Here is a 57,671-nt window from a genome sequence, read left to right on the forward strand (position 1 = left end):
GTTGGGTTGCTTGAGACGGCAAAGCATTCCAATGCGGGTGCGTCGTCTTTTTCAAATCACTCAAGTGCGCGCACATTGCCTCATAACCGGCATACGGCAGTCCGTCTTTATACCTTTGACGCTGCCACTGATGAAAATACTCGTGGACTTGCCACATATCGTCAAGCAGATTGCCAATGCGTATCGTGTTCGATTGTTTCCCAAGCGGATATTTATAGGTTTTCATGGTATATCGCGTATCGCGTCTTTAACCTTCAACCAAGATAGGTTAGAGACAGACACGCCTTGCAGCGTGCTTGGTTGTGTCCCCAACGCGATAGTATACTTAGACTACAATTTGACCTTATTTTCAAATTTATTTCGTAGTGATTACGTCTTTAGCGGGAAACCTATATCCCAAACCTAAAGGATTGGGCTTTACGCCCGAATGCCCGTAAATCCAACCGCGTTCTGTACATAACTATATAGAGTCTACGAGAGTGAGAAAAGATAGTAAAACAAACACCAGAAACGAAGGGCGAGGTATGGAGACCCCGCCTTACAATATTACAAAGTCGGCACTGTCACTGCAACTTCGCGTCCACCGGCATTTGAGGAATCGATAACGCCTTGGATAATAACGTTCGTGAGCAGCACGCCGTAGGGATCGATCGGCGCAGGTTTTCCTTCACGGACAGCGTCAATAAACGCCGTATCTTCCTCATGGAATACACTCACCGATTCAAACTCGGTGAACTCTTGGTCAAAAATCTCACCGTCTTTGTCGCCATAAACGCGGACACCGTCCTGCGGTCCACGGACCTCGCCAATGCCGAGACGGAGTCCCGCTTTTTTGCCAAGGAAAATCGTCCCGCCGAGCGAATCCATGTTCATACACCAGCACGTTTTGAAAACCATGCGCGCACCGTTCTCGAAGACCACCCAACCGACACCGAAATCTTCAACTTCGGTCTCTTTAAGCGCAGGATTCCACGTGTTGTGTAGGCTCAGATAGTTAGAGGTAATACCAGAGACGGCTACAGGCTTAGGATGCCCCATCAAATAGAGCGCGGTATCCAGTGCGTAAACACCGATGTCTGCGGACGCGCCTAAACCCGCTGTCGCCTTGCGAATAAAACTACCACCCGGATTCCCACGTCGTCGATCTGCAACCGTTTCGACGTAGTAAATATCGCCAAGCGTGCCAGCGTCAACAATCTCTTTTGCTTTAACGACCTGTGGTGAATATCGGAGTTTCAAACCGACCATGAGGATTTTATCGTTTTCTTTTGCAGCACGCCACATTGAAGCCGCAGCGTCCAACGTTGCTTCCATCGGCTTCTCGCAGAAAACATGTTTGCCAGCGTTCAGCGCGGCGACGGTCGGTGCCGCATGCACACCGGTGGGAGTACAGACGTACACCGCTTCAATCTCGTCCATTTTAAGCATTTCGTTGTAATCGGTAAACGTGCGCTTGATGTCCCACTGTTCTTTCGCACGCTCCAGGTTTGCGGGGACAAGATCGGCAGCAGCGATAATCTCGGCACCTTCAATCTCAGCAAGCGTTTGACAGTGTGCCCCCGAAATGCCGCCCGCCCCAATCAAACCTAATTTAATTGTTCGCATTTTCATCTCCTCATCAGATATTTTATTTTATTGATTTTATCCATTTCCCCTTTAGAAGTCAAGCGAAATTCTACGCACTTTAGGGCTATTCAACGCTTCTGTAGGAGGGAACTCCGATTCCCGACAATATTAGCATTCGGCAATCAGGGCGGTATCAGTGGGGGGCAGATACAACCTACGTCTTTTCTGCTGACCGCCGATTGCTGATCGCTGACGGCTAACCGCCGAAACTCATGTTGACACAATTCCAATCTTATGCTATATTCCAAACACACTCTTAACGTTTGAGGAGATCATTGTGAAAGCGGCTCAATTTTACGGTGGAAAAGACATAAGGGTCGAAACCGTACCCGATCCAACACCCGAAAAAGGACAAGTGTTGGTCCAAGTAGAAGCAGCAGGGATCTGTGGTAGCGATCTGCATGGGTACCATCATCAGCCAGAGAAACCCCTATCGCCACGTATTGGTGGACATGAATTGATGGGAGAGATTATCGACATAGGTAGAGACGTTACAGCGCATGAGAAAGGCACTCGCGTAGCGGTTGAACCGATCACGCCGTGTAACAACTGCCCCGAATGCTTCAATGGCTATTACAATATCTGTGGGAACCTACGGCACGGTGGCGGTGGTTTTGCGGAGTTCATGGTCGCTCGGACACCGAACGTGTACACATTGCCGGATAGTGTTTCTGCTGAAGGCGGCGCATTAGCAGAGGTTTACGCAGTCGCCGTCCATGCCGTCAACAGGGCGATGGTATCACCTGGAGACCGTGTTGCCATTATCGGAAGCGGTCCCGTTGGGTTGACGATCGCTCAGGTAGCCGATGCCGCAGGAGCAACCTCTATCGCCATGCTCGGCAAGCCGGATGGTCCGGTACAGATCGCACACGAGGCGGTTGGAGCTATGCCTATCAATGTAGATAAGACGGATGCTGTTGAGGCTATCATGGACTGGAGCGACGGCAGAGGGGCGGATGTTGTCTTTGAGGCAGTGGGTGGGTCTGCGAATACACTCGAACAGGCGACAGAGATCGCCGCGAAACGCGGACGCATCTGTATGGTAGGCGGGCATCGCACTCCGCTCTCCTTTTCAGAACGATTCGCGCGAAGTAGGGAGCTTACAGTGATTTGGTCGTTCTGTTACGGTAGGCGAGGTGGGAAGACAGAGTTCCAAGTTGCCATCGACTTACTCGCTGCTGGCAAACTCGACCCGAATCCACTGATCACGCATCGGTTCGAGTTGGACGACGTTGCACAAGCGTTCGCAGTCGCAGCCGGACGTGATGAACACGGGTCCGTCAAAGTTCTCGTGCTGCCTAATAATTAATTAAAGGAAGTAAAATGGAAAAACTTAAACTGCTCGTATTTGTCGGAACAGAAGGGATTTACCACGATCATGCCGGGAACGGACAGTTCTTGACGGCGATGCTCAACGACACCGATAATATTGAAGCCGATTTCTCACAGGACTACAACCTGCTTGCGAATGGACTTGACAAATACGATACCGTACTTTTCTACACCGATGTCGGGGAATTCACAGCGGCACAAGAAAGCGGTCTACTCACCTATATCCGAGCAGGCGGCGGGTTTTTCGGACTGCATACCGCAGCTGCTTCGTTCAGAGAGGCTGAAGGCTACCACGGTATGCTCAACGGGTTCTTTGACGGACACAGTCCCTATATGGACTTCACCGTTAATGTGAGCGACTCTGAGCATCCGATTACTGAAGGATTAGCGGATTTTGAGGTGACGGATGAACTCTATTATCTGAAGCACAATCCCGATACATCTCACCATCTCATGCATGCCTATGACGAAACAAAAGATGTGACGCATGTTATGGCGTTTCACCATACGTATGGTGAGGGCAGAGTGTTCTACTTCGCACTTGGACACGATATGGCTGTGCTTGAGAATCCGAGTTTTCAGACGGTTATCCGCCGCGGTGCACTGTGGGCTGGAAACCGGCTTTAGGCAACCCATACGACCCCTGTTCGGACGGGTCCCCGTGCCCGTCCGAATCCAATATACATCACTACACCATTTCACGCGCCGGATAATGCTTATCGCCCGGTGATATATCCGTCGGATCGTTCGACACAGCAGCCTCCGGTGGCACCATAATCTGATTTTCGTTCACCGGATCATCGGTTTCCGTCCGCCACTGTTCCAAACGGTTTCGCATCTCTGTCAAAACTTCTGCATAATCGGGATGCCCCGCGAGGTTATGTGCCTCCGACGCATCAAACACGACATCATACAACCGTTCTGATTCGACAGGCTGGTCGCTCCAACCCTGTTCCATCATAAAGGTTTTGCTGATACTATCATCGCAGTTCGGGAGTGCCCATTTTTCCGCAGTGTCATAGCGGCGGATGTATTTCCATCGTTTCGTTCGGATCGCGCGTTGCGGCTCATAACAGCAGTGATAGTTGACTTCAGCGAAGATGGCATCGCGAGTATCTTCCGCCTCACCACGAACTAACGGGAGAACAGAATGACCCTGTAGCCACGCCGGTGCTTCAATTCCTGCCAATTCACAAATCGTCGGGAAAAGGTCAATCTGACTGACTAACCCGTCCACGACTTGTCCATCGCTGAAGCCTCCGGGACCGCGGACGATAAGCATTATACCGATGCCGTGGTCGCTGAGATGGCACTTCATACGTGGGAAGGCGAGCCCGTGGTCGGTCGTGCATATCACAAGCGTGTTCTCAGCAAGACCGTTTTCCTCCAATGCGTCAAAAACCACACCCATTTTCTTATCCAACGTGCGTGCTGCGTCTATGTATTCTGCCATATCCTGTCGGGTAACGGGTGTATCGGGGAAGGGGGCAGGTGGTTTCACATAGCGCGGGTCGGTTTTCGGTTCTCCATCCGGCGGCGGATCGAACCCTTTCGCTCGACGATGTGTTTCGCCAAATCCGACGTCTAAGAAGAAAGGAACATCATGCTTCTCCGAGATGAAATCGCGCGCGCGTTCCTCTGCCCCCGCTCGCACGGTGCCTTCGGATAAGAGCCGCTGGTATCCTGTCTCCTTAAGATCTCGGACGACATGCTGGAATCCTGCCAAGGCGGTGGTATATCCAGCCGCATTCAAGGTGTAAGTGATGAGATGCTCTGGTACCGGAAGGCTCCATCCCCGATTTGCCAAGCCTCCCATACCGCAGCTATGTGCCCATTGTCCAGTGAGGAGTGCAGCGCGAGAGGGTGAACAGGTTGGATTTGCACAAAAGGCGTTTCGGAAGACTACCCCTTCCTCCGCAAGTTGCTGGATATTTGGTGTCGGGATTGCATGCCCGTAAGGCTGGACATACCGACCCGTGTCGTGTGAGTGAATATAGACTATATTTGGTTTGTTCATACAGTACCCTTAATATAAAGTAGGCGCGCTTCGCAAGCGCGCCGATTCTGAAAAATACTTCTTTATTTACCGAGAACTCTTCTGCATAAGCCGGGAATTATTCCGGCTGGAGGTGTGCCCGGGCAGCATCTTCCTCCAAAAGGTGCCAGTCTTGCGTAAGCATGGATTCGCTTAGCAAGGCGATTTCAGGAACTCGGAGTTCCTCGCTGAAAATTGTCGCAAATGCTCGTCTGAGTTTCGGCAACCGATTGGGTCGAGTGAATTTCGCAGTGCTCTGCGCATCGATTGTCGTTTCAACAATTTTTTCTGACATGGTACACCCCCTATGAACGTCCGCTCCACCAAAACTGAGAGCGGATAGGAAAGCCAATGCACATCTGGTTAATGTTGTATGACCCCAGTATACTTTAAATTCGCAAAAATGTCAAAGATTTTTTTTACAAAATATTTACCCATTCTGTTGACAGTAAATTGCGACTATCGTATCATGTCAGAAAATGCGTCGGGTCGTAAAAATTAGTATCGAAAACGCAGCACGCAACAACGGCGCGGGCGGATACTATGAAAGAACCGTTAAATCTCGAATCGCGTCGTTCTTCCGCAAGGTATAATTAAAAATTTCCAGCACAAAGGAGATTACCCATGGCACAACGAGAAACGCTACCGTTCGTGGAATCAACTGGTAGTTTTGCGAACGCAAGGTACCGAGGGACCCGCATGCCGCCCCCAGAATGGGTTAAAAATCCCGATGAACGGGAAAACATGTATGTGCGGGAGGCGATCAAGGTCTACAACGCGCGTCTGTTGCAGCCGCCTCCAAACCTTGAGGTAAACGGCTTCCAGTTGGTAGACGCAGATACGCAGGTGAGGAATCTGAACGATCAGGATGCCGTAACGACGCGCTTCTATCAGGAGTGCGCTGACCTCATCACGGCGATTACAGGTTGCAGCGAAACACGGGTCATGCAACACCAATATCGGAATGGGTTCGGGGGACTTCCTAAGGACCATCCACGTGGCAATAAACCGACCCCAAACGGAAGCGAAGGCACCTACGGGGGCATCCATTCAGATGTCAGTCCATATTCCGAAGACGGGTTTGAAAAGATTGCCAATGGGAAGCATTTTCAGATGTACAATGTGTGGCGGAGCACCGATCTGGAAAGAGATATTTACGTCATGCCACTCGCTATTTGTGACATGGCGACGGTTGCGCCGGAGGATATAATTGCCGCCGATGCTTGGTCGCAGACGCAAACGCCGAGACGACTCGTCAGTTTACGACTCGTGCATAATCCGAACCAGCGTTGGTATTACTTTCCACGGATAACACCGCAGGAGACGCTGATTTTCAAGCAGTATGACACACGTCAAGAGCAGTCGAACATGCGGACAGCCTTTCACGGTGCGATAGACGATCCGACAACACCGGAAGACGCGCCGCTCCGCGAAACGATTGAAGTGCGTCTGCTCGCGCTGTTCGATGAAGATACTGATCGGGAGGCAAGGAAAGCACGGTTTCAAGCCGAGGTCCCCGAGACCCACACCGACGGCAAAATCTCTGATTGGGTAGAGCAATAGCCAGTATAAGTAAGGTAAACCTGGTTCGTAGTAGCGCAATTTATTGCGCTTTCGGGACATGCGATAATGCACATCGCATTTGGGCGAGTACGCCGCAAAATCGAACGACGAACCTACCCTAAAATTCAAAATGGATGGAACGGTAGGGCTTGATATCCGATTAACGATCTGCCGCTGCTTGTTTTGCTTTGTTGATTTCTGTCAATATGTTCATGGCGTGCAATGACTCCGCTTTGTCGTATTGCGGACACTGACGTAAACCCGCAGCGAGACAGCGGTGGACTGCTTCGGCTTGATAGAGAAAACCGTGTTGATTCGGAGAGGATCTCGCCATCGCGACAGACCCGGGCAATGGATACTCAAAGTAATGCAGCGGTGCAGGTGCATTGCGTGTCCTGTATTGCGAAGGCACGCCGTTCGGTGGTGGGATTCGGATGGAAATACGCGTCGGACAATGTGCGGGTCGCTCAAGTGTAATCCGCCCCTCGGTGCCCACGAGTTCTGTCACCTCTGGGAGTTCAGAGTTGCGCGGTGGGAATGTCAGTATCGCGTATTTATCTTCACCGTAGTCTACAATTGCCCCACCGGCGTTGTTGACGACGACAGTAACCGATATCGGCACAGCAGCGGCACCGAAGGCGAGCGGTGCCGCTTGAACAGTGTAGATTGGGTCGAAGAAGTCGGACTGTGTTAGCACAACCTCTCCAATCGTGCCTGCCTCAATGGCGGCGCGAGCATGCTCCACCGCAGGGAAAAAACGGGTCCACATGCCGTCCTGCATCATCACATCCTTCTCCTCGGCTGCTGCATACATCTCTTGCGCATCGGAAAGGGTCTCGGTGAGCGGTTTCTCACAGAGCACATGTTTGCCCGCCTCAATGGCGAGAAGGGTATGTTCCTTGTGCAGTCGGTTGATCGTGCCGATGTATACAATATCTACGTCATCGGCTGCAACCATTTCTCTATAGTCCCCGTAAGGAGTCGCGACCCCATACTGACTCGCAAATTCTTTCGCTCGGTCAATCTCCCGTGCCGCGACAGCAGTTACAGTTGCGCCTTCGCAGGCGTGTAAAGCCCACACCCACTGCGCTGAGATGTTACCAGCACCGAGAATACCCCAACGCAATGGAAAAGCGACATCTGCCGCACTTGTAAGCCCACGGCGAATATCCAGTGGTGTTGAGAGAGGCATGTTGTTTGTCATAGAGTTCATAGCGGTCCCCTTTCGTCAAAGCAGACTTAGTGAATAAGATGATTTAGAAGGGATGCTGTTAAGAAAATTAGGAAAATTATAGTTAACCGTTAGCCCGTAACGAAGTGGAGGGCGGATATACAGAAAGGCACGCGAAAGTCTCAAACCCATGTCGTTTTTCCGCAAGGTAAAATTAAAAAACTGTTATGCCCACGCGTCGAGGACGACTTTTCCACAGTCATGTGTACACTGCAATGCCCAGGCTTCCTGAATCTGGCGCATAGGGAAGGTGTGCGTGATGAATGTATCCAACTGATCCTTCACTTGTGTAATCATCCGCATCATAGCAGGAGTGTCTGAAAGGTTGTAATGCCGCGTGCCGTGTAATATCAAGCCTTTATTGATAATAGCACTTCCCTGAATTTCCACGTCACCAATGCCGCCAATCAATGCAATGTGTCCTTTCGGGCGTGTTACGTCAATCAATAATCGGACTGCTGCGGAAGCCGCTGAGCACTCCACGCCTTTGTCTGCGCCTCTGCCATCTGTCATATCCCGAATCTGATCGGCGACATCTTCATCTTGTGGGTTAACGACTTCTGCCGCACCGAGTTTTTTCGCCAGGTCCGCTCGATACGGATGGCTCTCAACAGCGATGACGCGCGCACCTCTATACACTGCGTTAATCACACCACCAAGCCCAATAGGTCCCATCCCCGTAATCAGAATAGTATCAAACGCGCTGACATTCATCAACCGCATGGCATTGGATGTTGATCCGAGTCCACAGCATGCCATTCCAGCGTGATCATAGGAGACCCCATCCGGGATCGGCACCAGTAGCCAGTCCTGCTTAAGGATGTACTGCGCGTAAGTCGCCGTCACACCTGTCTGTTCGGTAACGTGTAGGATCTTGTTGTCGTCTGGGCAGTGCGCATATTCGCCTGTTAAGCAGACATGACACTTTCCACAAGGATAGTGTGGCATGACGACAACGCGGTCGCCTACCTTAACAGTGCCTTCTTGTGCGATGTCTACCACTTCACCAGCCGCTTCGTGTCCGAAACTGTCGCCTTTATGTTCGCTTTTGAAGCCTTTGTATTCTGTACACATGGGTGCCGAATGAATTTTCACGACGACAAACTCACCCTTGGCAACCGGGTCGGGTTTATCTATTAAGCCCGCACTTTCGGGGCCGAATTTTGCAACGACTTTCATCGATACCTCCATTCTTTGAAGAAGGCACAACCTAACAGGCTATGCTACAAAACATTGACTGCAACACCGACGCAGGCGGATAGAGGGAAGGTGCATCAAACATGGAACCGATTCCACTACTCCGCAAGGAAAAGTTAAAAATCCGTTTCTTCTGCGGTCTCATCTTCGTGCATAATTTCCTTTAACTGGAGTCCGATCCGGAAAGCAGCGAGGCAGATACCTACCGATATAGCGAACAACCACCGATAACCGATATAAGGCGCAAGAAACCCACCAAGGAGCGGCGCACAACTCACAGGCATAAGGAGCGTGTTCATGAAACCGATGTAACTCGGACGGTTCCGAGGCGGCGCGATGTTTAACATGTACGCCATGAAACCTACCATCATGCCGTTTGCCAAAATACCTCCAACGATGAAGATCAGGAGGAAGGCAGGCATTTGTAATGATGTCGGCAATATACCGGAAGAAAAGGCGAGCGCAGGCGGAATACCCATCAGAGCCGCTGTGATAATCAGCAACCATCGGACACCATACTTTTCACCGATATGTCCCCACAATGCGTTTGAAATCACACCACTCAACGCAGAACAGACGATGAAAAATCCCATCGTCGCTTCTGAAAATCCTAACTCATTCAATGCATACGGCATGTAGAACGGAGATGCCATGCCGGAAAAGTGTGCAAAAACACGGAAGAAAATGAAACGTCGGTAATTTTCGTCTGTCCGCAGGAAGTAAGCACCGTGTTTTAGATGTTGCCACATCGGTTGCCGCCTCGGATGAACAGGATGAATAGGCTCGCGTACTCCTAAAAAACTCACAAAAGAGAAGAACGCTGCCGCCACCGAACAGACGAAGAGAAAAGCGTAGTTATACGGAAACCCAAGATCGGTATCCAGGCGACAAACGGAACCGATAAAATACATGGTGACTGTTTTAAAAGTCTGTGTGATATTCCCCAATATGCCCGTAAATTCAGATTCGTCTCCGAGTACTGCGCGAACCAAGAATCCAACCCAAATCGCAAAAAAGCCACCATAGAGTTGGCGCAAGCTAAAGAAACGGGCGCGCTGCTGCGGTGCTATCGCTTTAGAAACGATGTCCATGTACGGAAGGGTCGAAACACCCATGGCGGAAGAGGATAAAAAATAAAGGCACAGAAAGGAGGCGGCGAGCAGCGTTGGGTTTTGTTCACCAATTGTGATCGTGCAGAAGAAGACAGCAAGCCATGCTAAAACCCGAACACTCATACCGAGCGCGTAGAATGGCATTTTTCTCGGACGGTGTTCAAGCAGGTTCGACATCAGCAGTTGGGGCCACATCCATCCTGCCGTCATCATTGAGCCCGTTAAACCTACCAGAATGTCGGAACCGCTTAATTTATGAATAAAAGCAGGAAGCACCGTCGATGAGTCCGCAAACGCTAAGTTAATACGCATAAAGGTGCCTTGAAGCAGCGCAAATCGAAAATTTCTCCGTTGGTCACCTACTTTTTTAGGCATTCTCTCTTTTGTTCCTATCCAAACTTTTTGTTTTTACGGTGGATCCTAAAAATAAGTAGACATTCCACAGAACGACAGACCTATTCCCACCACTGCTGGCGGGGTTTGCAACCCCGCCTATAATTTTCAAGTAATTTTAATATCCGCTATATAGTTGTCATCCCGCAGCCAGAGCACCTTTGCGTGTTACAATCATTAGCAGTTCACCTTACTGACTGCTGAAAGCGGAGCGACCTGATTGCTAACGGCTACTTATCTTTTGACATAATTTTCGCAATTAGGTTGAATTGAAATTTCCATCGTGTCTTCGGTCCCCAAACAAAATTTCCTTTACAGTGTCTCAAAGTCGTGCTAAATTTTATAGAGTTTACACAATTTTGACCAGATTCCGCTCGCTGAGATGGCGAACCGTCAAAAGACACACGCGGTTTCCTGGTACATCCTTACAGGTTATGCTACAATAACCTCAAAACCCGTAGCGCGTAATGAAATTGTGCCTTAAAGTGCATAATTTGTCTTTGCTTTACATTTGGAGAGCGGATATAAGAAAGGCACTCCAAAGATAGAACCCGCGTCATTTAACCGCAAGGAAAAATTAAAATCTGACCATCCCTTTTAAAAACGGATTGCCAGCCTGCAACAACGGCGCAGGCGATTCCAGAGAAGGATGTGTCAAAGTTCTAACCTATGTCGTTCTCCCGCAAGGAAAAATTAAAAAATATGGAACCTCTTCGAATTGGATTTCTCGGTGCCGGCGGATTCGCAAGGCATACCATTTATCCGGCACTACATCTCGCCCCTGTCGCATTACAAGCTGTTTGCGATGCCGACGAAAATCGTGCAAAGGACGCTGCCGGCAAATTCGGTACAGGAAGATATTACACCGATCGGCACGAAATGTTTGAAAAGGAAGACTTGGAAGCAGTCATCATCAGCATGGGACCCGACCCAAGGCAGCCGCTCGTGCTTGAAACGCTCGCGGCGGGGTATCATGTATTCACACCAAAACCGCCAGCACCATCGCTCGCCGAAACGATCACGCTGGCGGAAACCGCAGAACAGCACAATAAAACATTGATGGTAAACTTCCAACGTCGGTTCAGCCTCGGTGTGCGGGAGGCAAGACAGATTATGCAAACCGAATCCTTCGGACAACTCACACAACTCTTCTGCTCATTCTGTAGCGGTAAGTACCCGACGGTCAAAAGTTACCTGCTCGATTTCGCCATCCACCACTTCGATTTGGCGCGGCACATCGCTGGCGCGGATGTGAAAGAACTCAGCGTTTTTCACAATGAAGTCGATGGACAAGGTGCCTTTGCTGTCGCCGTAGAATACACAAACGGCGCGGTGGGAAGTTTACAGTTGACCAGCCAACGCTTGTGGCAGCGTAACTATGACTACATCGAAATTACAGGACAACACGAATACATCGTTTTAGACGGGTTGTGGGGGGCACAGCACTTCACCGAATCCGGGAACACTTTTACCTCAAATTTCTCCGATCAGCGCAACGGAGAGCTGACAGGCGATGGTATCAGTCTTACCGAGTTCGTCAATGCCATTCGTGAAGACCGAGAGCCAATATCCAGCATACATGACTGTGTTGGCACGATGCGGTTCTACGATGCTGTCCTTCAACGCAAAAAAGGCGTTATTTCCTTAGTTGATTAGCGCGTCACCTCTCCCGCATCTCCATGTCTCGCCTCATAAGCAAGGGGCGAGACACGCAGCATAGGCTAACAGTCTATGCCGCAAAAAGCAGCCCGCAACAACGGCGCAGGCGAATCCTGAGAATGGCGCGTCAAAGTGATAATCTACGTCGTTCCTCCGCAAGGAAAAATTAAAAAATGCTTTCTAATACCTCAAGACACGTCTCTCCGTTAACCAACCGATGATAATATCCGCTGACGCGTTCCATAAAGTCCCGGTTCCCGTCCAAGCCGCTCGGTGACGCAGCACTGGCAGGCGACCACAATGCCGTGTTTGAGAGGATCGCCTTGATCCGTTCTGCTACATCTGATTCACTTACCCCAAACGTCCCTTTCAGAATGTCCTGTATCGTCCGATCAGGATCACGGATTTCGTATACCTCGCCAGTATCGGTAATACCTTTATAGTCGTCAGGAGGCGAGATTGTATGCGGTGTCAGAAACCGAAGTACGGTTGCGAAGGAATACGCGAAGTCAGATTTGAAGAGTTCTGTACTCGCATCATAGTTCGGTGAACGAACAATATCGGCGGCGCGTTCACGAAGTTTCACTGTTTCAATGATGTTGATCCGGGCGTTGTCGTCTTTGACTCGACGGATGCGCGCAACGAATTCCAATGAATATGCCAGCGCGCTTTTCCCTGCTATCGGGATGTCCGCCTCTACAATCTTAGCGTATCCATCCATCAGACGTTCGAGATGTGGTGCAAACGTTGGGTGTGCCGCTGCTTCGTTGACATATTCAATACCAGAGAGTGTTCCTTTGTGCGTAATCCCCGGCACATGCACAGAATTCACCAAAAGCAACTTCCAGTCGTGATACGATTCAATACTCTCCTGACTCACAACAACACCGTAGTCTTGAAGTTCACCGAACGGCACACGCAATAGGTCGTCCGAATCCTCCAGGATAAGTGGTGTCGCTGGCATTGCCTCGGCGTATGTTATCAATTCATCTTGGCTTTCGATCCGTGCACGCGCCTCCTCTTGAATCTCATCGGGCACAGCATAGACTTGCGGCACAAGGCGGTCTCCCATTTCATTGAGAAACCCCACGTTTGTTTCCAACCACGCCGCGTAATCATCGTTCCGTTTCGGATACTCGTTGCAGAGAATATCGCGGAGAATATCGCCGTTATTTCGGAGGTTATCGGTGTTGATGACACAAAGCGTCGCCTCCGCACCGTGATGACAGAAATAGCAATAGAGCGTCTCTTCCAAAACATCCATCGCCAGTTCACCCTTGGCGATTCCGGCTTCAGTTACACCGATAAGGAGGAGGTCCAATGAATGTTCCGTCTGAGCATAAAACTGCTCGCGTCCTGCCGCTGTGGCAAGTGTTGTCGCCCCAACGACGCTTGAGACCTGTTGGATGTCGTGAACACCGCTCATATCGAACGTGACAACATGGTATACGCCGCCTTGTTGGTTGAAGGCATCGGCTTTCTCAGTGCCACGCGGCTGACCCACAAAGATACCGCCGTCATAGAGGTTCCGTTGGTTGAGGATATGAACAAATTCATGGGTTAAGGCGCGTTGTAAACCACCCGCACCGATAGCAAGTATTTTGGTTGGCAGCATTTTTTACGTTTAAACCTCCGTTTTCCATTTCTATTTTCCATTTGGCTGTCGGCTGTCGGTTTCCATCAGCAAAGGGGGTTCTGTTATTTTTTCCCGCTGGTGAGATTTCCCAATCTCGCCTACTGACTGCTAATTGCTGACAGCTGACAGGGTTGTGTCAGCAACCCGTGCTGATGGCTATTCTAAAATATCATCATAAAGGGCTAAATAAGCGTCGGCGATGTGTTTCCAATCGTAGGGCTTAACACGCTCAACGCTCGTTTTGCCCATCTTAACACGATCTTCACCGGCGTTAATCAGTTTGACAAGCGAGTGCGCGAGTCCTTCAACATCACCCGCGTCGAACAACGCACCGTTAACGTTCTCAACCACGAGTTCATCAATGCCTTGAACACGACTGGCAACGATTGGTAACCCTGTCCCCATCGCCTCCAAAACAACGAGCGGCATCCCTTCCGCGAGCGAAGGCAAAATGAAAACGTCAGCATCGCGATACTTTTGTGGCAACTCGGAATACGGCACTGACCCCGCAAAGCGGATATGTGGTGCTACGCCGAGATCTTCTGACAATCTTAGAAGTTCCCCTTGATACGGTCCGTCGCCGACAATTTCAATTTCAAAGTCGTGTGCCGCGTTTTCGATAATATCTGGAAGCGCACGGATCAAAAACTGGAAACCTTTACGTGGTATGAGCCTCCCAATTGTAAGCACTCGGACCTTTTCCGGACAGGCATCGCGTTGAACCGGTTCAAAACGTCCTAAATCCAAGCCATCAGGAATCACGTCCATTTTCACAACCGAATCCGTTTCTCGTGCCAATTCGCGTAAACCGTCGCTACACGCCACAACCGCAGATGCATTACCCCAAATCGCTCGGATGATCGGTTTCAGAAGCAGGTATAACCACCGATAATAGGGCGGATCTGGGTTACGACTCGGCACATCACGCCCTCCTAAAAATACGACATACGGCACATTGCGAAGTTTCCGCAGAAGATACGCGCCACCACCCGCGGGGATACCGAAAAAGACCTGAACGATGTCGGGTTGGAACGGCTTCGCGAACCGCAAGCCGTAGAGACTTGAACTCACCGCGTAAGTCAGCATTTCGTGGACCGCACACACATCACGGTTCTTCCGAAGCGCACGCACGCGGTGCACGTGAAAACCCTCCATTCTCTCGTCTGTTGCGCAGTCGAGAAACTGAGAGGTAATCAGATGCACTTCATGCCCCGCCGCCGCGAAGTGTTTGCCTAAGAAGTAGCTAACCCAACCACCACCCCCACCGATCGGTGGAAATTCGTGATTGAACATCAAAATTTTTTTCTTTTTAATTTTTCTTTGCGGTTTGGTCAGGTGAGTCTGAATATTAGCGTGCCTCCCGTAGAGCTGAAGAACACCCAAGCAATACGCAGAAATACCCAAGCAAAACATGCCTCCGTTTCATTACGGGCTACGCGCTTTGAATGATCTTAAGTAATCACATACGACGTTACAAATTCAATAATCACGCCAGCGATATTGATGCCTGTGACCGACTCCAACGCCTCAAATCCCGGCGATGGGTTGACTTCCAGAACGACGGGTCCCCCGTTTGTCTGGAGCAGATCAACCCCGGCTATTTCCAATTCCAGTGCTGCTGCCGCTGCTATAGCCAAGCGAGTGTATTCGTCTGTCAGTGCTATAGCCTCTCCAGACGCGCCTTTGTGAATATTCGCTCGGAATTCACCCTGAGGCGCGCTCCTTTTCATCGCCGCAACGGCTTCGCCTCCTACGACCAGAACACGGATGTCAACCCCACCGGCTTCCGCAATAAAGGACTGGATAACATAGTCCTGATGGAGGTCGCACAGCGCATCTACAGTCGAGCTAAGCGATGTCGGCGTATCTAACAACATAACGCCCGTGCCGTGTGTGCCGTGAAACGGTTTTAAAATAAAGGGATACTCCCCGACTTCCGCCACAGCGTCATCTAAAAATGTGGCGGAACCGACGGTGAGACTCGGTGGGATAGGTAAGCCGTGCTGCGCAAGGATGCGGAGGGAGTGGAATTTGTGGCGTGCCGTCGCAATCGATTTTGCCCGATTCACCACAGGCGTTCCGATCCATTCAAAATGCGCCAAGACCTCTTCGCCGTACTGCGCTGTCGTCCGGCTGAGCCGTGGCACGATGACATCAAAATCTTCTGCCGGTTTCCCATGATAGGTAATACGATTACCGGTGCCACCGATATGGAGATAGAAACCGAAGGGATCTAAAATTTCTGCGGCGTGTCCTGAAGTGATGGCTATTTCGCTAAGCCTGCGTGTGGAGTGATTTTGAGGTCCCCGTGAGAGGATACCAATTTTCATAGTGTTATGACAGAATCAAAATCCTCTGCTGATGGAACAGATGTAGAAATAAACGCTAAAAAACCTACTTTTCCATTCCAAGTCAATCCAGATTTTGAGTGTTTACTTCCCTTGCTCGAATGGAGACATAATCCTATTTCGATGCTGGTGAATTCCCGCCTATGAGCAGTTCCAACGGTTCCGTTGATTCTCGCAAAAGTTTGAGTGCCGCTTCTCCCCGACAGCGATGCTCGTTTTGAAGTTCGGATACGCGTGTTCTGAAAAGCAGCATCGTCTCAGCAACCCCCGGTTCGGTAACAGCACCAGCAAGCAGACCTCGAATAATCAATTGAACATTTTTTAGCGCGGGGTTTTGTTGAACAGAATGTGTGGCACACTCGTTGATTAAAGAGCGATACTCGTTTAGCAAATCGGGTCCTACAAGCGCATTGCTCTCTGTAACCAATGACTCAGCATCCAAGACAAAACCGAAAGTGTTATCTTTTCCGTTCTCGTCAAAAATACTATAGCGATCATTGACAAACATAAAAATGTACTGGTGATCACCTGCTAAAAAATCTTCGATGCAAAACCTTTTGCCGTACCAATCTTTCTTCGGAACAATAGTTCCCTTCTCAAGACACGCATTATAATGAGATTGGTCAGTTGTGTAATAGGCATCAGCCATAGGGTAAACCTTTCTATAGGTATAACTCAAGTTACTACTAACAAATTTTGGTGTTTTGCTTGGGTATTTCTGCGGATTCTAACAAAGATTTCAGGCACTTTCCTCACCCCGTTAGGGGCGATATATCTGTAGAAAATGGCGTATTTAAGCAACTGCCCCCTGTAGGGGTGCTATGTCTATAGAGATAGGTGACTCACGTTATTGTATTAGAGTTTTAAGGGTTTTGACGACACACTCAGAGTCGTTTTCAGCCTCTTGAATCTGTTTGGCGAGCGTTTCAACGTCGGACATGCCTACCCATTGCTGCCGTTCTTCGGTGTAATCGCCTGTGCCAGCCCGAAACTGATGGATAAAACGTACCATTCCAACGGGTCCAAGTTTGTCAACTAATGCCTTAAAACCGAGTTCCAAAATTTGCTCATCTGTCATTCTGCTATTCTGTCAACTGGAATTTCAAGGGAAACCATGCCTTTATTTTTTCCTGCTCTTATAGGTAGCAATCAGAAAATCCCCCAACTCCTCAAAGGTATCAAAAATCCGATCACACAAATTCTCAAAGAAGATACTCCGCGTTCCAGGGTAAACCGCATATACGGGCTTATTATGGCGGGAAGCGTAATTCATTTCACTCAGAACACCGGGCGATAATTTATCCGTCGGATAAATGACAACCACGAAATCGCTCTGGTGAACGAACTGATAATCCCGTGAAATTGTTCGCGTTTGAATCTGTTCAATCACTTCCTCACCCATGTCACTCACACGTGGCGCGTCAGCACCTTCATCTTGCGTGAGGGTAACGAGTTCCATATCCTTGATCGTGAGTGGATCGAAAACAATAAACGAACGACTCAGTTTTTCCCCAATCTCGCGAATTTTCTCAATTTCCTTTGGCGTATCTCTCAGGAGCGTAATCGGGTAGCTGAGGTAAAATTTCGGTTTCGGTGAAAAGAGGAGTTCGTAGAAATTCTCGAGATTGTGTTGTCTTGCAACCGTATAATGTGGCTTCTCTGTGAAATGTGCCAGTTGCCTCGTCAGAAATTCTTCTTCATCTAACCAAACATTGAGTGCCGCTTTTCCCACGCCTTCCCATTGTGCTGTTTTTTCCATCCGTTCCGATATATCGGTGATGTTGTCAACAACGTTAATCAGCAGATCCGGTAGAAGAATTTCGATATCTCTGAAAGAGAACCCTTCAATCAGGCTACCACGCCATCGAAAGCAGGCGTGCAACCCGATAACAGCGTGCTCATAGTCTTCGGCGCGGCGTGCGATTTCATAGAAAGCCGTCCGTCTTGCCAATGATAAAACCGCTGGATCCGAGTCAAGCACTTTGTCTGTGAAATGAACACGAGCCTCCGCAGCAACACGGTGCATAACATCGCCGACGTTGAAGAAACCGATGTTCAGCTTCCTTTTCATGCACAGTATTTTAAAATTCGCCATCAGTTCTTTGCGACCTGAACAACTGATCCCCGTACAAATGATTTTCATGTTTTTAATTTTCCTTGCGGAGTAATCAAGCGGGTTTGAACTGTTGTGTGCCTTCCACCTATCCGTCCTCCACTTCGTTACGGACTACAGGTTTTTGAGGGTGTCGTAAGAGAGACCCTTTGTTAGACGGGAACCTCTTAACTGACTGCCGATTGCCGACTGCTAATTGCGAATTGCCGCGAGTGCTTCCTGCTCCTCTTTCTGCCACGGACGATGCGCGGGTGTATCCAGTTTCTTGGGCGGTCCGCTGAACACAAGGATATACGCTCTACGCACTTCCGGTGTGCTGTTCGGTGCAGAATAGTGCAAAGTCCGACAATGATGAAACGTCGCACCGCCTGCCGGTATCGGGCACGCCACTGCCTCTGATACGTCGACATCATCTGTCACCAACCCGTGCACCAGTGGATCGTTATCAATGTGCCGATGCCAACGCACCGCGCCTTTGTGAGATTTCGGGATAAATTGTAGGCACCCACTCTCAACTGTCGCCTTGTTCAGCGGGAGCCAAACACTCAAGCTGTGCGGCAGTACCTCTGGATTCCAGTACGCTTCATCTTGATGCCAAGGCGTTTCATTGCCGTAGTGCGCAGGCTTCAAAATCATGTGTCCACCACCGCTCACCTTGTCAGTCAATACACGAAGCAATTTCGCCGCGAGTCGCTGCGCGTTTCGGAAATAGACAGTCTCACGGAGTTCCGGGAATCGTGCCTCTGGACCCAACACTTGCGGCAACGTCTCTCGTCCGTTATGCGCACGTGGACCCGCAAGATCGAAGTAGCGTCCCTCCGCTTCCCCAGTCCGTTTCGTGAAGAGTTCATCGTAAATGCCTTTAAGCCATTCAACCTCTTCATCTGTTGTAATACGCGGAATACTCAAGTATCCGTTCTCTTGAAAGAAGGTGACCTGTTCATCAGTTACATCAACGTAAAAATCATTCTTGGATTTCATAAAATCACCGGATTAAGAGGTCGTAAGGTAAAATTGTTACGACTTGTGTCCCATCTTCAAAACCAAACAGGCTCAGCCACGTGACGACATGTTGCCACCGCGCTCCAAACAGGAAATGGAAGGCAGGAAGGAGAGAAGGTGGGAATCCCCATCCTTCCAATCTTCCAACCTTCCAATCTCCTAACTGAATCGAACCCTCCATGTCTTTGATCATCCGTTCCATGAGTTGCTCAAAAAAGGGTTTCTGCTCTGGTAACACGATAAGGTTAATTGCGTCATCATCGGTAAAACCCGCCTGCTCTTTAGCGATAGACAGTGCAGTTTCAAGCCCACCGAGTTCATCAACGAGTCCAAGTGTTTTCGCCTGCTTACCTGTCCAGACGCGGCCTTGTGCGATCTCATCAATTTCATCAAAGGATTTGCTTCTACCCGCTGCTGCCTTACTGACAAAATCCTTATACACCGTTTTCATCATCTTTTCGACGCGTTCCCGCTCGGTCGGTGTAAAGCCACCGTAGTCCGAGTAGAGGGTCGCGTTCTGCCCGTGTGCGATGATTTCCTTCGTCAACCCAACTTTCTTATAAAACCCCTTCATGTTCAGTTTACCACCGAACACACCGATTGAGCCTGTCAGTGTGCTGGGGTGTGCGACGATTGTCCCCGCTGCCATCGCGATATAATAACCACCAGATGCCGCAATATCTCCCATAGAAACGACGACCGGCTTCTCGCGCTGTGTGAGCATCACTTCCCGCCAAATCAGATCCGAGGCGAGGGCAGAACCCCCCGGACTGTCTATACGTAGCACGACTGCCCGAACGGAGTCATCGGTGCGTGCTTTCTCAAACGCCTCCTTTAACGTCTCTGGCGTAATCACCGGCATCGAAGCGAGAAACGACTCAACATCCGGTAATATGGGTCCATCCGCATAAATAAGCGCGATCTGATTTTCCGACGTGCTGGTCGGTGTCCGCTGGGGTGGATTTAACAGACTCAGTAACTGCATGAGTCCGGCGAAGCTGTTCATATCTGGCACTTTTCGCTTACGCTCGTAGTCCGGTTTAACGACCTGAACATCTTCGTCTGGAGACGCTGTTTTCAAGGTATCAAGAAGTTCGTCGTAGTATTGCAACGCATCAACCAAATTCTCCTGATGTGCCTCTTTCGCAGTGAACGGTCCGCTGTTTATCAAGTCCGACACGCCTTCCGCAGTGATACCCTCTCGGCTCTCTGCAATATGCGCCAACAATTGGGCATATAAATCGTCCAGCAACGTAGTCATCGACTCACGAAAGGCATCAGACATGCCGTCCCGCATATAAGGCTCAACACCCGACTTGTATTTTCCCATTACCAACATATCGGCTTCGATGTCCAACTTGTCCAGCAACCCCTTATAGAAGAGGACTTCGGCACGTAACCCCATTAAATTGAGGCTTCCAGTAGGCATCAGGACAACACGTTCCATCGTAGCGGCGAGGAGATATTCGGCATTACCGCCACTTTCCAGGTACCCGATTGTTTCTTTTTCGGTTTCTCCGAATTCATGGAGTTTATTGCGAATCTCTTGGAGCGTTGCCCACCCCACGCTGACATTGTCTATTTTGAAAATAATCCCTGTAATGTCATCATCTGTTTTGAGCGTATCTAATTTTTTAAAGAGACCACGTAGTGTTTTTGTCGAGGAGGTCCCAAAGGTGCTGATCGTTTTGGTATCGGCGTAGGCGCCGTTCAATGTAAACTCAACATATTTTTTAACAAGGGGCGCGGCTTCTTCCACCGCGTGTTCCTCAGCAAACACCGGCGAAGCGAGGACAAGCAACGCCAATAGAAACGTGTATTTTTGTAGGAATCTCATCGATTTCTCCTTCTTTTTATGTATCCAATTTGACGTTGCTATTCTACTATAAAACCGTGAGTGTGTCAAGTCACAAATCCTTCTGAACCAGAGGTGTCCAATTTCTCTGTAGGAGGGAACTCCGATTTCCGACTCTTCCTGACTATTCTCCAATATGCTGCGCAACCAAAGTCAAATCCAAGATATTGACGACCCCATCGCCGTTGAGATCCGGTGAATTCTCTCCAAAGCGCGAGGCAATAAACGTCAGGTCCAGGATATTCACGACCCCATCGCCGTTGACATCCCACGGAACTTGTGATGGTGGCGATGCAATCTCCCACAAGAGAATCGTGCCGTCCCAACTCCCACTCGCAAGTGTCCTGCTATCGGGTGAAAACGTCAACTGTGTTATATCTTTTGTATGCCCCTTGAGGACAGTAGCAGGTGAGTCTTGAGGTCCGTGTGTACGGAAGGTGGATGCATCCCATAGTAGAATTGTGCTGTCCCAACTCCCACTCGCAAACGACCCCCCATCTGGCGAGAATGCTAAGGCACCCACCTCACCTGTATGCCCTCTGAGAATAGAAAGCCGCTCTGTAGTCTCTGCATCCCATAACTGAATCGGTCCGTAAGCTCCACTACTTGCCAAGGTTTTACTATCCGGCGAGAACGCCAACCCAAAAACATCATCCCTACGTCCGCCAGCCCTTTCCTGTTTGCCAAGTGTCGCGCGATGTTGCCCTGAAGCGACATCCCACAAGAGAACTGCTTTGTCCCCACCGCCACTTGCCAACGTCTTGCCATCCGGCGAAAACGCCAATTCAAAAATCCAGTGTATATGTCCTTCAAGGGTAGTTTGGTGTTCTCCAGTTGCTAAATCCCACAGAAGAATCTTATTACTTCCATTCGTACTCGCAAGGGTTCTACCGTCTGGAGAAAACGCCGCTGTACCGAAGAAATCTGGCAACGTGAGGAGTGTCTGTGCGCCATCGGTTACATGCCAGAGATGAACCCTGCCTTCAGAACTTACCCTATTGATATAAGCTATGCCATCCGGTAAAAACGCTGCTGCCCGAATCCAACCGTTATGTCCGGTAAAGACGGATTCCTGCTCTCGTGCTGTTTCTGCATTCCATAGACGGAGGATACCCTCCTCACTTCCATTCACAAGCATGCTGCCATCTGGAAAAAAGTCAAGTGCCGTAACAACCCTTGGGTGTGCATGGAGCACAGTCTTCGGTTGAATATCAACAGTGTTTGGTGTCTGCAGGGTGTCCCACAATCGAACTGTATTATCATCACCTACACTGGCAAGTGTTCTGCTATCCGGCGAAAACGCAAGGGAATGGATATGCCATCCATGTGCTGCAAGCATCCTCCGCTGTTGTCCGGTGCCTGTATCCCACAAGCGAATTGTGCCGTTTCCACTCCCACTGGCGAGGAATGTGCCCTCCGGTGAGAACGCGACGGCAGAAACAATATGTGTATGTCCTGTGAAGCTATCTCGAAGTTGATGCGTCTCCATATCCCACAAGCGAATTCTATTGGCACTGTCTCCACTCGTGAGGGTCGTGCCATCAGAAGAAAATGCCAAAGCCCAAACCGGAGTCCTTATATGAACAACATCGTGTTCACCAGTGGCAACATCCCACAACCGAACCTTGCCATCCCGACTCCCGCCTGCAAGTGTTCTGCCATCCGGCGAAAACGTCACGGCTCTGAGACCTTCCGTGTGTCCTATAAAGGTAGCACGATGTTGGGCAGTAGCGACATCCCACAACTGGACGATATCCTCATAATCCGCACCACTCGCGAGCATGCTACCATCCGGGGAAAAAGCGAGCGTTACGATTCGACGCGCATGCGCGTTGAGTGTAGCATGCAATTGTCCGGTCGCGACATCCCACAAAAGAAGCGCACCATCCTCACCGCCACCAGCGAGTATCGTCCCATCAGGCGAATATACACAGGACCAGATGCCACGCGTCTGATCCGTGAGCAGGTCAATTTCTTGGTAGGTCTGCGCATCATAAATCCAGATGCCTATGGAACTTCCTACAGCGATTTGGGTGCCATCCGGCGAAAACTGAACACCAGTCGGCTTGCCTTTACTCAGCCGCGCACTCGTACCTTCGGGCAAATGCCAGCGAGCGGAGTCTACCGTGAAACCTTCGGGCAAAAACAGAACAAAAGTGAATAGCGGAGAGAAAAGAAAAAAGAGAATCTTTGGTTTTTGCATTTTCTACTCCACCTCCTCAGAAAGATGACTCGCCACGGATGTCAAATCCAAAATATTGACGATACCATCACCGTTGACATCTGCTGGTGATTGTTCTAAACGTGAGGCAACCAGCGTCAAATCCAAAATATTGACGACACCATCGCCGTTAACATCCGGGAAATCCTGTCCGAAACTATTGGCAACCAGCGTCAAGTCTTCGACATTAACAACACCATCACCATTAACCTGCCTTGTATGCGCTTTTAACACTGTTTCCGATCGTTGTGTATCTACATTCCACAACCGAATCGGGGCTTCCCAACTGCCACTGATAAGTCTGCGACCATAAGTTCCACTCGCAAGCGTCCGACCGTTCGGAGAGAGTGCCATCGCAGTAATCCCATCCGTATGCCCTTTTAGCGTGGTTTCTTGGAGGTGACCGCCACTCGCGTCCCACGATCGAATTGTCCCGTCACGACTTGCACTGGCAAAAGTTGTGCCATCCATCGAAAAGACAATATCGGCGACTTCTTGCGTATGCGCGCTGAGTGTCCTGATGTGTTGTCCAGTGCTCGCGTCCCATAAGCGAATTTCACCGCGCCGACTGCCACTGACAAGCATTTCGCCATCTGCGGAAAACGCAACCGAGGTGAGCCAATCCGCACTCCCTATGAAAGTGGATAGCTGGCTTTTAGTGCTTACATCCCACAACCGAATTGTACCGTCCCAGCTCGCACTGACGAGTGTTTTTCCATCCGATGAAAACACAACCGCTTCAATCTCTGACGTGTGTCCTTCAAGCGTCGCGAGGTGTTGGTTCGTGGCGATGTCCCACAACTGAATCAGATAATTGCTACTTGTAAGCGGTAACTCTTGCCCCCCATTGGCAAGGAGCCTGCCATCTGGTGAGAACGCGAGAGCCCTGGCTCTGCCCGTATACGCTTTTAGGCGAGCCTTGTGTTGTCCAGTTTCTACATCCCACAAACGCACAGATCCGTAACTACTACTGGCAAGGGTTTTACCAGCCGGCGAAAATGCCACAGCCCAGATGCCATACCTGTGCTGCGTAAAAGAAACTTTGTGTTGCTGGGTTTCCACATCCCACAAACGGATGGTGGTATCCGAACTACCACTGGCGAGGGTCTTGCCATCTGGTGAGAACGCCACACTCAAGACTGACTGTGTATGCCCCGTGAACAGGGCAACCTCTGCACCCGTGCGTACATTATAGAGCCAAACACCGATAGAGCCAGCGACGGCAACAAGGTGTCCATCAGGTGAAAACTTTATATCATTTATAGTCCCTTTTCCGATGCGGGTTTTCGCACCTACAGGTAACTGCAATTGGGTATAATCTTGCGCATGGATGTTGAGCGGAAAGAGGATGGCAGTTAAAAGCAACGCCAAACTAAAAAATTGGAGATGGATAGTGCCGCGCAACTGGACCCGCGTGTAAAGTGTCTCCATGCGAAAACGTAGTTGCTTAGTCTGCATAAGTTTGCTCCTATTGCCTTATATGTTGTGCAACGAGTACCAAATCCAAAACGTTGACGATACCATCGCCGTTGAGGTCGGGTGAACTTTGCCCAAAACGCGACGCAACAAACGTCAAGTCCAAGATATTCACGACCCCATCGTTATTGACATCCGACGGCATCCGGGCAAGACGAGCAGTCAGAGGTCTCAGTTGGATTGTGCCATCCAAACTTGCGGTTGCGAGTGCTTTGCCATCGGAACCATGGACATCCGGTAGGAACGCTAAAGCGAGGACTGGAGCGGTATACTCTCCAAATATTGCCTGTAATTGCTCGGTATGTGGATCCCACATACGAATTGTGTTATCCCAACCCGCACTCGCAAGCGTTATCCCATTAATGCCGTAGACATCCGGTGCAAACGCTAAAGCGAAAACCGGGGCAGTGTGGTTCTCAAAAGTCGTCATGAGTTGCCCGGTGTGTATATGCCACACACGAATTGTACTCTCTGCGTCCGAGTTCCAATATCCGCCGCTTGCCAAAGTTTGACTATCCGGCGAGAATGCGAGTGCCTGAATTGAATCGACAGGTGCGGAGAGGCGATGTCGGAGTTGAAAAGTTTCTACATCCCATAACAAGATTGTGCCATAGAAACTCGCACTCGCAAGCGTCTTGCTATCGGGTGAGAAGGCTAACGTGGTAACCATATCCCGGTGTCCGCGAAGGACTGTGGCACGGTTAATCTGTCCCAAAGTTAAATCCCACAAACGTATCTCCTTGAAACTTCCACTGGCGAGCATGTTCCCATCGGGAGAGAATGCCAACGCAACGACCGGATCGGTATGGCTTATAAGATTTGTTATGTTTTCACGGGTCTGTGCGTTCCAGAGGTGGATAGTAGAACTTTCATTCGTACTTGCGATGATGCGATTGTCGGGGGAAAATGCCAACGCCGTCACGTGCCGAATTAACGAGGGTAGCAGGGCAAATGCTTCACCAGTATAGGTATCATATAGGGTAATACCGTTTATGCCTGCGATGGCGAGTTGTGTGCCATCAGGGGAGAAGACTATAGCGTTTGTTAAGGTTGGGCCGGGGTAGGTCTTGTTGCCTTTGAACACGTGCCATTGCGTCACATCTTGGGCGAAACTGCCGGGTAGGAGCAGGGCATAGACGAACAGGGGGATAAAGATTCGGTAGTATTTCACGGTTCAGTAGTTAACAGTCGTCATGCTTTGCAGTGAGAACAGTTATCAGAAGAATAGTTGTCAGATGTTAGTCGGAGGGTTTTGTTTAACAACATCCTCTTGTCACTGAAACTAATACCTCTGATAACTGATGACTGACAACTATTTAGAGGATGTATCTGCTCAGGTCCTGATCTTTGACAATTTCCGACAATTCCGCTCTGACATACGCCGCATCAATAGTAATCTCATTTTTTTCGAGGTTAGGCGCGTCAAAAAAGAGGTTCTCGAAGAGTTTTTCCATGATAGTGTGCAGACGGCGTGCACCGATATCCTCAACTGACTCGTTAACTTGGAAGGCAAGCGCAGCGATCTCATCAATCGCATCATCGGTAATAGTCGCCTCAATACCTTCAGTACTTAGCAACGCAACATACTGTTTAACCAACGCGTTCTTCGGTTCCGTCAGAATAGATTTAAAGTCCTCCTTATTCAGACTCTTTAATTCGACTCGGATCGGAAACCTACCTTGTAGTTCCGGAATGAGGTCAGATGGGCTTGAAACGTGGAATGCACCGGCGGCGATAAACAGGATGTGATGCGTCCGGACCGCCCCGTATTTCGAGGTCACCGTGCTACCTTCGATAATAGGAAGGATATCCCGTTGCACACCTTCACGCGAAATGTCAGGTCCATGCCGAGATTCCCTGCCCGCAATCTTATCAATCTCGTCCAAAAAAACGATACCGGAATCTTCAACCCGTTGGATCGCTTCGGTGATGACGGCATCCATATCAATAAGTTTTTCAGATTCTTCCTGCATCAAGAGAATTCGCGCTTCAGAGACTGGAACTCTCCGTTTCTTCGTCTGATTCGGTAGGATGTTACTGAACATATCCTTGAAATTGATGTCCATCTCCTCAATACCGCCGGGCGAGAAGATTTCTACAAAGGGCATGTTCTGATGCTTCACATTGATTTCAACCGGTTTCTCCTCAAGTCTACCTTCTCGTAGCCACTCCCTAAATTTCTCTCTCGTTTTCAGATAACGTTCGCGCTCTTTCTCTCTGGCTTCCTCAGCTTCAACATCTACGTCGGGACCCAGGTCAAATGGGAGTTGCAGGACACCGTCATCCTCTTCCTCTGGCTCCTCAAGTGCATCATCTTCTTGTAAACGCGGCCGTCGTTGGAGAGAACGCGGAACTGGAAAAATGCAATCAAGCAGTCGTTCTTCAGTCGATTCCCGTGCTTTTTCTTCTACCGCCTCCGTTTGCTCGGCTTTGACACGGCTAATGGCTGTTTCAGTCAGGTCGCGGATCATGGATTCAACATCTCGACCCACGTAACCGATTTCGGTATACTTTGATGCCTCTACTTTGATGAAAGGCGCGTCAACAAGGCGCGCCAACCTGCGTGCAATTTCGGTTTTTCCCACGCCTGTTGAACCGATCATAATTATGTTTTTTGGCGACACTTCGTCCTGCATATCTTCTGCGAGCATCTGCCGCCGCGCACGGTTGCGAAGCGCGATGGCAACACAACGTTTCGCTTCAAACTGTCCAACGATATACTTATCTAATTCCTCGACAATCTGCCGAGGTGTAAGAGATGCTGCTAAAGTGTTCTCCTCGCGTTTTACTTTTGGTCTGTCCAAAGGTAAACCTCCGTAGAATTAACAATCCTATCGCCGTCTCATAACCGTTTTGTTTGGATAAAGCCCGGTATTTCTCCCGACAACCGTTTATTATGAGAGGGGCATCCATAATTAATGCGATGCTACTCGAATAGCATCGCATTAGGCATTTTAAGTCTATATCGTATCAATTTCAATTTTTCCATTCGTGTAAATACAGATTTCACTCGTCAGTTGAAGTGATTCTGAAATAATCTCTTTGGCAGTCAAGTCTGAGTATTTAAGGAGTGCCTTTGCTGCCGCCAAGGCAATGGAGCCACCGGAACCGATTGCCAGAACATCGTCGTCAGGCGAAATTACATCACCGCTCCCAGAAATGAGGTAACTATCGTCGATATCCGCGGCGATTAATAGGGCGTCTACCTGTCTCAAAACCCTATCGCTACGCCATTCCCGCGCAAGTTCCACCGCTGATTTCTGAAGGTTTCCACGATACTGTTCCAGTTTCTTCTCCAAATTCTCATAGAGGGTGATCGCATCCGAGGCGGAACCCGCGAAACCGATCAGCACCTTGTCGTTATGAATTTTGCGTACTTTGCGGGCACCGTGTTTAATCGCTGTATCCCCTAAAGTGACTTGACCATCACCACCGATCGCAACCTCACCATCACGGCGAACCGCTAAAATCGTTGTTGAACGAATACGCATTTTTAATTTATTACTCCTGGACTGCGCGTCCACTTCGTTCGGCGCAGGTTTTTGATGATCCTATGCATTATTCTTAAAATAGAACGGTAACGCGTTGATGAAATGAACCGACATCTTATCAACCCGCACCTATTGCCAAACATGAAACAGAAGGAAGCTGAAGAACTGCAGGGCTCCCATAAAGATCCCACACCGTATCCCAGCGACACCCGCGTGTTGTTCTCTCGGAAAACCACCCGCTACCCCGAAAAAGTAAGGGCACAGCAGGAAAGTCACCAAAAAAGAAACCGGCACAAAAACCGGTACAGATGCAATCTCTGGCATCCGATCCACCTGTGTTGCATTCCACAGCCACAAATGCGATTCCCCCAGCGCGTAAATAATGTTACTTCCTACCGCCGCACCGATGCCAGTGACAACCGCCGCCAGCATCGCAGTTCCCATAAAACCAATTCTCGGATTACCAACCCCAGACGTGAAATAGGTTTGGAAAATCGTTGTAAGTCGCTGATAGCAGTAGCCTGCCAGCGTCGCAAACACTATCCAATTCAGGATTATTCCAATCGGGGTCGTTAGATTCGCCAGAAAGTCTGGACGTAGGTAAAAAACCAAACCCGCTTGTCGCGAGAACAGCCAGTCCATCGGCACGTATGTCAACGCCGTCGCAATCCCAAAAATGGAACTATTTAAAAGGAACGAGGCATCTTCGTCATTCTGCCAAATACAATAAACGCACAAGAAGACTGCAATTAGCACATTTGGATAAAGCATCCAAATAGTCCCGATGCGACTTGCCATTAAGAACGTTAAAAGCGTCGTCCCTGTTACAGCAAAAACCGCTTTGTCCGTTTTGATACCCATATACCTCAGGTTCGATTCTCTCCTTCAAACTGAATCACGAGTTGGTCGCCGGTGAGTTTTGCACCAGTTGTTTTTTTGTTCGAGAGCGTCCGCGGCAACGCGATATGTTGCTTGAAGCCACCCACTGTCACAATTAACTCATCACCGTGTTTTGTCAATCCAATTTCCTCTTTGCTCAGAAACGGAAGACGCATAGACAACTGGTAGGCATCTGCCATTTTTTGGAATTGATACGGACGTTCTTCAGAGAACTGATCTGCGGGGTTAATCCCAGAATAGAGCGTGTCCGCCAATCGATGCAGTCCCTGTTCCCCTACAATTTCTTCCGTGAAGAGGTTCACCTTCCAAATCGGGACATCCGAAAAATAGTCCGTCGCCTCCTCAATATAGTGCTGTTGTGACTGCTTCCAAGCCTCAAAGTATGCCAAATCAACATCATCAGGAAAGATGCGGTTGATAATCACAGCGTCAATACACAACCCGTAGAGGCAAAAATACATAAATGCCCGCTGGGTCTCTTTGATAACGATTTTTTCCGGATTCGTCACTAAGCGGACCGTCGTAATTTTCGGATCTGTCAGGACCCCATCAATCCCTTCCAATTTATCGAATAAATCTTGAATATTCTGAAAATAATTATCTCGTGGAATCGGGACGGAACTCACCCGTTCGATGACCGGACCCGCAACTCTCGCAAGATTACGTTCCAATTTGAAAATGTGGCTCATGTACCACTCCAGCGTCGTCGGGATACTTACAAACCGAAGCGACTCACCGGTCGGGGCGCAATCAAGGATAATCACATCATAACTTTTTTCGCGAACATATTGATTGATGTACAGAAGCGCGCAAATTTCCTCCATTCCCGGAAATACCGCTATTTCCTCTGCGACGAGGCTGTCAAGTCCAGAACGATTCAACAACGAACGGATATAGCCATATACATCGTTCCAGTATTCAACAATTGCTTCTTGGACGTTAATTTCTTGTATCCAGAGGTTCTCTCTGATTTGGATCTGTCTCTCTTCGCTTTGGTGAACAAGTTTTTCATGGTTATCAAAAGCATCTCGGAGTGAATGCGCCACGTCAAGCGAAATGACAATCGTTCTGTAACCGAGTTCTGCGAGTTTGATACCCGTAGCCGCGGCAATCGTTGTTTTACCGACACCCCCTTTACCTGTGTAAAGAATAATTCGCATTATTTTTGATTTCCTATATCTTATTGTTAGTTTATCCAGAGGTATATTGTATATAGTATACCATAAAAAAGAGGGAATATGCAAAATAGAATAACGCGTTTTCCCAAGTAAATTGGGGATTTATTGATTGATCTGACCTATTACAATTATAATATAATACGTCTATATGACTATTCGCGGTTCAAACCTCAATTTTTACTTAATTCATATCTTAAATTGACAGTAAAATAAACAATTTTTGCTGCAGCGTGTCAAAGTAATTCTAAATCCACCATGGTGTGTAGGTTATGGGCTTTACTATGAAAACTGAGGTTTGGGCATCTCGTACAAATTAGCCACATTCGGATTGTATACTGCTCCAGCGGAACGGTATGTGAATAACCAAGTTAATTTCGTATTGTGCCAAAAACTTTACACACTTCAGAATTGTAAAAAATTTGACAAACATTCTCTTTATATGGTATAATATTACGCGGTTGTGTTCGCAATTATGAAAATACCTTTCTGAGAAAGGCACACCCGAACAAGAAACTACAAAAACAGTGTAAAGCAAAGCCAAATTTAACCACGTATCGGCTAAATTCGGTTGAAGGGACAGGAAATCATGGTACTCAAAACGAAAACCTATTTTCCGAAAACGGAAAAAGATATTAGATGGTATGTGGTGGACGCTGATGGACAGGTGCTCGGGCGTTTAGCATCCCGGATCGCACAGGTACTACGCGGAAAGAATGACCCGCGGTATACACCCCACGCCGATTTAGGTTTTCGCGTTGCTGTTGTGAATGCGGAAAAAGTGGTCGTCACAGGCGATAAAAGGGAACAGAAAACCTATTTTAGGCATAGCGGCTACCCCGGCGGCGATAAATATCGAACCTTCGATGAACAGATGGCTCGTAAACCAGAGGTAATTATCACCAACGCTGTTAAGGGGATGCTCCCAAAAAATCACCTCGGTCGACAACTGATGAAGGGACTCAGAGTTTACACCGGACCGACACACCCGCACCAAGCTCAGGAACCGGAAGTCTTAACACTTTAAGCTAAGTTGAGGAGTCGTCAACGCAAGAGACTCTTACCAACTACGGAGAGTACGAATAGTATGGCTATTGAACAATTCTGGGGAACCGGCAGACGCAAAACCTCGGTCGCGCGTGTCCGGATCATTCCCGGTGGTGAAGCCGGGGTTACCGTTAACAAAAAACCGATTCAAGAGTACTTTGAACGCGCAGACCACTGGCAGGCAGCACAACGCCCCATTGAGCATGTTGAGAAAATGGGCGAATACGCCATCCACGTCAACGTAAAAGGCGGTGGAAAGACTGGACAGTCCGGCGCAATCTCACACGGACTCGCACGCGCACTCGTCAAAGCGGATGAATCCTTAAAGCCTTCATTGAAAAAGGCAGGATTTTTAACGCGCGATTCGAGAATGGTCGAACGGAAGAAGTACGGACAGAAAGGCGCACGGGCACGCTTCCAATTCTCCAAGCGTTAGAATTGTTGAGTTCTTCGGACATTTACAACGTTTAACGCAAGTCTCCATCTCTCGCTGGCAGGGTTTCAATCCTCTTTGGAAACCCCTTCTGGAGTGCCACACGTGTATTCCTTCTCCGCCAGCAACAGCGTACCGTTTAATCATCAGTTTTACTATAATGTTAAAAGGGCGCGTAGGCTATAAAACAAACGCGGACAGGCATCGCGCCTACAAGCGTTTGTGAGTATCAAGAGGTTTCGCATGTCAAACATTGTCATCTTAGGCGCACAGTGGGGCGATGAAAGTAAAGGGAAATTGACCGATGTTTTTGCCGCAGATGCGGATATTGTCGCTCGCTATCAAGGCGGCGATAACGCAGGGCATACCATCGTTCTCGGAGAAAAAACGTTTATTCTCCACTTGATTCCATCTGGTATCCTGCGTCCCGATACTGTCAACGTTATCGGCAACGGTGTCGTCATTAATTTGGAAACACTTTTCGGTGAGATTGATCGGCTACAGGCACAGGATATTGAAGTCAGTAGCGATAACCTGAAAATCAGCGATCGCGCACATCTTATCATGCCATACCACAAGGTCGTTGAACAGTGGGAACAGATGGGGAGTGCAACCAAAATCGGAACTACCTCGCGTGGTATCGGTCCCACTTACTCCGATAAGATGAACCGACATGCTGGTATTCGCGTTGGCGACCTCCTTGAATTTGACCAGTTCCAAAAGAAGTTGGATTACAACCTCGAAGCCAAAGCAGACGCACTCCAAATAGGTGGACCCGAACGACACGTCCTGCTCGAAACTTATCACAGTTACGCACAGCGGATCGCACCCTATGTGACAGATACTGTCGCTTTCATGCACGACGCGCTCGCTTCCGAGAAACGGATCCTCTTTGAGGGCGCACAGGGGACTATGCTCGATATAGATTTCGGGACCTATCCCTACGTTACCTCTTCTAACTGCACCGCCGGTGCCGCTTGTACCGGACTCGGTATAGGACCGAAAGCAATTGAGGAGATACTCGGTGTTTCCAAAGCCTACGTCACACGCGTCGGCGGCGGTCCATTCCCCACCGAGATGCCTCCTGACTTAGATGAGAAAATTCGGGAAATCGGCAAAGAGTATGGTGCCACGACGCGCCGTCCAAGACGCTGCGGCTGGTTAGACCTCGTCGCACTCCGATATGCCGCACAAATTAACGGATTAACTGCTATTGCGATGACAAAATTGGATGTATTTGATACCCTCGACGATCTCCAGGTCTGTGTCGCCTATCGGTACAAAGGTAAACAAACAACGGCTTTCCCAAGTAGTCTGCAGGTCTTGGAGGAATGCGAACCCGTCTACGAAACATTACCCGGATGGCAGCAATCCTTGACCGAAGCACGCACCGCCGAGGACATTCCGCAGCGCACTAAAGATTACATCGCATATGTCGCAGATTATCTTGACGTGCCAATTCCAATTATCTCCGTCGGACCCGACAGAGATCAGATCGTGCAACTCGGACGTTCCCTTTGGTAATTGACACACTCCCTACGGCTAAATAATACAAGTTGCTACTAACAAGTTTTGAAGGTTCAAAGAGATTTGTCACGCATTTTCCTCACTCCAGATGGGTGATATTGCTTCGCAGTGAGAATAGAAAAGGCTTGGGTGTTTCCCCGCGTATTTCTTTAACATCTGCATGGAATAAGTGGTCTAAAATTTCTGAATTTTAATTTGACATCCGCCTTAAAGTATGGTATTATTAAATGTTGTGAGTTTGAGCCGTTAGCTCAGCTGGTAGAGCATCTGACTTTTAATCAGGTGGTCACAGGTTCGATCCCTGTACGGCTCACATATGTACGGCTCACATTCTTCCGCCCCCGTCGTCTAGCCTGGCCAAGGACACCGCCCTTTCACGGCGGCGACACGAGTTCAAATCTCGTCGGGGGTATCTCACTCAAAGCAAACGCAAAAATAGTTCCTTTAAAAGACAAGCCTCTGTTGCCAGGGGGCTTGTCTTTTTGTTACCAAACTCAGACTGAATTCTTTTCTGTTCTATGCTACAATCTTTTTATAGGACTTCTCCTCTCGCTGGCGAGGTTTCCTAACCTCGCCAACTATAAGGTATATAGGTTTTACTATGAAGAAGTCAAAGGAACTCTTACATGAACAACACGAGTATCACCCGCTCGATTTTACTGCTAATCTTTCTCTGGACTGGCTCCGGTATTTGCCAAACACTACCAGATAACACCACCTTCTATGGTACGTTCGTTGATACCCAAGATGGGCATCCTATTCCCGAGGTCCTCGTGCGCGTTGATGCTGAAAAAATTGAGCAGGCCTATCCTGATCGGGAGTTCGCACACGCAACCGTAACGGACGCGAAAGGCACTTTTTCGATTACCATTCCCAGCGAAAACCAAACCTACCACGCCTTCTCACTCATGGCACTCCATCCACAGTATCAAGCGAAACGCTTACGAAAGGAAATGTCCCCCAGTAAAAGCAAATATAATGTGGGGGTGATTGCGTTGAGACGGACACTCCCCTTACAAGGCAACGTTTCTGGTGAGAAAAATGTCGTTGGACTTGTTGTGAACCTGAAAATGCACGACAAATCAGCGGACTTCTTTCGCGCCGCTGCACCGATTGAACACGCTGTGAAGACCGATCCGACGGGAAATTTCCATTTTGCCGAGCTCTACCCAATCGAATACACCTTGACAATTTCCCGGAACGGTCTTATCATAGCCTTTATAGAGTCCATTCATCCACAAAAACAGGCACAGGTTTCTATCCGCCTACCACAATTGCAGACCTTACGCGGCACAGTTGTCGATGCGCAAGAACGACCCATAGCAGATGCCCAGATCCACGCAACTCGGCACACTGAAACTGGGCACGGGGTACGCCTCTCATCAGCGCAAACAAACGAGGCAGGCAACTTTCAGATGGAAGTCGTAGAGACTGAGCCGCGACTTCTCTCACTTGAAGTCAGCAAAAAGGGATTCTTTTCAAGAGTATACCAGAACGTAGACATCGGTAAGATGCCGCCAATTTTACCACTCAAGGAAGGGGCGAGTATTAAAGGGCGTGTGACCCTCCCGCAGAATATACCGCCCGATGGGCAGTATGCTGTGAAAGTGTTCTCCATAGACGCACCGATGGAGCCAAGCCTGAATCCGTTAGTATTATACAAACCCATTTTGTCAAGACACTTTCCTGTGACGGAATCTACTTTTGTTGTTGATGGACTATTTGCGGAAAAATATACGCTCTATATCGTTGGAGACGGCATCTCGGCAACCCGATTTGACGCGGACGTCTTGATGAATCCTGAACAGTTCCCTGTTATAGCCGATCAACCCACGACAACACTACAAGGACAAATTTTCTGGGCAGATACAGGTCAGCCTGTCCACGATGCCATCATTTCGCGTTCATGGTATCCTTGGGAATTACACCCGTATGATATGTCAATGACACTGGATCGATTTGAAGTAAAAACGGACACACATGGCAAATTTGAATTCCACAATCTAACACAGGCGAGTTATCAACTTCATATCCGTGCTGTTGATGCAGTATTTGAAGGGACGGCAGAACGTTATCAACGGACACTGATTCACAAACAGGTTGAAATTCCTGCCTCTGATACCGAATATCGCATCTACATAGGCAGGCGAGACGGCACCCCCTTTGCAAAGTAGTAGGCATGCTCCGCGGGTTCTCCGTTACTAATAATAGACAATATGACATCCACGCATGACACATAAACACTTCTTTACACACACACTCACAACAATGATCCTTATCTTATTTCTCCTTCTTCCCGCAAATGCTGGCTTGCACGGCATACTCAAAGATGGAGAAAGAATCATCCTTCAGGAAATTGCCATTCCTGAAGCCGCAGGCGACTACTACCGAAGACCCGGCAAATTAATAGCATCCGAAGGCGAAAATCGCTGGTTCGGACCGGAAATCGACAGCCGAGTGCTTTGTCACATGATTGCGCACCCATTTAACGACGCAGGATTTTTTGACATCATCTATACCAGAGAAGAAGCCAAAGTCTGGCCCTCCTCAAGACCCGGGAGAGTCTGGTGGTATCGGAAACAGGAGTGGCGTTTCGCAACTGCCGACACACCTTGGGGCACAGACACCGTTCGCCTCATCCTCGTATCCGAGATCGGTTGGACAGATATCGACTCCGGAAACAGCACTACTGGATTCCCTTGGAGCGGATTCGAGGAACACTGGCGCGATGGAGACTTCGTGAAATCCAAAGCCGAAATAATCGGTTACTACCCCTACGAGCGCAACGGCAAAAGATACCTCGCGCCGAAGTATTACAAAAGTGGAACCTTGGACTACATCTGTGCGACTGGGACAGGACGGCTTAACTTGAAGGTACTCGGTCACACCGAAGGACACTTTACAGATCCAGTATTTCGTTCCAAATCTAACCAACTCAGTCGCCGCGAAAAAGGCACAGATAATTGGTACGACTGTCTGCCCTTAAAATAACCGAATTATAATTCGCTGGCGGGGTTCTAACCCCACACCATAATTTGCTGGCGAGGTTTCTAACCTTGTTCCTGTGAACGAAATGAAAAACATCACGCGCACATTCAACGCACTCATTATCGTTTATATCTTTCTCCTTTCGGCGGGGAACACGAATGCCGCTTTCTGGGAAGACCACTTTGAACAAGAGGCAGTAGATGACTGGCAGCACATGGGAAACGATTCCGTCTGGAGGGTCGAGGATGGGTTTTTAAGGGCAGAAATTCAGGCACAGAACCAATGGAGTATCATATTTGAACGCTACCAACTCATCGCCTATCCCGGTCCCTATAATGATTTTACAATTACCCTTGAAACCGTCGGCGCGGCGCAAGCGCGATTCGGCATTGCACTCGCAAAGCACTTCCAAAATCCTGTGGCCGAGGTAGCGGAGAACGGCTACTACCTCTTTTTCACAAACGATATGCAAGCCTCAAGAGACAGCGGCGTGTTTGTGGGACCCGAACGACGCTGGGACACCGACGCACTCCAACAAATGGAACTCCACTTCAAGGACGGCAGATTCCAATTGAATGCGGATGGCGAATCACGCCTCGACTTCAGGGACGCGAACTTCGATCACATTGATACCATCGCCTTCGTACTCGCCGGATTTGTCACAGAGGACGTTAACACAGGGAGTGCGTGGGTAGACACGTTTACGATTGACGGACTCTCAGTCTCACCGAAACGAAAATTAACAACCACATGGGCACACTTGAAGCAGCAGCCTTGATATTTGTTGGTTGGCGATTAGCAATTATGGTAGATATCAGAATTAAGTAGACACTTCGGAGTCGGTGCGGTTAGGAAACCGTACCTACTTTCTAATCAAAAACGGAGCCCGCAACAACGGCGCGGGGTTTTTGCTTGGGCGTTTCTTCAACTCGAATACGAGAACCTTCAAAGTTCATAAGGGTCTTTCTTATCCGCAAGGTAAAATTAAAAGATGTTGCGTAAAAACTTGGATCTGATTTTTAATGCATTTCTACTCGTTGTGGTGCTTGCCATTGCGTTTTGGACCACCTACGCCGGAGCGAGATTGAACCCTGGGGAAAGTGCGAGACCCGCAAATTCAGGGTTCTACTATAGAACCCCGGGTGTAAGCGGCACGTGGTTCGGACCTGAAATCAACTCGCTTACCCTCTGCTCCGGTGTCCACAACCCTTTTAACAATAGAGGGCGGTTCGACATCGTAGAAACCATCGAAAATGCCGCGGTGTCCCGTTCAAGTATCCGAGGCGCGCTCCGTTGGTATCGTGGACAACGGTGGTATTTCGGCACGGACGACACGCCGTGGGAGACAAACTTCTCCTACATTACGCTCCGCGACGATTTAGGATGGGATGAAATTAGTGTAGGGGGAGGAACAACCGGCTATCCGTGGAGCGGCATCGAACGACACTGGCGGGACGGGAATATTATCCGAGCACAAGCCTCTGTCATCGGCTGGCGGCGGTATGCCCGAGGTGCAGAACGATGGGTCTGTCCGATGTACTACAAAATCGGAGGGTGGGAAGGCGAAACCCTTGAAGTCAACTGCAAAACCCTCAGAACATGGTTTCCCCCGGATTGGAACGTCCTGAAACAGAAAGATGGAGACTTCGGTCCCCCTGTTGAGCGCGAACCCGGGGTCCTGAGTCGAAAAGGAAAGAAAACACAACAGTGGTACGACTGCATCAAAATCAATTAGGAATCTCTTGCTGACTGCTGATGGATACCGACTGCCAACGGTAGGAGGGATCTCCGAATCCCCACTCTTACTGACCGCTGACTGCTGATTGCCGACAACTATCTTATGCTAAACAAAAACACAACACTTCTCATACTGTTTTATACGCTCATTCACTGTCCCCTTTCTGTCTTCGCCGAGACGTGGCACGACGATTTCGATGCGGAAAAACCCGATGCGTGGCGGGTCGTCGGGAACGATTCCATCTGGAAAATCAGCGACGGTTTCTTACACGCGGAGGTCAACCGGGACTGGGATGTCCAATACGAACTCTACCAATTCATCGCGCGCCCACCCCCCTACAGAAACTTCACAATCACGATAAACGACTTCGGTGGCGACAAAACACGTTTCGGTTTTTGTGTAGGACGCCGCTTTCCCGACACTCCAGAAGAAGATCCCTTCTTCTACGTGTTTTTCCCCGATGAAATCAGGGCAAGGCGTTTCGATGGTAAAGGGAGCAGCCACCCCTTCCGAACTCGGCTCTCCAGAGAACCACGCACCCGCTGGGAAACGGATGTCCTCTCAAAGATGGAACTGCAATTTAATGCCGGGCATTTCGTGTTGTTGACAGACGGTAAACTCCGGACAGCATTTCAGGATGCGAACTTTGATAAGATCGAAATTCTCGGTTTCGTCATGGAAGGCATCAACATCGCAAACGAGTGGGTCGGCGCGGCGTGGGCGGATTCCTTCACCATTTCTGGTCTGAACGTCGCTCCAGAGATAAGATTAACCCTAATTTGGGGAAGACTCAAGCAAAGATAAAAAACACCCAGTTCAAGAACGGCGTAGGCGGCTCGTAAGAGAGGCTGCCGATCTACAGACCGCCTTTATTCCTCCGCAAGGTAAGTTTAAAATTTAGTAATTTCATAAATGGCAGCCTGCAACAACGGCGCAGGCGACTCGTGAGGAAGACAGTCGTTCTGCGAATCACCTTTATTACTCGGCGAGGTGGGTTTAAATCTTAGTGGTTCTGTAAACGGCAGCCTGCAACAACGGCGCAGGCGACTCGTGAGAAAGGCAGTTGTTCTAAAACCCCCTTCATTACTCCGCAAGGTAAAATTAAAAATTCGCAAGATAAACTTAAAAATTCGCAAGGTAAGTTTAAAAAATGTTGGAAAAAGAATTTAGGAATGAAGACCCATCAAGTAAAATTATCGTTCTTGCCTCACTGATCGTTTCCCTTATGGGGGGCGGTGCCCTTGCCGTTAAAATCGGGCTCCAAGGCTTCCCACCGCTAAAAATGGCACTCTTCCGTTGCATATTGGGAATTATTGCTGTTGGCGGAATAGGATTCTATTATGGGATGTCCATGCGGATGCGTTTCGAGGAACTCCGTCGGTTGCTGCTGATTGCCGTCCTCTACGCCCTACATACGATTACCTTGAACATCGGCACCCAATTCACAACAGCCTCTCGGGCAACCATTTTTTTCTATCTCTACCCATTCTTCACAGTCCTGTTCGGACACTTCTATCTTCCAAGCGATCGACTCTCTGCCACGAAAACAGTGGGAATTTTCATCGCCTTCGGTGGCGTTTTTCTCTCGCTCATGCCGGATTTACAAGGTCTTTCTACAGGATACCTCATCGGCGACCTGATCGTAACCCTTGGATCGTGTTTCTTGGGACTCCGCATCACAGTGACAAAGATGTTCGTTCAGGAGATTCACCCCTACCGACTCCTCGTCTGGCTGTTAGGTCTAAACATTCCGTGCTTTTATGTCCTGAGCCTCATTTTTGAGGGCGATAAGCCGATCGGATGGACGTTAGAAAGTACTGCAGGATTGCTCTACCAAGGGTGGATTATTACAGGTTTCTGTTTTTTGGTGTTGACATCCCTACTAAGAAAATACAAGGCAAGCAAATTGGTAATTTTAGGTTTCCTAATGCCAGTATCGGGTGTTCTGTTCAGCTATCTAATTTTAGGGGAGGAACTGACCGCCGGCTTGTTGGCAGGTACTGGATTAGTAGCAATCGGGATTTACCTTGTGAACAGGCAGCCTTAAAACGTGCACAAGCGACGGGGAATACGTAGAAGTTGCACATGATAACTCGAAAAGAAATCGCAATTAATAGTTTTGGACATAAAAAAAATTGAAAAAAAGGCGATAACCCCTTGATTTTATTCGGTTTATAGCACTTTTGTGCTATTTTGGAGGAAAGGAAATGATCATGAAAAAGAGAGGCATCTTTGAGGAAGTGGATAGCCTCACGCAACAGGAGCTGGAAGCGTTGCAGAGTCAAGACTTCCCTGAAGTCAAAACTTCGCCGAGTTACGTCAGTAGATTTTTACAATGGCTCCGGCATGCCTTTAATGTTTAGAGATATTCCAGTTCAATTAAGCTGAAAAACAGGCATATCAACAATAGATATTGTTCTTAAGCCATCGTTTATGTCCAAACGCACACTCCTCACAACCATCGTCATCCCCGCACTGCTCATCTCAGGGCTTATCATCTTCCTCATCAACAACCGAGAGGAACCCTCAGCCGAACTCGTCCTGACACAGCAACAGATTCACTTCGGAACACTCCGAGAATGGGAGGGACCCGTAACACGCTCCGTAACAGCACGAAACGTAGGCAAATACCCACTCCACATCCAAAGGATTCACATAGGGTGCAGCTACGCCGAAATCACAGGACCAGGGGTCATCCAACCCGATACAGAAGCCACATTCCAGATACGCCTCAACCCAGAACGTCTGCCCGATGACGAGACCTCAGCAACCGCCACTATCTTCACAGACAGCCCCAAGACCCCGATTGTGTATCTCACAATTGTTGCTATAGCTAAACGATTCGCGACACTCACGCCGAACATTTGTGAGTTTGGTGATATTCACCCCGATACGATGTATCAAAAGACCATTGATCTCACTGTGAATGCCCCCCTTGACACATCGGACATCCGCCTTCTCCCATCCGGACATGAAGCACTCACAGGGGAGATAACACCCAATCTGCAGACAGATACCTCTCTCATTACAATCCAACTCGGTCCTCTGAAAGACAAAGGTGCCTTTTCATCGCTACTCACTGTCCATTTCCCAAACCAACGAACACTCACCCTCCTTGTCACCGCCGAAGTCGTCCCAACTGACCGCCAACGATAGAAGGAATCTCCGAACCCCGGTTCTTTCTGACTGCTGATGGCTGACTGCCATTCTTCTGATAACCAATAAACACTTGACAAAAACCTCCAAATTGTCGTATCATTAAATACAAGAACACGCAAAAAAGCAGAAGAACCCCTTCATGGAAAAACGCTACTTCGATTTCAGGGATATTTTCCAAGTTATCCGCTACGGATTCAGTGGGCGAAAGATCGCAGTTCATTTCATCGGACTCGTTCTCGCATATCTAATCTATGAAACTTTGGTGTATCTCAGTCTCGTCATTGTAGGAGGCACCGCCGTGCAGGACTTCTGGAATAAGTATGCACTCCTACCCCTACCACCCTTCGGTGATGCAGGACTGACGCAGACAACTGAAATCGCAATGTGGATAGGGATAATTGGCTTCGCCTGCATCTTCTTCTTAGCAAGCACCGTGGCTTCCAAAATCACCATTGAACAACTCCGCGGGGAGATCTTCTTTTCGGTCGGAGATGCCTTAAATTTTCTCAAGGGGCATTGGAAATCCGTTTTCGGCGCGTTTATCGGCTTACTTCTCATCCAAATATTTCTCGCGATAATCCCCCTCAGCATCGCGGGGCTCGCGAAGTTACCAGCAGTGGGAAAACCGTTTCTCATGCTCACCTCACTGCTCATGCCAATCGGATTTTTCCTCGGTCTCCTGATGGCGTTGATAGCGATCGTTTTCAGTGTCAGTTTACTCTTTGTGCCAGCCGTTGCCGCAACGACAGGTGCCGATGCGTTTGAAATCATTTATCAGCAATTCGCCATCGTTTGGAACAAACCTTGGCTGTTAGTGTGTTATGAGGCGATGTTGCTCCTTATCAAATTTATTTTTGTCCCCATTTGGGCGTTCTTTTGTCTCACAGGCTTTTCCATCGTGATACTGCCGACACGTCTCTTCCATACCGAAGCGATGCAACAGTTCATGAGCTACGCGAACTTATGGCTCGGTGGGGCTGTCGAAAGGATAGCAACACTACACTATATTAACAGTCTCGGGATCTTCAACACCGGTACAAGCGATCAAATGCTGACACTAACAGGGATAGCGACAATTACGACCCCAGTGACCGCTATTTTCCTGACGATCACGCTCCTCATGAGTGTGGGATTGATAATTGCATATCTGTTTTCAATCGCTTCCGCCGGAAACACGATAATTTATACAATAGTGCGAAAGAAAATCGACGGACAGAATTTGTGAGTCCCATCCGAATCGCAAGTGCCTGGAACGAACGGGACATGAATGCCAAGTCAATCGTGGCTTGGAGATATATCGCCTTCACAGCGTGAAAGGTGCCAAGGAGCAGTAGTTAAAAAGATGTTCCAAAAAATGATAACCAAAGTCTTCGGCAGCAAAGAAGATCGCGACGTCAGAAAATTTCGCGACATTGTCGAAGCCGTCAACCAGCGCGAACCTGAAACCAAAAAACTCACCGACGCACAACTGCAATCCAAAACACCGGAGTTTCGCCGACAGTTAGATGCCGGGGCATCGCTTGATGACCTCTTACCTGATGCCTTCGCTGTCACCCGTGAAGCCGCCGTGCGAACCTTAAACCAGCGACACTACGATGTCCAAATTATGGGAGGTGTCGCACTCCATCAAGGCAGTATCGCAGAGATGCGCACAGGTGAAGGCAAAACCCTTACCTCAACTCTCGCCGTCTACCTGAACGCTTTGACTGGAAAAGGTGTACATCTTGCCACCGTCAATGACTACCTTGCACGCCGAGATGCCGAATGGATGGGCAGGATTTACAACTTTCTCGGACTCTCCGTTGGATTGACACTCAGCCTAATGCCGAAGGAACAGAAAAGGCTCGGCTACAAATCAGACATCATCTACGGCGTTCACAGCGAATTTGGATTCGATTACCTCTGGGACAACAAATCACTCTCAGTTGAAGATAAGGTCCAGCGTGGGCATGTCTACGCCATCCTTGACGAAGTTGACAGCATCCTCATTGATGAATCCCGGACCCCACTCATCATCTCAGAACCCTCCGGTAAACCACCAGAACTTTACAGACAAATTAACAGCGTTGTCGCACAACTCCGAGAGGGTGAACACTTTCAAATCGATCAACAGGGGAAATCACGCGGCAGTGTAACCCTTACCGATGAAGGCGTTGAGGAGGTCGAACGTCGTCTCGGCGTAGGGAATCTCTATGAACACACGAACATCGCTATGGTGCATCACGTCAATCAGGCACTCTCCGCGCACCATCTCTATAAGCTCGATGTCGATTACCTCGTTGAAAATGGCGAAGTCCTCCTCGTTGACGAATTCACAGGACGAAAACAGATTGGGAGACGGCTCAGCGAGGGACTCCATCAAGCAATCGAAGCAAAGGAACGCGTCAAAGTCGTCGAGGAAAGCGAAACTGGAGCGAAAATTACCTACCAAAACTACTTCCGTATGTACGACAAACTCGCAGGTATGACAGGGACCGCCGCGACGGAAGCCAACGAATTCGCACACATCTACGGATTAGAGGTCTCCGTTATCCCGACCAACGAACCGATGATCCGGATGGACAATCCCGATCAAATTTACAGCACTGAAGACGCAAAATACAACGCCGTTCTGGAAGATATCGTCGAACAGACCGAAAAGGGGCGGCCAGTCCTTGTGGGCACTGTGTCGATTGAAAATTCCGAGAAATTGAGCAAAATGCTCAGAACCAAACACCGAAAAATTCGACATCAGGTTCTGAATGCCAAAGAGCACACACGCGAAGCCGACATCATCGCGCAAGCGGGGATCCCCGGTGCTGTGACAATCGCAACGAATATGGCAGGTAGGGGTGTAGACATTCTCCTTGGTGGTAACCCCGAGGGAATGGCGATGGAAACGCTCCGGAAACAGAAAGCGAAGACAGAAGCACTCTCCCCGGAGTCCGAAGAATACCAAGCCGCACTCGCAGAAGCGGAAGCCATTTGCGACGAAAGCAGAGAGAAGGTATTAGCCGCTGGCGGACTTCATATTATTGGTACTGAACGCCACGAGTCCCGCCGTATTGATAACCAACTTCGTGGTCGTGCCGGTAGACAGGGAGATCCAGGCTCATCTCGATTCTATCTCTCCCTTGAAGACGAATTGATGCGAAAATTCGGATCTGAACGTTTGCAAGGGTTAATGTCTCGCGTCGGAATAGAGGAAGATGTTCCGTTAGAGCATCCATGGGTCACCAAATCCATTGAGAAAGCACAGACGCGTGTTGAACAGATGTATTTTGAGATCCGAAAAAATCTCCTCAAATTCGATGACGTCATGGATACACAGCGCGACACCATCTACACCTTGCGTGACACCGTTTTGGCTGCTGCCACAGATGTCGCCGAATTATCAGAAGAATACGAAGAGACAACCGAAGAGGGAGGACTCGCCGCACTCGCTGACAAGGATGCCAAAGCCCCGACCTCTCTCAAAACTACAATTTGGGGGATGATTGAGAGGGTCGTCAGAGATGCAATTGAGGACAATATGGGAGAAAAGGCGGAAAGCCCCCTTGAGACACCTGATAGGTTTCAACAGTGGTTGACGACGACATTTCCAATCGAGCCAATATGGAAAACGCCCTTGGCACAAGCGAGTCCCGAGGATGTTCAAGAACAAACGCTGGAGGTTTTGCGTGCCGCTTATGAAGAACGCGAAACCGAAATGGGTCCAGAGATGATGCGTGTCCTCGAACGTCTACTCCTTTTGGATAGAATTGATGATCATTGGAAGGAACACCTCCATAACATCGACTATATTGAGGAGGGGATTCGGTTCGGTGCAGGATATGGTGGCAAAGATCCGATCGTCGTTTTCAAAAACGAAGCACTCTCTGTCTTTGAAAGTATGTATCAACAGATTGAGGAACAGGTCAGTGAGTTTATCTTCAAATCTCGCGTCAATACCGAGGCACCGCGCAGGGTTCCGAATCGACGAACGGGTAGACAGCGTAGACCACAGCCGAGGGCACCGCGAGGTAACAGCGCAGCCGCAGCCAATGATAATGCTGAATTTGCTTCACAACAGGCAATGGGGAACATGCCGAAGGTCGGTAGAAATGCACCTTGTCCATGCGGAAGCGGCAAGAAATATAAGAGATGCCACGGTGGTTAAAACTTTGCACTAAATCTGTAGCCTGCAACAATACGCAGAAACACCTAAGCGAAAACACGCAGGCGGGTCTACGGAGAGGCAGGTAAAAGTTCAAACCCACCTGACCGAACCGCAAGGTAAAATTAAAAAATGAACTGGAGGGGTTTTTGCTTGGGTGTTTCTTCAGATCTGCGGAGAGGATCGTTGTTCATTCAGGCGACCTCACCGAACCGCAAGGAATAATTAAAATTTGTATTCAGTTAAGGTTCAAGATTGTAGCCCGTAATGAAATGGAGGGCGGCTCTACGGAGAGGATCATTGTTCATTCAAGCGACCTCACCGAACCGCAAGGAATAATTAAAATTTCAAAAACGCTACTTGAGATTCTGGCGTGTCCAGCATGTAAAGGTGGAATAGAACACGATGAAGCAGGACAGAAACTGGTATGTGTCGGCGAATGTCACCGTCGCTATCCGATCCGTGAAGGCATCCCAGTCATGCTGATTGATGAAGCGGAATTACCCGACGAAAAACTTGGCGAATGAAGATGTCCGATAGTTAAAAAGATGAAGATTCTATTTTTAAGCCTCCGATGTCCGTATCCACCGCATCGGGGTGATCGGATCCGGTCTTACAATTTTATTAAACAACTTTCGAAACAACATGCCGTAACGCTCGTTTACTTTGCAGAATCTGAAAGCGATATTGAATCCGCGAAGCATTTAGAACCTTTTTGTGAACGCGTAGAATGGGTCCGTTTTCATCGTTCTTTTGCTTTCATGAATACAGGGATCCACTGCTTATCGCGTCGTCCCCTTCAGTTGCATTACTGGTACGCGCCCCAGATGCAACGCAAGATTAACCAACTCCTCGAGCAAGAAGACTTTGAATTGATTCACGCACAACTCTTTCGGATGGGACAATACGTGGCGGAAGTCCAGGGTCCCACCAAAGTCTTAGATTTGTGTGATTCATTGGCACTAAATCTCAGTCGCCGCGCCGAACTTGAAAGCAATCCGTGGCTTGCAAAAATTAAATTAGATTGCACTCCGAAGCGTTTTTTGGTAAAATTAGAAGAAAAGCGGGTCCGGCGTTACGAAGTCAACATTATGAAGGCTTTTGACTGCGGCACCGTTGTCGCACGTTTTGATCAGGACTATCTCCTGAAGCAGGACAACAGTCTAAATCTGTCGATAGTTCCAATGGGGGTCGATCTCGGGTATTTTCAACCGAAGCCAACAACACACTCCGCACCGTTGATGCTCTTTACCGGCACAATGAACTATTTTCCGAACTCGGATGCTGCGATCTATTTTTGTAACGAAATTTTTCCACGTATCCGAGAAAGTCATCCAAACGCGCAGTTTTATATAGTAGGCAATCATCCATCGGATCAGGTAAAGCGGCTTGAGACACACGACGGTGTAGTCGTTACAGGTTATGTCCCGGACGTTCGTCCCTATTTTGAAAAGGCATCTGTTTTTGTTGCCCCTTTACGTGCAGGGTCAGGCATACAAACAAAGAATCTGGAGGCAATGGCGATGGGAGTCCCAGTCGTCACAACCTCCGTCGGCGCAATGGGGTTGGAGGCAGACATCGGCAAGGAATTGCTTGTTGCCGATACTCCTGTCGACTTCGCAAAACAGGTCATTCATTTACTGAATAATCAGCAGTCGCGAGAGACCCTCGCCCAAACTGCCAGAACCCGTGTCGAAACCAATTATAGTTGGGAAGCCATCGGCGAACGCTTAAAGCACGTCTATGCACAAGCAGTTCATACACGGGAAATTTAATTTTACCTTGCGGCGTATTGTCCCACAGGTTTCCTCTATAGGAGACTGCGCAAAGATCATTTGAACTGTTGCGTGCGTTCCATCTATTCGTCCTCCACTTCGTTACGGACTATAATGTATAGTGATCTATAGCACGCCCTTACAAGAAGGTAGCTTGCAACAACGGCGTAAGCGGACCTTAAGCGGAAACATCTATGAAACAAATTGCTTTATTTAACGGCTTGCGACTAATTATAAATTTGAGGAGGGAATATGGATAAACCGAAAATAAAATGGAGTTTTACAATTGTTGTTGATGTGCTTCTCGTCAACTTCGCATTTCTATTCGCTTATTTGACCAGCAGGCAACTCGGCTTTGATTTTTTAGAACAATCCACAGTGCTCTCCACCATACTGCAGAATGCTGACATATCTCCCTTCCAACCACAGCATGTTATCGGATTCGGTATCGCCACTGCTGTCACTATAGTCCGTATCGGTTTACTACTGGCTTTCAATCTCTACAAACCGATATGGCAATATGCCGCAGCTCAGGAATTTCGCACGTTGGCAACCGCGATTATCGTTGCGACTGTAGGACTCATTGGGCTTTCAATGCTACTGAAAATTGCTTGGGTCCTCTTCTTAATCGATGGATTTTATAACTTCGCACTCATCGGGTTTACCAAGTTTTCTGCACAAATCTTCCAGCGAGATAAAGGGGCGCTACACAGAAGATCCCAAAGCAATAAAGGTGCCATAGGACTACACTCCGAATCGCAGCCGTCCATGCAAAGACCGCCAACAAAAGTCCTTATTGTTGGCGCAGGTGAAACAGGTATCGGTGTGCTCCGCGCCCTTAGGAACCACCCTGAAAAAGGCTACGTACCAATCGGCTTCATTGACGATGCACCACACAAGGTCGGCAGAAGTGTCGCAGGGCTTGAAGTATTGGGCACGACCCGCGATCTAACCTATATTGCTCGCAAGCGCGAGATTGATGAAGTCGTCATCGCTATCCCTTCAGCACCAGGTGGTAAAATTCGTGATATTATCCGACAGTGCGAATACCGCGGATGTCAGTTTAAAATCGTCCCGAACATTCATGCCATCCTTGAAGGACGAGCCAGCGTCAGTCAGATTCGGGAAGTCCGATTTGAGGATCTTCTGAATCGGTCTACCTCCCAAATGGACCTCGCTGAAGTCTCTAAATATCTTTCAGGAAAACGCGTGATGGTAACCGGAGCAGGTGGCTCAATCGGGTCTGAACTCTGTCGCCAAGTGGCGAAACTCGACCCCGAACTCCTTATTCTCTTCGGGCGCGGTGAAAACAGTCTCTACCATACAGATATAGAACTCCGAGAGTCCGAACCGCAGCTCAATCGCGCTTTAGTTATCGGCGACATCCGGGATAATGCGAAAGTTTCACAAGTTACACGTAAATATCGTCCTGATATTATTTTCCACGCTGCTGCACACAAGCATGTTAAATTCATGGAGAACCATCCCGATGAAGCCGTCAAAAACAACATACTTGGCACGCAAAACCTCATCAATGCAGCAATTGAGCATGAGGTAGAGGCTTTCATCCTCGTCTCATCGGATAAAGCCGTGAACCCAACGAGCGTTTACGGCGCATCCAAACGTGTGACAGAGAAATTGGTTCAATGCAAAGCGAAGCAGAACCGCACCCGATTTATCGCTGTCCGCTTCGGGAACGTTATTGGAAGTCGGGCAAGTGTAATCCCGAACTTCAAACGGCAAATCGCTAAGGGGGGCCCCGTCACCGTCACACATCGCGAAGCGACGCGCTATTTTATGACGATCCCAGAAGCGGTGCAACTTCTCATCCAAGCAGGGGCTATGGGAAACGATGGCGAAATTCTGATGTTAGACATGGGGGAACCCATTAAAATTCTTGACCTCGCCCAAGATCTTATCCGACTTTCTGGGCTTGAAGTCGACACGGACATCAAAATTGAATTTACAGGGTTGGAACCGGGCGAAAAGTTGTACGAGGAACTTCTGACCCCTCAAGAGGGTGTTACAGCAACAAAACACCAGCGCATTTTCGTCGCACAGTTGGAGCAGATAGAGGAACGCCAACTCCTTTCCCAGATAGGAGAACTCTCACAACTCGCAGACGCATTGGATTCAGAAGGTATTGTTTCTAAATTCCAAGAATTGGTCCCAACATACCAGCCGAACCGCGCATTTCTCACAGATAGCGATGAAGATAGCGCGTCTGATATTATCCAGTTTCCTACGGAAACGGAGACGGAAACCGTCAGAGCAAACCGCCGTTAGTTTTTTGCCTATTGAATCTGGAAATCGCTCCAAATGTAAATGCAGAAAACCGAAGCCATTCAATAGCGAGTAGCGTATGGAGGACAAATTATGCCATTTAAGGCATAATTTCGTTTCGCGGTGGTTTCTGGTCAAGTGAGGGTTGAATCCGGAACAAGGGGAATTCTATGGATCATACGAAGCGTTTCGCGGTAGACTCTCAAAATGTGATAAAGTTCAACCGCGACTGGGCAAAACGAACCTTCGATGTCCTATTCGCGACAATTGGATTCCTGTTTTTGTCCCCCCTTTTTTTCCTTGGGAGCCTGCTCGCAAAATTTCAGTCAAAAGGACCTGTATTTTACAAGGCAAAGCGCGTCGGCAGAGGCGAAACTATCTTTGAAATGTATAAATTCAGGACCATGGTAGTCAACGCCGATGCGATCGGTGGTAGCTTGACAACCTATAGGGATGAACGGATTACACCTATTGGTAGGTTCTTGCGGTGGACAAAGTTGGACGAACTCCCAAACTTAATCAACGTTATCAAAGGTGAAATGAGTCTCATTGGACCACGTCCAGAGGCACCCGATTACGTCAAGCACTACACACAGACGCAGAAACAGGTCCTACAAGTGAAGCCAGGAATGACCGGTCCATCACAGCTCGCGAATCGCGATGAAGAGGAGAAACTCAAAGGTCAACTCGATGCGGAGCATTACTACATAACAGAGTTGATGCCAAAAAAGCTTGCGTTGGATCTCCACTATATTGCAACACAGAGCATCGCTGCTGATATAGGGTGGTTGCTAAAAACTTTTTGGGTGGTCATCTTCACACCGCGCCGCTCCAAATGAGGAATAAAGGTAAAATCGGTTATCGGTGAAGAGGTTTTCGTTAGCTCCAAGCATATAGCCTGCAACAATACGCAGAAATACCCAAGCAAAAACACGCAGGCGGATTCGAGGGATGTACTTCAAAATCCAGACGCACACTGTTCCTCCGCAAGGTAAAATTAAAGATCCGCAAGGTAAAATTAAAAAATGAAAAAAAGACGAGTTTACATTATTTTAGGAACTATCATCGCGTTGTTCTTTTTGCTGCTGATTTTACGGTCGATAGGCAGCAACGTGTCACTCGGAGAGAAGGTCGCAGTCGTAGACATTACGGGTATTATCTCCCGATCAGATGCCACGATTAAACTCATTCACACCTACCGCGATGATCCGGGTATCAAAGCAATTGTGGTTAGAATCGACTCCCCCGGCGGCAGTGTCGCCCCCGTCCAAGAGATTTACAGCGAATTGCAGAAGATAGAAAAACCGATAGTCGCTTCTATGGGAGGCAGTGCCGCATCTGGCGGTTATTACGTCGCGTGCGCCGCTGACACAATCTTCGCAAACCCCGGCACCTTAACAGGTAGCATCGGCGTTATTATGCAATTCACACAACTAAAAGGTTTGTATGACAAAATCGGTTTAGGGCATCAGGTCATTAAAAGCGGCGACTTTAAAGATACAGGTTCACCTTTCCGTGATTTGACCGAGCAGGAGCGGGCAGTCCTCCAATCCACTGTAGACGATGTTTACAATCAATTTGTGGATACAATCTTCGAGGCTCGCGGGGATTTATTAACGCGCGACGAAATTGTTAAACTCGCAGATGGACGCATTTACTCTGGAAATCAGGCATTAGATTCAAAGTTGCTAGACCAACTCGGCAACCTCCCGGATGCAATTAAAACCGCTGGAGAGTTAGCAGGTATTGAAGGTAAACCCAAGGTTGTTCGTAAGGAGAAAAAAACCTCACTACTTGAACAACTCACCGGTATTCAACAGATACCCCCTTTGAATGAAATGTTCAGTCCTCCCGGTGTCACCTTTCGTTATGAAATGCACCTTGGCAAATAGCTCTCAGCAGGATTAGCCGTCAGCCATCGGCTTTCAGTTTCTGTCAGTAAGTAGATTCTCTTGCTGACCGCTGATTGCTGATAGCCGAAAGCCAAAAAAATGAATGACACCTATCAAGTTAACCAACACTGGGAAAAACTTGAGAGTCGAATTCTCAAGCCGCAACAGGTTGTACTTGTGATAGGGGCAACCGATGTTGGAAAATCGACGTTCTGTCGTTTTTTGGTTGATTCTGCTATTGATCGGGGGTTGAAAACCGCTTTTGTAGATACAGATGTCGGTCAATCTCAAATCGGTCCTCCCACCACAATTGGTATGAAATCCTTTGATCCAGAAAGTTCCCCCGTCCAGTTCGATGGTGTCGCCGATCAGCTGTATTTTGTCGGGGATTTGTCGCCGCGAGGGCACTATCTGGAAGTGCTAACAGGGGCGCGGTTGATGGTAGATCGAGCGCGTGAAACCCACGCTGATTTCATTGTCGTTGATACGAGTGGTTACCTCCACGACGCACCTGCTGTTACTCTCAAACAGCGCAAAATCGAACTCATCAGACCGAACCACGTGGTATGCCTCGGGCGTTCCAGCGAATTGAAACAGATAACCGCATACTACAGTCAACAGGACTGGCTCAATATTCATTACCTTCTGCCACACCGGAATGCCCGATCTAAAAGTAGCAAGGCGCGCAGCCGATACCGAAAAGCCCAATTTGAGGCGTATTTTGGCGATGCTTGCGAGCCAAAACTTGCTGTTAGAAGTGGCGATGCTTGCGAGCCAAAACTTGCTGTTAGAAGTGGCGATGCGATGCTTGCGAGCCAAAACTTGCTGTCGAAAGTGGTGAGACTGGCGAGTCTTCAGAACCTGTTCTACAAGCGTCCGAAAATAGCATCCAATACCTACCGTTTGAACAGATTCGTGGTGAGCGCACCCTTTTCTTTACCGGACGCATCGCAAATGAGAAGGAATTGGAAATCCTCTCTGGACTCGCCGAGACGCAAATTTACCACGCCGAATGGGGGCATCGTACCTTGTGCCTCATTCCGTCAAATCCGCTTTCCAAAGCAACTATTACCCACATCAAAAACTACTTAAGTTTGGCACGTGTCACAGCAGGAGTTCGCACTTATTTTGAACGCCGTTTGATCGGATTAATCGACGCTGCCGGTAATACGTACGCCATTGGGATCATTGAAGGTGTTGATTTCCAGAAGCGAGAACTCAGTATCCGTTGTCCATCTTCAAAGGCGGACGATGTCGCGAAACAGGCATGTGCCATCCAATTTGGCAGTTACCAATTGAAATAAAGCAAATCCGTTGGGTGGACTTGCGGTTCAGACCCAACGAATAGACTCCGCATGGATAAAAAAACTTTCACAAAAAACCCAACCTTTACTCGATTTGTTCGATACCACGCACCCTACACCGGTTCTCTTCTCTTGGCGATGGTTTTTGCCTTGGTAATTGCTGTGTGCGAATTAGGGGCTGTTCAGATTTTAGCCGATACGATTAATACACTTGAAATTGTAGGTGGAAATCCATTTGACGAGACTGTATCTATCCGATACTTCCAGCGCGAAGGTCTGTTCGCTTTTGAAGGGTTCGAGATGTCGTTGATAGATGCCGGTGATGCTCTCAAAGTCTTTCTATGGCTGCTCGGCGGGTTGCTGAGCCTCGTATTCATCAAGGGGTTCTTCGTTTACGGCAACGATTACGTGATGGCGCGTGTCGGACACAAACTATCTTTCCGGCTGCGGAACGCTCTTTACGAACGCGTCGTATCTGCACCCTTAGGCATCTTACGCGAAGAACGCACCGGCGATCTCATGGCACGCATTACAGACGATGTCCGGGTCTGGCAGAACCTTGTCGCCGCAATGGCGAACATCATCCGCGCTGTCGTTCTTGTGAGTGTCTTTGTCTCTGTAATGTTGGTTACAAGCTTCAAACTCACCCTGTTCGTCCTCCTGATTCTCCCATTTCTTGCCTACTTCATCACATCTATCGGCGTGCGAATTCGCGGTGCCAGCATAGAAATTCAGCAGCAGAGTGCAAATATCTATTCACAACTCAAAGAGACGTTTGCAGGTATCAAAATCATCAAAAGTTTTACCTCTGAACAGGCTGAAATCAAACGTTTCCAAGCCATCAACTGGAATCAGTACTGCTCAGCGATCCGACGCGCCCGTTTCGCTGCACTTCTCCCACCAACCATTGAATGGTTGGGAGCTCTCGGCGTTGCAACTGTTTTCGCGTTAGGGTGCTGGCAGGTCATTATAGGGCAACTCTCCACAGGATGGTTTATCGGCTATGTTACGATGGTCAGCTGGATGTTCAAGCCCATTAAAACCATTGGCAGCGTCAATAGTGCCTTACAGCAGTGCCTCGTCTCCGCGGAGCGGATCTTTTATCTCCTCGACTTCGGACCAGAGAGGCCTCAGGAGAACGACGAACCTCAGTATGATCGTGATCGCGTGATCTCCGAAGGGGACGCAGCAGATGGAATTCAACTGCAGAATATCCACGGTGCCGTTACATTTCAGAATGTTTCCTTTTCCTACCCACAACCTTTAACAACGAATGCGGAGAGTCCGCGCACAAGATCGAAATCCGTCATTCACAACGTAACCTTTGGAGCAAAGCCGGGGGAGGTTGTGGCACTTGTCGGACCGAGTGGCAGTGGAAAAACAACCCTCCTTAACCTCCTGTTACGTTTCTATGAGGTGAGTTCCGGAAAAATCCTGATCGACGATGTCTCTATTTCCGAAGTAAATTTGGAGTCATTGCGACAAAATATTGCGCTTGTGCCACAGGACACGTTCCTATTTGATGGCACGATTTTGGAAAATATTGGCTACGGATGCCCAAGTGCTACTGATGCAGCGATTATCGATGCGGCGAAAAAGGCGAACGCTCACGAGTTTATTACGAAAACACCCCAAGGTTATAAGACCCCAATAGGTGAAGCAGGTATGAAGCTCTCAGGAGGTGAACAGCAACGCTTATCTATCGCCCGTGCGATCTTAAAAGATGCGCCGATTCTCATCTTAGATGAAGCCACATCCTCATTGGATACACAGTCTGAAGCACTCATCCAAAAATCGCTGGTAAACCTGATGGAAGGGAGAACCAGTTTTATTATTGCGCACCGGCTTTCAACCGTTGTTCGGGCTGACAAAATTCTTGTTATCAAGGATGGGGAGATTCTGGAAACTGGAACACACGAAACACTCTTAACAAGCGGTGGGTTGTATCAAAAACTCTGCGAAATGCAGCTCAGCTAATCCTAAAGTTAGGAGTGTTTAGTTTTTCTGTGGGAGGAAAATTCGCTGCCCGACCCTTACACTCCGGGCTGTCGAGGTCTCTAACCTTGCCATACCGGCAACTGATGGCATTCTTTCGTAGGAGGGTGTTTTTACATGGGTATTTCTTCGTATTTCTGTGGATTTCTTCCGATTCTTACTGATTGCCGACTACTGACTGCTGACGTGCGACACTCTTTTTGAAGTCTTAAACTGTTTATGAGATGCGCTGTGAATTGTCGAAATTCCAAAAAAAATGAAATTTAGGTAAACCTCTTACCTCTTGTTAACGTCACACATATTAAAGAAACGCAGTCAGTGCTATTCAATTTTTTGCAATCTCGATTCTCGAGCGGTGGGTAAGGTCGGTAGATCGAAACTACATGGACGAAATTGGTAGACGCTATGGCGAAAACAAAAAGATCCGATGCTTAATTTCGCCCTTTTTTCGTAATAGCACCTTCAAGGTCGGCTTCACGATAGACGGCTTCAGAGAGGTCAACTTCATATAGATACGCATCTTTGAAGTTGGCGCCGAGCAAGACAACACCTATCAGCTTGATTTCACCGAAAATCGCCTCTCCGAGATTCGCGTTCTCAAAACTGGTGAGTGAACCGAAAGGTCCTGACACCTCACATCTTGGACAACCGAGGGTAGCACGACGCAGATCGGCACGTCGGAAGTTCGTACCACAGAGTAGACTTCCGCTGAGGAACGCACCACATAGATTCGCTTCTTCAAGGTTGGTATCCGTTAAATTAGAACCGACCAAATACGTCCGATGTAAAGTCGCACCAGAAAGATTCGCACCGGTGAGATTGGCATCGTTCAGATTCGCATCTGTTAAATCCGCGTTCTGTAGATCCGTGCCGCTCAAATCCGCTTCCGACAAATCAACACCTACGAGCGGTTGATTCGCTAAATCTAAGTTTGCCAGATTTTCACCAGAAAGAGATTCACCGGCTTGGCACTTTTTAATTATTTCATTCTGTGTGAGTTGAGCCATTAATTAACTGCCTCCAGTATTATACGGCGTTTTAGGGGCTACTTGCAAGCCAATCGTGTTATCCAGAAAATATACAAGTTATGTTTAATAGCATACCACATACATAATTAAAAGTTAAACTTTTTTCATGATTTTTGCTGTGTTAGGCAACCATAAATAACATCTCGTTCGGGAGATCGAGGCTACAGTGAGGTTGAAGAAATGAGAGACTATTACCCGGCATACCCAATAGAATCTGAGCTTTTTGTAGAGGATGAGGACAGGGAAGAAACCCCCACAGAATCACCAAGGGATGAAACCTTTGCGTACCTACAGAAAATTGCGAAGACCCCTTTGTTGGAACCTGAACAAGAAACCACACTCTTTGAAAAATACCAAGAGGGTTTCCAGGCGTTCACTAACCTGCTAAATCAACTCCCAGATTGGATGATAGCCTCGCTTAACATTGCTGAGAATAATACTTCGGACAAAAACCAAAAATTAGAACCCGCACAGTCAGAACACGGATTAATTATAGACCAGGTCCGCGCCGAAATCCAAGCACTTGGGGTCCTATTGGATAAATTAGAGGCGAAGGCGAATTTGTTAGAGCAGGCACGCTGGAAAATCTTTGAAGAAAACTTATATCTCCTACAAAAATATGTTGACCGCACAGCATCGCGCGAATTGATGCAGGTGGGAAGCCTCGGACTCTTGAAAGCTATTGACGACAGCGGCACAAAACGTGGTACGGAATTTCGGACATACGCTCGCAAAGCGATCCGCAGCAACATCAATACCTTCAATAAAAAAACGACAAAAGTGCAGCAACGACAAGCGGAATTCCCTTTGGCAGAATCACATCGGATCCCAGAACTCTCTCGTATCGCAGCGGCATGCTTTGACAAAGAACAGGAGTCCTTGGCTTTTCAGGAATTCGACGTTATCTACCACGAAATCGGAACGCTCTTGGAAGAATTACCGACCGATATGTTAGGCGGACGGACGACGACCTGCAAGCCGCACACACTCCGGTTTGTACTTGAAGATGTCCGACGGGAATTTGCACATGTCAGGTGGTTGGCGGAACAATTGGAAGCGGCGGACCAAGTCACACACGGAACAAAACTAAAAATTGTCGAAGCGAATCTGCGCCTCGTCGCCAGTATTGCGAAACAACATCACTTTAGTAAAACATCCTTAACCTTCCTTGATTTGATGCAAGAAGGCAGCCTCGGACTGATGCGAGCCGTAGATAAGTTTGACCACACCTTGCGATTCCGATTTAGCACTTACGCTACTTGGTGGATTATGCAATCTATTAAACGTGCCCTCGATCAGCAAGGACAGATGATTCGTGTTCCATGCTATATCGGTGAAGCGCGTCGCGCTATTAAGCAGGCACAGTCAGATCTGACAACCCAACTCGGACGCGAACCCACTACGACTGAAATTGCCAAAGAAGTCGAGCTTACGGAGAAAAAGGTTTCCGAAATTTTCAACGCCACAAAGGATCCGGTTCCGCTCGACGCACCGATCAATGAAGACTCCCCAGACGGCTCGTTTTCCGAACTGATTCCGGATCAATCCCAAATTACGCCTGAAAACTATTTGCTCGATTACGCAAAAATCGAGGTTATCACAGAGGTTCTCAACCGAACACTCAATCCCCGTGAGACACAGGTGATCATTCTGCGATACGGTTTAATGGACGGTACCGAGTATACCTTAGCCGACATCGGAGATAAACTTCGGATTAGTCGTGAACGGGTCCGACAGATAGAAGCTGAAGCTATTGTTAAGCTCAAACGCCACGACTCGAAAACATTACTCCAAGATCTGCTGAAAGATTTCTAAAGAGGGCAATATAGTGAAAATAGCGTATTTCGACTGCTTCTCAGGCATTAGCGGCGATATGACGCTTGGTGCCCTTGTTGATGTTGGCGTACCACCCGATATACTTAGGGAGGGATTGTCTACACTCAAACTTGATGCTGAGTTCAGCCTACACTTTGAAAAGGCCACGAAACACAGTATCACCGGT

General features: G+C 48.6%; 50 protein-coding genes and 2 tRNA genes (1 of these 52 running past the window's edge). 29 read left to right on the top strand and 23 right to left on the bottom strand.

Going from position 1 to position 57,671, the window contains the following annotated elements; all coding sequences use genetic code 11:
- Positions 1–226: hypothetical protein (locus J4G07_07445; GenBank protein MCE2413821.1), on the bottom strand; the 226-nt coding region annotated here is incomplete at its 3' end.
- A 320-nt stretch (positions 227–546) separates the two neighbouring features.
- Positions 547–1,605, bottom strand: coding sequence for a Gfo/Idh/MocA family oxidoreductase (locus tag J4G07_07450; protein MCE2413822.1), 1,059 nt, complete (start codon positions 1,603–1,605; stop codon positions 547–549).
- A gap of 298 nt (positions 1,606–1,903) precedes the next feature.
- Here J4G07_07450 and J4G07_07455 point away from each other — a divergent pair, with 298 nt between their 5' ends.
- A complete protein-coding gene (locus J4G07_07455) occupies positions 1,904–2,935 on the top strand; it encodes an alcohol dehydrogenase catalytic domain-containing protein (GenBank protein ID MCE2413823.1) in 1,032 nt (343 codons plus the stop codon).
- 14 nt (positions 2,936–2,949) lie between these two features.
- Positions 2,950–3,585, top strand: a complete 636-nt coding sequence (locus J4G07_07460) for a ThuA domain-containing protein (protein ID MCE2413824.1) — start codon at positions 2,950–2,952, stop codon at positions 3,583–3,585.
- A gap of 61 nt (positions 3,586–3,646) precedes the next feature.
- Here the strand turns inward: J4G07_07460 and J4G07_07465 are convergent, their stop codons facing one another.
- Together J4G07_07465 and J4G07_07470 are read right to left on the bottom strand one after the other, a co-directional pair.
- Positions 3,647–4,975 (bottom strand): sulfatase, encoded by a 1,329-nt coding sequence (locus J4G07_07465; protein ID MCE2413825.1) that lies wholly within the window; start codon positions 4,973–4,975, stop codon positions 3,647–3,649.
- A gap of 97 nt (positions 4,976–5,072) precedes the next feature.
- Entirely contained in the window at positions 5,073–5,288 is a 216-nt protein-coding gene (locus J4G07_07470) for a hypothetical protein (protein ID MCE2413826.1), read from the bottom strand.
- A 329-nt stretch (positions 5,289–5,617) separates the two neighbouring features.
- Between J4G07_07470 and J4G07_07475 the strand changes: the two genes are divergently transcribed.
- Positions 5,618–6,556 (top strand): hypothetical protein, encoded by a 939-nt coding sequence (locus J4G07_07475; protein ID MCE2413827.1) that lies wholly within the window; start codon positions 5,618–5,620, stop codon positions 6,554–6,556.
- A 160-nt stretch (positions 6,557–6,716) separates the two neighbouring features.
- Here J4G07_07475 and J4G07_07480 read toward each other — a convergent pair whose 3' ends face one another.
- The 3 genes from J4G07_07480 to J4G07_07490 all read right to left on the bottom strand — a co-directional run bounded on the left by J4G07_07480 (position 6,717) and on the right by J4G07_07490 (position 10,471).
- On the bottom strand, positions 6,717–7,769 hold the full coding sequence (locus J4G07_07480) for a Gfo/Idh/MocA family oxidoreductase (GenBank protein MCE2413828.1): 1,053 nt from the start codon (positions 7,767–7,769) through the stop codon (positions 6,717–6,719).
- 183 nt (positions 7,770–7,952) lie between these two features.
- Positions 7,953–8,966 carry a zinc-binding dehydrogenase gene (locus J4G07_07485; GenBank protein MCE2413829.1) on the bottom strand — a complete coding sequence of 338 codons (1,014 nt, stop codon included), beginning with the start codon at positions 8,964–8,966 and terminating at the stop codon, positions 7,953–7,955.
- 134 nt (positions 8,967–9,100) lie between these two features.
- Positions 9,101–10,471, bottom strand: coding sequence for an MFS transporter (locus J4G07_07490; GenBank protein MCE2413830.1), 1,371 nt, complete (start codon positions 10,469–10,471; stop codon positions 9,101–9,103).
- Between the two features lie 720 nt (positions 10,472–11,191).
- Here J4G07_07490 and J4G07_07495 point away from each other — a divergent pair.
- Entirely contained in the window at positions 11,192–12,145 is a 954-nt protein-coding gene (locus tag J4G07_07495; GenBank protein ID MCE2413831.1) for a Gfo/Idh/MocA family oxidoreductase, read from the top strand.
- Positions 12,146–12,314: 169 nt separating this feature from the next.
- Here J4G07_07495 and J4G07_07500 read toward each other — a convergent pair whose 3' ends face one another.
- The 15 genes from J4G07_07500 to J4G07_07570 all read right to left on the bottom strand — a co-directional run bounded on the left by J4G07_07500 (position 12,315) and on the right by J4G07_07570 (position 30,350).
- Complete coding sequence (locus tag J4G07_07500; GenBank protein ID MCE2413832.1) at positions 12,315–13,763, bottom strand: hypothetical protein; 1,449 nt, start codon at positions 13,761–13,763, stop codon at positions 12,315–12,317.
- A 177-nt stretch (positions 13,764–13,940) separates the two neighbouring features.
- On the bottom strand, positions 13,941–15,077 hold the full coding sequence (locus J4G07_07505) for a glycosyltransferase family 4 protein (GenBank protein ID MCE2413833.1): 1,137 nt from the start codon (positions 15,075–15,077) through the stop codon (positions 13,941–13,943).
- Positions 15,078–15,235: 158 nt separating this feature from the next.
- Entirely contained in the window at positions 15,236–16,114 is an 879-nt protein-coding gene (locus J4G07_07510; GenBank protein MCE2413834.1) for a RimK family alpha-L-glutamate ligase, read from the bottom strand.
- Between the two features lie 133 nt (positions 16,115–16,247).
- Positions 16,248–16,781: a hypothetical protein gene (locus tag J4G07_07515; protein MCE2413835.1), complete on the bottom strand. Its 534-nt coding sequence runs from the start codon at positions 16,779–16,781 to the stop codon at positions 16,248–16,250.
- Positions 16,782–16,979: 198 nt separating this feature from the next.
- Positions 16,980–17,210, bottom strand: a complete 231-nt coding sequence (locus tag J4G07_07520; protein ID MCE2413836.1) for a hypothetical protein — start codon at positions 17,208–17,210, stop codon at positions 16,980–16,982.
- A 42-nt stretch (positions 17,211–17,252) separates the two neighbouring features.
- Positions 17,253–18,275, bottom strand: coding sequence for a hypothetical protein (locus tag J4G07_07525; protein MCE2413837.1), 1,023 nt, complete (start codon positions 18,273–18,275; stop codon positions 17,253–17,255).
- A gap of 162 nt (positions 18,276–18,437) precedes the next feature.
- On the bottom strand, positions 18,438–19,226 hold the full coding sequence (locus J4G07_07530; protein MCE2413838.1) for a phytanoyl-CoA dioxygenase family protein: 789 nt from the start codon (positions 19,224–19,226) through the stop codon (positions 18,438–18,440).
- 4 nt (positions 19,227–19,230) lie between these two features.
- Positions 19,231–21,084 carry a signal peptide peptidase SppA gene (sppA, locus tag J4G07_07535; GenBank protein MCE2413839.1) on the bottom strand — a complete coding sequence of 618 codons (1,854 nt, stop codon included), beginning with the start codon at positions 21,082–21,084 and terminating at the stop codon, positions 19,231–19,233.
- 142 nt (positions 21,085–21,226) lie between these two features.
- Positions 21,227–23,305 carry a hypothetical protein gene (locus J4G07_07540; protein ID MCE2413840.1) on the bottom strand — a complete coding sequence of 693 codons (2,079 nt, stop codon included), beginning with the start codon at positions 23,303–23,305 and terminating at the stop codon, positions 21,227–21,229.
- Positions 23,306–23,308: 3 nt separating this feature from the next.
- Positions 23,309–24,781 (bottom strand): hypothetical protein, encoded by a 1,473-nt coding sequence (locus J4G07_07545; protein MCE2413841.1) that lies wholly within the window; start codon positions 24,779–24,781, stop codon positions 23,309–23,311.
- A 10-nt stretch (positions 24,782–24,791) separates the two neighbouring features.
- Entirely contained in the window at positions 24,792–25,970 is a 1,179-nt protein-coding gene (locus tag J4G07_07550) for a hypothetical protein (protein ID MCE2413842.1), read from the bottom strand.
- 145 nt (positions 25,971–26,115) lie between these two features.
- Positions 26,116–27,603 (bottom strand): ATP-dependent protease ATPase subunit HslU, encoded by a 1,488-nt coding sequence (gene hslU / locus J4G07_07555; GenBank protein ID MCE2413843.1) that lies wholly within the window; start codon positions 27,601–27,603, stop codon positions 26,116–26,118.
- Positions 27,604–27,759: 156 nt separating this feature from the next.
- A complete protein-coding gene (hslV, locus tag J4G07_07560) occupies positions 27,760–28,290 on the bottom strand; it encodes an ATP-dependent protease subunit HslV (GenBank protein MCE2413844.1) in 531 nt (176 codons plus the stop codon).
- 129 nt (positions 28,291–28,419) lie between these two features.
- The gene (locus tag J4G07_07565; protein MCE2413845.1) at positions 28,420–29,151 is read right to left on the bottom strand and encodes a hypothetical protein; all 732 of its coding nucleotides are present in this window, start codon (positions 29,149–29,151) and stop codon (positions 28,420–28,422) included.
- Positions 29,152–29,156: 5 nt separating this feature from the next.
- Positions 29,157–30,350: an ArsA family ATPase gene (locus J4G07_07570; protein ID MCE2413846.1), complete on the bottom strand. Its 1,194-nt coding sequence runs from the start codon at positions 30,348–30,350 to the stop codon at positions 29,157–29,159.
- Positions 30,351–30,954: 604 nt separating this feature from the next.
- On the opposite strand from J4G07_07570, the gene rplM reads away from it, so the two are divergent.
- The 23 genes from rplM to J4G07_07685 all read left to right on the top strand — a co-directional run bounded on the left by rplM (position 30,955) and on the right by J4G07_07685 (position 54,623).
- Positions 30,955–31,392: a 50S ribosomal protein L13 gene (gene rplM, locus J4G07_07575; GenBank protein MCE2413847.1), complete on the top strand. Its 438-nt coding sequence runs from the start codon at positions 30,955–30,957 to the stop codon at positions 31,390–31,392.
- Between the two features lie 60 nt (positions 31,393–31,452).
- Positions 31,453–31,848, top strand: coding sequence for a 30S ribosomal protein S9 (rpsI, locus tag J4G07_07580; protein ID MCE2413848.1), 396 nt, complete (start codon positions 31,453–31,455; stop codon positions 31,846–31,848).
- Between the two features lie 240 nt (positions 31,849–32,088).
- Positions 32,089–33,369: an adenylosuccinate synthase gene (locus J4G07_07585; GenBank protein ID MCE2413849.1), complete on the top strand. Its 1,281-nt coding sequence runs from the start codon at positions 32,089–32,091 to the stop codon at positions 33,367–33,369.
- Between the two features lie 243 nt (positions 33,370–33,612).
- Positions 33,613–33,685, top strand: a tRNA-Lys gene (locus tag J4G07_07590).
- A gap of 24 nt (positions 33,686–33,709) precedes the next feature.
- A tRNA-Glu gene (locus J4G07_07595) sits at positions 33,710–33,784 on the top strand.
- Between the two features lie 214 nt (positions 33,785–33,998).
- Complete coding sequence (locus tag J4G07_07600; protein ID MCE2413850.1) at positions 33,999–35,546, top strand: carboxypeptidase regulatory-like domain-containing protein; 1,548 nt, start codon at positions 33,999–34,001, stop codon at positions 35,544–35,546.
- Between the two features lie 55 nt (positions 35,547–35,601).
- On the top strand, positions 35,602–36,363 hold the full coding sequence (locus J4G07_07605) for a hypothetical protein (GenBank protein MCE2413851.1): 762 nt from the start codon (positions 35,602–35,604) through the stop codon (positions 36,361–36,363).
- An 82-nt stretch (positions 36,364–36,445) separates the two neighbouring features.
- Positions 36,446–37,138: a hypothetical protein gene (locus J4G07_07610; protein MCE2413852.1), complete on the top strand. Its 693-nt coding sequence runs from the start codon at positions 36,446–36,448 to the stop codon at positions 37,136–37,138.
- A gap of 213 nt (positions 37,139–37,351) precedes the next feature.
- Positions 37,352–38,095 carry a hypothetical protein gene (locus tag J4G07_07615; protein MCE2413853.1) on the top strand — a complete coding sequence of 248 codons (744 nt, stop codon included), beginning with the start codon at positions 37,352–37,354 and terminating at the stop codon, positions 38,093–38,095.
- A gap of 105 nt (positions 38,096–38,200) precedes the next feature.
- The gene (locus J4G07_07620; protein MCE2413854.1) at positions 38,201–38,902 is read left to right on the top strand and encodes a hypothetical protein; all 702 of its coding nucleotides are present in this window, start codon (positions 38,201–38,203) and stop codon (positions 38,900–38,902) included.
- Positions 38,903–39,248: 346 nt separating this feature from the next.
- Positions 39,249–40,145: a DMT family transporter gene (locus J4G07_07625; protein ID MCE2413855.1), complete on the top strand. Its 897-nt coding sequence runs from the start codon at positions 39,249–39,251 to the stop codon at positions 40,143–40,145.
- A gap of 166 nt (positions 40,146–40,311) precedes the next feature.
- A complete protein-coding gene (locus J4G07_07630) occupies positions 40,312–40,461 on the top strand; it encodes a hypothetical protein (GenBank protein ID MCE2413856.1) in 150 nt (49 codons plus the stop codon).
- Positions 40,462–40,531: 70 nt separating this feature from the next.
- Positions 40,532–41,254 (top strand): DUF1573 domain-containing protein, encoded by a 723-nt coding sequence (locus J4G07_07635; protein MCE2413857.1) that lies wholly within the window; start codon positions 40,532–40,534, stop codon positions 41,252–41,254.
- 142 nt (positions 41,255–41,396) lie between these two features.
- Positions 41,397–42,482 carry a hypothetical protein gene (locus J4G07_07640; protein MCE2413858.1) on the top strand — a complete coding sequence of 362 codons (1,086 nt, stop codon included), beginning with the start codon at positions 41,397–41,399 and terminating at the stop codon, positions 42,480–42,482.
- A gap of 117 nt (positions 42,483–42,599) precedes the next feature.
- Positions 42,600–45,395, top strand: a complete 2,796-nt coding sequence (gene secA, locus J4G07_07645) for a preprotein translocase subunit SecA (GenBank protein MCE2413859.1) — start codon at positions 42,600–42,602, stop codon at positions 45,393–45,395.
- Positions 45,396–45,664: 269 nt separating this feature from the next.
- The gene (locus J4G07_07650) at positions 45,665–45,919 is read left to right on the top strand and encodes a Trm112 family protein (protein ID MCE2413860.1); all 255 of its coding nucleotides are present in this window, start codon (positions 45,665–45,667) and stop codon (positions 45,917–45,919) included.
- 21 nt (positions 45,920–45,940) lie between these two features.
- Positions 45,941–47,167: a TIGR03087 family PEP-CTERM/XrtA system glycosyltransferase gene (locus J4G07_07655; protein ID MCE2413861.1), complete on the top strand. Its 1,227-nt coding sequence runs from the start codon at positions 45,941–45,943 to the stop codon at positions 47,165–47,167.
- A 252-nt stretch (positions 47,168–47,419) separates the two neighbouring features.
- Entirely contained in the window at positions 47,420–49,453 is a 2,034-nt protein-coding gene (locus J4G07_07660) for a polysaccharide biosynthesis protein (GenBank protein MCE2413862.1), read from the top strand.
- Positions 49,454–49,620: 167 nt separating this feature from the next.
- Complete coding sequence (locus J4G07_07665) at positions 49,621–50,289, top strand: sugar transferase (GenBank protein ID MCE2413863.1); 669 nt, start codon at positions 49,621–49,623, stop codon at positions 50,287–50,289.
- 186 nt (positions 50,290–50,475) lie between these two features.
- Positions 50,476–51,342, top strand: a complete 867-nt coding sequence (gene sppA, locus J4G07_07670) for a signal peptide peptidase SppA (GenBank protein ID MCE2413864.1) — start codon at positions 50,476–50,478, stop codon at positions 51,340–51,342.
- Positions 51,343–51,441: 99 nt separating this feature from the next.
- Complete coding sequence (locus J4G07_07675) at positions 51,442–52,434, top strand: hypothetical protein (protein MCE2413865.1); 993 nt, start codon at positions 51,442–51,444, stop codon at positions 52,432–52,434.
- A 2-nt stretch (positions 52,435–52,436) separates the two neighbouring features.
- Complete coding sequence (locus J4G07_07680) at positions 52,437–52,646, top strand: hypothetical protein (protein MCE2413866.1); 210 nt, start codon at positions 52,437–52,439, stop codon at positions 52,644–52,646.
- Positions 52,647–52,697: 51 nt separating this feature from the next.
- The gene (locus J4G07_07685) at positions 52,698–54,623 is read left to right on the top strand and encodes an ABC transporter ATP-binding protein (GenBank protein ID MCE2413867.1); all 1,926 of its coding nucleotides are present in this window, start codon (positions 52,698–52,700) and stop codon (positions 54,621–54,623) included.
- Positions 54,624–55,072: 449 nt separating this feature from the next.
- On the opposite strand, the gene J4G07_07690 is transcribed toward J4G07_07685, so the two are convergent.
- Positions 55,073–55,648: a pentapeptide repeat-containing protein gene (locus J4G07_07690; protein MCE2413868.1), complete on the bottom strand. Its 576-nt coding sequence runs from the start codon at positions 55,646–55,648 to the stop codon at positions 55,073–55,075.
- Between the two features lie 201 nt (positions 55,649–55,849).
- Between J4G07_07690 and J4G07_07695 the strand changes: the two genes are divergently transcribed.
- Both J4G07_07695 and larC read left to right on the top strand, forming a co-directional pair.
- Complete coding sequence (locus J4G07_07695) at positions 55,850–57,484, top strand: sigma-70 family RNA polymerase sigma factor (protein ID MCE2413869.1); 1,635 nt, start codon at positions 55,850–55,852, stop codon at positions 57,482–57,484.
- 13 nt (positions 57,485–57,497) lie between these two features.
- Positions 57,498–57,671 carry the 5' portion of a nickel pincer cofactor biosynthesis protein LarC gene (larC, locus tag J4G07_07700; GenBank protein MCE2413870.1) on the top strand. The gene runs 1,173 nt beyond the window's last position, so only the first 174 of its 1,347 coding nucleotides appear in the window; it begins with the start codon at positions 57,498–57,500; the stop codon falls past the right edge of the window.

It is taken from the genome of Candidatus Poribacteria bacterium (genome assembly GCA_021295715.1).
Taxonomy (GTDB): domain Bacteria; phylum Poribacteria; class WGA-4E; order WGA-4E; family WGA-3G; genus WGA-3G.

Bases quoted from the DNA above. Each gene is read 5' to 3' on its own strand.
- J4G07_07450 (MCE2413822.1), bottom strand. From the start codon at position 1,605: ATGCGAACAATTAAATTAGGTTTGATTGGGGCGGGCGGCATTTCGGGG.
- J4G07_07460 (MCE2413824.1), top strand. From the start codon at position 2,950: ATGGAAAAACTTAAACTGCTCGTATTTGTCGGAACAGAAGGGATTTAC.
- J4G07_07465 (MCE2413825.1), bottom strand. From the start codon at position 4,975: ATGAACAAACCAAATATAGTCTATATTCACTCACACGACACGGGTCGG.
- J4G07_07470 (MCE2413826.1), bottom strand. From the start codon at position 5,288: ATGTCAGAAAAAATTGTTGAAACGACAATCGATGCGCAGAGCACTGCG.
- J4G07_07475 (MCE2413827.1), top strand. From the start codon at position 5,618: ATGGCACAACGAGAAACGCTACCGTTCGTGGAATCAACTGGTAGTTTT.
- J4G07_07480 (MCE2413828.1), bottom strand. From the start codon at position 7,769: ATGAACTCTATGACAAACAACATGCCTCTCTCAACACCACTGGATATT.
- J4G07_07485 (MCE2413829.1), bottom strand. From the start codon at position 8,966: ATGAAAGTCGTTGCAAAATTCGGCCCCGAAAGTGCGGGCTTAATAGAT.
- J4G07_07490 (MCE2413830.1), bottom strand. From the start codon at position 10,471: ATGCCTAAAAAAGTAGGTGACCAACGGAGAAATTTTCGATTTGCGCTG.
- J4G07_07495 (MCE2413831.1), top strand. From the start codon at position 11,192: ATGGAACCTCTTCGAATTGGATTTCTCGGTGCCGGCGGATTCGCAAGG.
- J4G07_07500 (MCE2413832.1), bottom strand. From the start codon at position 13,763: ATGCTGCCAACCAAAATACTTGCTATCGGTGCGGGTGGTTTACAACGC.
- J4G07_07505 (MCE2413833.1), bottom strand. From the start codon at position 15,077: ATGTTCAATCACGAATTTCCACCGATCGGTGGGGGTGGTGGTTGGGTT.
- J4G07_07510 (MCE2413834.1), bottom strand. From the start codon at position 16,114: ATGAAAATTGGTATCCTCTCACGGGGACCTCAAAATCACTCCACACGC.
- J4G07_07515 (MCE2413835.1), bottom strand. From the start codon at position 16,781: ATGGCTGATGCCTATTACACAACTGACCAATCTCATTATAATGCGTGT.
- J4G07_07520 (MCE2413836.1), bottom strand. From the start codon at position 17,210: ATGACAGATGAGCAAATTTTGGAACTCGGTTTTAAGGCATTAGTTGAC.
- J4G07_07525 (MCE2413837.1), bottom strand. From the start codon at position 18,275: ATGAAAATCATTTGTACGGGGATCAGTTGTTCAGGTCGCAAAGAACTG.
- J4G07_07530 (MCE2413838.1), bottom strand. From the start codon at position 19,226: ATGAAATCCAAGAATGATTTTTACGTTGATGTAACTGATGAACAGGTC.
- sppA (MCE2413839.1), bottom strand. From the start codon at position 21,084: ATGAGATTCCTACAAAAATACACGTTTCTATTGGCGTTGCTTGTCCTC.
- J4G07_07540 (MCE2413840.1), bottom strand. From the start codon at position 23,305: ATGCAAAAACCAAAGATTCTCTTTTTTCTTTTCTCTCCGCTATTCACT.
- J4G07_07545 (MCE2413841.1), bottom strand. From the start codon at position 24,781: ATGCAGACTAAGCAACTACGTTTTCGCATGGAGACACTTTACACGCGG.
- hslV (MCE2413844.1), bottom strand. From the start codon at position 28,290: ATGCGTATTCGTTCAACAACGATTTTAGCGGTTCGCCGTGATGGTGAG.
- J4G07_07565 (MCE2413845.1), bottom strand. From the start codon at position 29,151: ATGGGTATCAAAACGGACAAAGCGGTTTTTGCTGTAACAGGGACGACG.
- J4G07_07570 (MCE2413846.1), bottom strand. From the start codon at position 30,350: ATGCGAATTATTCTTTACACAGGTAAAGGGGGTGTCGGTAAAACAACG.
- rplM (MCE2413847.1), top strand. From the start codon at position 30,955: ATGGTACTCAAAACGAAAACCTATTTTCCGAAAACGGAAAAAGATATT.
- rpsI (MCE2413848.1), top strand. From the start codon at position 31,453: ATGGCTATTGAACAATTCTGGGGAACCGGCAGACGCAAAACCTCGGTC.
- J4G07_07585 (MCE2413849.1), top strand. From the start codon at position 32,089: ATGTCAAACATTGTCATCTTAGGCGCACAGTGGGGCGATGAAAGTAAA.
- J4G07_07600 (MCE2413850.1), top strand. From the start codon at position 33,999: ATGAACAACACGAGTATCACCCGCTCGATTTTACTGCTAATCTTTCTC.
- J4G07_07605 (MCE2413851.1), top strand. From the start codon at position 35,602: ATGACACATAAACACTTCTTTACACACACACTCACAACAATGATCCTT.
- J4G07_07610 (MCE2413852.1), top strand. From the start codon at position 36,446: ATGAAAAACATCACGCGCACATTCAACGCACTCATTATCGTTTATATC.
- J4G07_07615 (MCE2413853.1), top strand. From the start codon at position 37,352: ATGTTGCGTAAAAACTTGGATCTGATTTTTAATGCATTTCTACTCGTT.
- J4G07_07620 (MCE2413854.1), top strand. From the start codon at position 38,201: ATGCTAAACAAAAACACAACACTTCTCATACTGTTTTATACGCTCATT.
- J4G07_07625 (MCE2413855.1), top strand. From the start codon at position 39,249: ATGTTGGAAAAAGAATTTAGGAATGAAGACCCATCAAGTAAAATTATC.
- J4G07_07630 (MCE2413856.1), top strand. From the start codon at position 40,312: ATGAAAAAGAGAGGCATCTTTGAGGAAGTGGATAGCCTCACGCAACAG.
- J4G07_07635 (MCE2413857.1), top strand. From the start codon at position 40,532: ATGTCCAAACGCACACTCCTCACAACCATCGTCATCCCCGCACTGCTC.
- J4G07_07640 (MCE2413858.1), top strand. From the start codon at position 41,397: ATGGAAAAACGCTACTTCGATTTCAGGGATATTTTCCAAGTTATCCGC.
- secA (MCE2413859.1), top strand. From the start codon at position 42,600: ATGTTCCAAAAAATGATAACCAAAGTCTTCGGCAGCAAAGAAGATCGC.
- J4G07_07650 (MCE2413860.1), top strand. From the start codon at position 45,665: ATGGAGGGCGGCTCTACGGAGAGGATCATTGTTCATTCAAGCGACCTC.
- J4G07_07655 (MCE2413861.1), top strand. From the start codon at position 45,941: ATGAAGATTCTATTTTTAAGCCTCCGATGTCCGTATCCACCGCATCGG.
- J4G07_07660 (MCE2413862.1), top strand. From the start codon at position 47,420: ATGGATAAACCGAAAATAAAATGGAGTTTTACAATTGTTGTTGATGTG.
- J4G07_07665 (MCE2413863.1), top strand. From the start codon at position 49,621: ATGGATCATACGAAGCGTTTCGCGGTAGACTCTCAAAATGTGATAAAG.
- sppA (MCE2413864.1), top strand. From the start codon at position 50,476: ATGAAAAAAAGACGAGTTTACATTATTTTAGGAACTATCATCGCGTTG.
- J4G07_07675 (MCE2413865.1), top strand. From the start codon at position 51,442: ATGAATGACACCTATCAAGTTAACCAACACTGGGAAAAACTTGAGAGT.
- J4G07_07685 (MCE2413867.1), top strand. From the start codon at position 52,698: ATGGATAAAAAAACTTTCACAAAAAACCCAACCTTTACTCGATTTGTT.
- J4G07_07690 (MCE2413868.1), bottom strand. From the start codon at position 55,648: ATGGCTCAACTCACACAGAATGAAATAATTAAAAAGTGCCAAGCCGGT.
- J4G07_07695 (MCE2413869.1), top strand. From the start codon at position 55,850: ATGAGAGACTATTACCCGGCATACCCAATAGAATCTGAGCTTTTTGTA.